Below are 54751 nucleotides of genomic sequence, written 5' to 3'. Positions count from 1 at the left end.
GCGGGTCATGAGCCAGGCGTGCACCACGGCCGCCGCAAACAGGCCATAGCAGGCAATGCCCAGAGCCAGGTGCAGCGGCAGCCAGGCCGATGCGGCCACATGCAGCGGCTGCCCCGGGAAGACCATGGCCAGCACGATGGCTGCAGCGCCCAGGCCCGCCAGCACCCAGCGGGATTGCATCTGCGGAAACAGCTGCCGCTCCACCGCATACACAGTGAGCACCAGCCAGGCGGTAATCGACAAGGCCGGTGCAAAACCAAAGCGGGGGGTGTCGCCCCACAGGCCCCACACCAGCACCGCACCGTGCAGCACCCAGGCCACCAGCAGGGCGTTGCGGGCGGCTGTGGCGCCCAGGCGCGAGGCCGCGGCGGCTGGCACGGCATATGCCACCGCGGCGGCCAAGGCCAGCAGCCAGCTGATGGGGGAGCTACTCGCTAAAATCATGGGTCACAGTTTAGCCTTTTGCCCCCACCGCCAGCGCCCTGGCGGGCCTGTCCGCCCCGACCTTGTGTTGATCGCGCGCAGGCAACACCGGAACTTCCCCTATGGCCTCCGCCCTTACCGACAAACTCTCGCGCCTCGTCAAGGAGATGCGCGGCCAGGCCCGCATCACCGAATCCAACGTGCAGGACATGCTGCGCGAGGTCCGCATGGCCCTGCTGGAGGCCGACGTGGCCCTGCCGGTGGTGCGCGATTTCATCGCCCGCGTGAAGGACAAGGCGCTGGGCCAGGAGGTGCTGGGCTCGCTCAAGCCCGGACAGACACTGGTCTCCATCGTCAATCGCGAGCTGGCTGCCACCATGGGCGAGGGCATCTCCGACATCAACCTGGCCGCCCAGCCCCCGGCCATCATCCTCATGGCGGGCCTGCAGGGTGCGGGCAAGACCACCACCACGGCCAAGCTGGCCAAGCACCTGATCGAAAAGCGCAAGAAGAAGGTGCTGACTGTCTCGGGCGACGTGTACCGCCCGGCCGCCATCGAGCAGCTCAAGACCGTCACCAAGCAGGCGGGCGCCGAGTGGTTCCCCAGCACGCCCGACCAGAAACCGCTGGATATTGCGCGTGCCGCGCTCGACTACGCGAAGAAGCACTATTTCGACGTGCTGCTGGTCGATACGGCCGGCCGCCTGGCCATTGACGAAGCCTTGATGAAGGAAATCAAGGATCTGCACGCCACGCTGAACCCGGTCGAAACCTTGTTCGTGGTCGATGCGATGCAAGGGCAGGACGCGATCAACACTGCCAAGGCCTTCAAGGAGGCGCTGCCCCTCACCGGCATCGTGCTGACCAAGCTCGACGGCGACTCGCGCGGCGGTGCAGCGCTGTCGGTGCGGCAGATCACCGGCGCGCCCATCAAGTTTGCCGGTGTCTCGGAAAAGATCGACGGGCTGGAGGTGTTCGATGCCGAGCGCCACGCGGGCCGCATCCTGGGCATGGGCGACATCGTGGCGCTGGTCGAGCAGGTCACGGCCGGGGTGGACATGGAGGCTGCGCAAAAACTCGCGGCCAAGGTCAAGAGCGGTGACGGCTTTGACCTGAACGACTTCCTGGCCCAGATCCAGCAGATGAAGCAGATGGGCGGCCTCTCCAGCCTGATGGACAAGCTGCCGTCGCAGCTCACCGCCAAGGCCGGAGCCCTGGACATGGACAAGGCCGAGAAGGACATCAAGCGCAAGGAAGGCATCATCCAGAGCATGACGCCGCTGGAGCGCCGCAAGCCCGACCTCATCAAGGCCACGCGCAAGAAACGCATCGCCAACGGGGCGGGCGTGCATGTGCAAGAGGTCAACCGCCTGCTCAAGGAATTTGAGCAGATGCAGGGCATGATGAAAAAGATGAAGGGCGGCGGCCTCATGAAGATGATGAAGCGCATGGGCGGCATGAAAGGCCTGGGCGGTGGTGGCATGCCCAAGATGCCGTTCTGACGTTCTGACGTTCTGAGGCTTCTGGCGTCGGTTTGAAAAAAGCCCTGAAGAGGCGTGGCCTCTTCAGGGCTTTTGTATTCAGGGCGGCAGCAGCGCCACCTGCCTGGGGGCTGGGCGCCCGGATCTACTTATGGCGCCTGCAGCCAGTGCTTGAGCGGCTGATTCGCCCACGCCTTGGCCTCTTCGCCCACAAAGATGCGGGGCTGGGAGGCCGGGAGCTTGCGGCGCTTTTCCTGTGCAGCGATGGACTTTTGCGCCTCGCCCATCCAGTCGGACACCGAAAGGCTGGCTCCGCCCGCCTGGCCAAACAAGGCTTCGGCAAAGGGCGTGTGGTTGCCGCCGTATTTGCATTGGAAGCTGGTGCGGCGTGCGTCCGTGGCCGTGATGACCACGCGGTTCGGTGCCTTCAGGGGCTCGACAAAGGCGCCGCTGTAGCAGGCGGACAGTACCACCAGCACGGGCACCTTGTTGAGCGGTGCCAGCGCATCGCTCAGGGCTTGGGGCGTGAGGGGCTGCAGGTTTTTGCCGCCCGCGCTGATGTTGAGCAGACCGGGGTTGCTGTGGGTCGATATGAACAGCAGCACGCGGTCGCGCGGGCGCGCCACCTCGGCCGTCTTGGACATCACCAGTGCAAAATTTTCTGCCGTGGCCTGGGGCCAGTCGGTGGGCTGGTCGCGCGCCGGGTTGGCCAGCTTGAGCATCAGCGCGTTGGGGTCGATCTCCTTGACCCGTTGTTCGGCCAGCAGCACGTCGTTGCGGAAGGCCTTGGCCTGCGAGTGCATCGCAAAGCCCGCAAAGATGATGCGCCCGGGCGGTTCGGGGGGCGGAGGTGGGGGCGCCGGGGTGGCGATCGGGACGGGCTTGTGGGGCGGCGCCGGGGTGGGCTGGGCGCAGCCCACCAGGGCCAGGGTCAGGGCCAGTGCGCTGGCCTGGATCAGCCGCCAGCGGGCGGCAGGGAACAACAGAAGAGGTGGCATCGATAGCGGGGCCGCGCAGTGCCGCAGACCACCGTCAGGCAGAACGGTCTGGGCGCAGGGGCCAGGTGAAAAGGACACGCATCGTAACGACTTGCCAGGCACGGGTTACAGGGCATAGAGGCCCAAAGTTTGAAGGTTTCTAAGGCATCTGCGCTCGATGGTAAACACTTTATTGCTATCAAATATATAGTAAATGCGAAAAAGCCGGTGCGGACACCGGCTTGTGGTTTGTGCCTGATTTTTCACATTGTCACAAAGCCGCCAGCGGCGCGGGCCGGGCCAGGCGGCTGGCATGCAGCCAGGCGCGGCGCAGCACCGGGGGAGACCAGGATTCCTCGGGGATCAGCAGCAGGCGCTGTGCGCGCAAGGCCTGGCCCAGGGCGATCTGGCTGGTCCAGACCGCCAGCGGAATCGCCAGCGCCAGCGGTAGGCCCACGGGCATCAGCCACAGCAGTGCGCTGCTGTCGATCAGGGCCACGCCCAGGGCCAGCAGGCCGATCACCCCGCTCATCGGGGCCAGCTGGCGCACCGCGTGGCGCCAGGGCACGGCATGGGCTTCGCGCGGGGGCGACTTCCATTCCAGCTTCAGGCCGGTGAGCGCAATCAGCACAAACAGCGAATGCGCCAGCATGCGGATGGGGGCCTGCAAGATGGCCAGCACGCTCTCCAGCGCGGCGCTTTTGAGCAGGCTGAAGGTGCCGCCATATTCCTTTTGCTCGCGCCGCATGAACACGGCGGCCACGCCCAGGATGCGGGGCAGGAACAGCAGGCACAGCGTCCATGCCCACAGCGCCAGCAATTCGGCGGGCAGGATGTGCCAGTCGGCCACCAGCTTGGCGCCCGACAGCCACAGCGCCGTGCCCAGCGTGAGGAAGGCGAGCCACAGCGGCGCCGACAGGTACGCCATGGCCCCGGTGACGAACATGGAGCGGTGCACGGGGTGGATGCCGGGCTCGGCCATCAGGCGCGCGTTCTGCAGGTTGCCCTGGCACCAGCGGCGGTCGCGCTGCAGCTCGGCCAGCAGGTCGGGCGGCTGTTGCTCGTAGCTGCCGACCAGGTCGGACACCAGCCACACGTGGTAACCGGCGCGGCGCATCAGCGCGGCCTCGACAAAATCGTGGCTCATGATGCCGCCCGCCAGGCCCCCCTTGCCGGGGATGGGCGCCAGCGCGCAGTGCTGCATGAAGGGCGCCACGCGGATGATGGCGTTGTGGCCCCAGTAGTGCGACTCGCCCAGCTGCCAGTACTGCATGCCCAGCGTGAACAGGCGGCCCGTGACGCGCGATGCAAACTGCTGCGCGCGGGCATGCAGCGTGACGTGGCCAATGGCCTGCGTGGCGGTCTGGATGATGCCGGCAGAAGGGTTGGCCTCCATCAGCTTGGCCATGGAGACGATGCAGGAACCGCTCATCACGCTGTCGGCGTCCAGCACCACCATGTAGCGGTAGTCCTTGCCCCAGCGGCGGCAAAAGTCGGCCACATTGCCCGCCTTGCGGTGCGTGCGGCGCGTGCGCAGGCGGTAGTACACCTGCACTTGGGGCTGTGGGCTGTGTTGCGCCAGGGCGCTGCGCAGGGCCTCCCAGGCCGCGCGCTCTGCGGCGGCAATGGCGGGGTCGTTGCTGTCGGACAGCACGAACACGTCGAAGCTGGCGCCGTGGCCGGTGGAGGCGACCGACTCGCAGGTCGCACGCAGCCCGGCAAACACCGTGGCCACATCCTCGTTGCAGATCGGCATGATGATCGCAGTGCGTGTCTCCGGGGCCAGCGCATGCCCTGCCACGCTGCGCACCGACAGCGCATGGGGGTCGCCACGCAACATCACCCAGAAGCCCATCAACCCGGTGAGAAAGCCGGTGACCACCCAGGCCGACAGCAGTGCAAATAGCGCAATCTGGCCGTAGCCCAGCCAGGCGTTGTCGTAGTCGGGCTGCACGCCTGCAAACAGAAAACTCGCCAGCGCCGTGGCCAGCACGGTGAGCAGGGCAAAGGTCCATCGGCGGCGCTGCGCTGCCTGTTCCCAGGCCTGTGGGGGGCTGTCGGCCTGCGATGCATGGGGGGCATTGCTGCGGCCCCGGCCGGTCAGCCGCAGCAGCAGTGCCGTGCCGATGCTGTTCCAGAACCCCCGCCAGGGCAGGGGCACCATGGATCCTCGCTGCAGTGGTGGCGCGGTGACGGCATTGGGGTGCCGCTCCTCGCGCAGGGGGCTGCGGGGCGGATGGGCGGGCACCGGGGGGCTTACTCGGGAAGAATGATGTGCGTCCATGTTTCACTCACAGCGTGGTTGTCGTGTTGGAGAAAAGCGCGCAGCTCGATGGGCCGGTCGGCCTGCTGGCGCTGGATGCGAACGGTCATGCGCCACTGGCCGGTGGCGGGGTTGCGGTAGACGATGTTTTCCAGCACCTGGCCATTGGCATCGCTGGTCACCACCGCCTTCACCGTGGCGTCGGCGGGCAGGGCCTGGAGGGCCGGGCCGTCGAAATCGACCACGTACTGCACCTGCTGGCGCAATGCCTCGGCGGGCTGCTTGGAGTAGCCCATGCCGCGCCGCGATTGCGTGGCCCAGGCGCTGGGCGGGCGCTGCTGCGTATCGCCCTGCCAGCTCAGCTCGTACGCAAACTCCAGCGGCTGGCCGGGTGTCGGCATCTGGGCGGGCACCCAGTACGCCACGACGTTGTCGTGCGTCTCATCGGGGGTGCTGAGCTGCACCAGCTCCACGCGGCCTGTGCCCCAGTCGTGCAGCGGGCGCACCCAGGCGCTGGGGCGGCGTTCGTAGCGGGCCTCCACGTCCTCGTAGCTGGCCCACTGGCGGTCGCGCTGCATCAGGCCGAAGCCCTTGGGGTTGTGGGTGGCAAACGAGGTGACCAGCGTCTGCTGCGGGTTTTGCAGCGGACGCCACAGCCATTCGCCGTCGCCCGTGGCCACCATCAGGCCGTCGGAGTCGTGCACCTCGGGACGGAAGTCGCCCTTGCGGGGCTGGTTCTCGCCAAAGAAGAACATGCTGGTCAGCGGCGCAATGCCCAGCGTGGCGATGGGCTTGGCGCTGCCGTTGCCCGTGGGGGGGCGCACAAAGATGCGGCTGCGCACCGTGGTGGTGGTTTGGGTGCCGGGCTGGATGTCAAAGCGGTAGGCCCCGGTGGCGCGGGGCGAGTCCAGCAGCGCATACACCGTGACCTGGGTGGCCAGCGGGTCGGGCCGCACCAGCCAGAACTCGGTGAAGCGCGGGAACTCTTCGCCACTGCCGCCCACGGTGTCGATGGCCAGCCCCCGGGCCGACAGGCCGTATTGCTGGCCTTTGCCCAAAGCGCGGAAGTAGCTGGCGCCCTGGAAGACCACCAGCTCATCCTTGTAGGTGCTGGTATTGAGGTGGTTGTGCAGGCGAAAGCCCGCGAAACCCAGGTCGCCCCAGGCGTCGGGTCGCACTTTGTTTTTGCCGTAGTCGAAGTCGGCGCTGCGGTAGCTGATGTGGCGAACGCCTTGGGGCGTGACTTCGTTGATCAGGACGGGTTCTTTCTGGTACAGGCCCAGGTGGAAGAACATCGCTTCAAACGGCAACTTTTCGGCGCGCCACAGGGCGCGGTCGGGGCGCCAGCGGATGTCGCGCACCTGGTCGTAGTCGAGCTGCGCGAGGTCTGCAGGCAGCGTGTCGCTGGCGGCTTGGTAGGGCTTTTCGGCCCGCTCGCGTGCGACGCGGGTGACGGTGTCGAAATCGAAGGCCGGGCCCGGTGTCTGTGCCTGGGCTACCCCGGTCAGCAGGGTGGTGACCAGCACCACTGCAGTCCACAGGGAGTGGCCAGTGGCACGTAGGCGGCAGGAAAAAACAGCTTGCATGCTGGCACTAGGGCAAACCCTGTGCCAGCTTGAGAAAACTGTTTTAAATCAGTGGCTTACGCTGCCATCTGCACGTAAGCAGTTGTGCGGGGTACTGGTAGCCGCCAAAAATCGGTCTTTTTGTCGCCATCTGGCGACGGCATGGAGACGTCACCAGAGAAAACTCAGAAAAATCAATGACTTAATCGTGTCGCTCATCGGCGACGTCGTCGGATTCGGGCGCGTCGGTCTTGAAGTTTCCGGGCGTGAGCGCGTGTTTTTGCAGCAGCCGGTAGAACTCGGTGCGGTTGCGTTGCGCCAGGCGCGCGGCATCGGCCACATTGCCGTCGGTCATTTTCAGTAGGTCCACCAGATACTCGCGCTCAAAGCGCTGGCGCGCCTCGGCAAAGCTCAGCACCTGCGCCGAGGGAATGCGCAGGGCGCGCTGCACCAACGACAGCGGCACCAGCGGTGTGGTGGACAGGGCGCACACCTGCTCGACCACGTTGTACAGCTGGCGCACGTTGCCGGGCCAGGCGGCGGCCGTGAGCGCCTTGAGGGCTTCGGGCGCAAAGCCCGACAGGCGCTTGTCGTACTTGCGGGCCAGCCTGTCGAGAAAATGGTTGGCCAGCAGCGCAATGTCCTCGCGCCGCTCGCCCAGTGTGGGCAGCTGCAAGGTCACCACGTTCAGGCGGTAGTACAGGTCTTCGCGGAACTGGCCTGCGGCCATGGCCGCCTCCAGGTTGCGGTGTGTGGCCGAGATGATGCGCACATTGATCTGGATGGACTGGCTCGCGCCCACGGGCCGCACGGCGCGTTCTTGCAGCACACGCAGCAGCTTGACCTGCAAGGCGGGTGGCATGTCGCCAATCTCGTCCAGCAGCAGTGTGCCGCCCTCGGCCGCCTGGAACAGGCCCTTGTGGTTGCTGACCGCATCGGTGAATGCGCCCTTGACGTGGCCGAACAGCTCGGATTCGAGCAGCGCCTCGGGGATGGCGCCGCAGTTCACGGCCACGAAGGGTTTGCTGGCACGCGGGCTGGCCCGGTGGATGGCCTGGGCCAGCAGCTCTTTGCCGGCGCCGCTGTCGCCCAGCAGCAGCACACTGGCGTCCGACTGGGCCACCAGGTAGGCCTCGGCCAGCAGGTCGGTCATGCGGGCCGAGCGGCTCACGATGTCGGCCCGCCAGACTTCGTTGGCATGGGCCTGGTGCAGGGCAGGGGCGCTCAGGGCCAGGGCCTCCGCCACTTTTTCCAGCAGCTCTTTGCCGTCGTAGGGCTTGGTCAGGTAGGTGAAGACGCCGCGCGATGTGGCCTCGACCGCATCGGGGATGGTGCCGTGTGCCGTGAGCAGGATCACTGGCAGCGAAGGGTGGCGCGCGTGCACCTCGTCAAACAGCGCCAGGCCATCCTTGCCCGGCAGGCGCACATCGCTCAGCACCAGCTGGGGCCGGGCCATGTCGAGTTGCGCCAGCGCGGCCTCGGCCGAACCCACGGCCACGACCTCGTGCCCGGCTGCCTTCAGGCGCAGCGACAGCAGGCGCAGCATGTCGGCATCGTCATCCACCACCAAGATGCGGTGCGCGGTGCTGCGCGGCTCGGATGGGCGTGTGGATGCTGGCATGGCGTGGTGCCTCAGGGTTTGGCGTTGCCGTTGTTGCTCGCGCCGCTGGCCGCTGCGCCCGGGGGCGGTGTGGCCGGGGCTGCCGGTGCGGGGCGTGTGGTCAGGCTGCGTTCGATGGCGCGCACGGCCTCCAGTCGTTCGCTCAGCTGGTCGTTGCGGCGCTGGGCGTCGCGCAGCTGCTGGGCCTGGCGTTCCAGCTGCTCTTCCAGGCGGCGCTGCTGGGTCAGGCGCGCCTCCAGCAGGCGGGCCAGCGGGTGCAGGTCTTGGGCGGCAGGGTTGGTCAGGGTGCGCTGCACCAGGCCTAGAGCGCGCGCCGTGTCTGCGGGCTGGCGGCTTTGGGCCAGCACCAGCGCCAGGCGCAGCGCGCGCGAGGGCTTGTTCTCGTCCAGGTCGGACAGGCGGGCTGCCTCTCGTGCCAGCTCGATGCCGCTCGCGCCCAGGGTGCGGTCGGCATAGGCGAGAGTGTCGCGCAGCAGGTCTTTGGGCGGTGTGGTGGGCTCATCGCTTTCAGGTGCCAGTGGCTCGGGCGGGGTGGCAGCGGGCTCCGGGGCCGGCTCAACCGCAGGGGCAGCTGTCGCCACCGGGGCACCATCCGGCGGTGTAGGGGCTGTGGCGCAGCCAGCCAGCCATGCTGCACCCACGCACAGGGCGGCGCGCAGGCACCAGGGCATCCCCCGGTACGCTGGGCGGTGGGTCGGCGAGGCTTGTGGTTCAGGAAACATCGGGCAATTCAATCCGGAAAAAAGAGCGGGGAGCGTCGCCTGGCATCTGCAGCACCTGCACCCGGCCGCCATGCGCGTGGATGTATTCCTGCACGATGGACAGCCCGATGCCGGTGCCGCGCACCGCGTTCTCAGGCTGGCGTTCGCCCCGGTAAAAGGGTTCAAACACATGGGCCCGGTCGGCGGGGGCCACGCCGGGGCCTTCGTCGGTCACATCCACCCGCACCTGGCCGGGGGCGCGCGAGACGGCCATGCGCACGGTGCCTTGCTCGGGCGAGAAGCGGATGGCGTTGGACAGCAGGTTGCCCATGGCCGAGGTGATTTTCTCCGCATCCAGCAGCAGCACGGTGCGCTCGCCGCTCACCTCCACCCGCAGGCTGCGGGCCTGCCATTGCAGGCGCTGCGCTTCCACCAGGTCTTCCAGCAGGGCGACCAAGTCGATCTCGCGCCGCTGCAGCTGGCGGGCCTCGAACGCGGCGGCGTTGAAGCGCAGCAGCGCCTCGATCTCGCCTTGCAGCACCAGGGTGTTCTGGTGCAGGATTTGTGTGACTTCTTTCTGGCCCTCGCTGAGCGCGCCGGTCACGCCGTCTTGCAGCAGGGCCACGCCTTCGCGCAGTGCGGCCAGTGGGGTTTTGAGTTCGTGCGAGACATGGCGCAAAAAGCGCGCCTTGTCGGCGTCCAGCTCCACCAGCCGCAGGCGCAGCCACTCCAGTTGCTGGCCCACGCGGCGCACGTCGGCAGGGCCGGTGATGGCCACGGGTTGCTCCAGCTGGTTCTCGCCCAGGCGGCGAATGGCGCGCTCCAGCCGCTTGAAGGGGCGTGCCAGCCAGATGCCCAGCCACAGCGCCAGCACCAGCGCCAGCACAATCGCCCCCACCAGCTGGTGCATCACGGTGCGGCGGCTGGCGTCCACCCGCGCCTGCAGTTCGCTGGCCTGGCGGGCGTTGAGTTCTTGCACCGACTGCGTGATGGCTGCATGCAGGGTGTCGAGCGCCACGAACTCTTCGGCCACGCTGCGTTCGTTTTCCAGCGACTGCCAGGGCGGGGCGCGCAGCAAGTCGTGCACGGTTTGCATATGGGCCTGCCACTGCTGTGCCTGGGTGGGCGGCAGGCCCGCGTCGCTCAGCTGGCGCACGATGCCCTGGGCATCGGCGGCCATGTCGTCAAAGCTTTGGCGCAGCAGAGGGTCGTTCAGCACCAGCGATTGCCGGGCCGACCGCTCCATGGCCTGGCCGCGCTGGTTGAGCGCCTGGGCCGCCACGTTCAGCGCGGCCGCCTGGGCGGCGCTGGCCTGGCTTTGGCCCATCAATGCTTCGAGGGTGAACACTGCCCGCAGGGCACTGGCGCCCAGCACAGCCGTAATCAGCAAGAACGCGAGCAGCAGCAGTTGCTGAAATGATGGGCCGTGCGGGCGAGCCTGCGGAGGGCTCGTGGGGTTTGGGGCCATGCGCCGAGTGGGTCAGGCCGGGAGGGCGGTGCCCTCACGCACCAGCACCTCGCCGCGCAGGGTGTAGGCCTTGGCTTCGGTGATGGTCACATCCACCATCTGGCCCACCAAGCGGGGCTGGCCCACAAAATTGACGACGCGGTTGCACTCGGTGCGGCCCATCAGCTCGGTGGCGTCGCGCTTGGAGGCGCCTTCCACCAGAATGCGCTGCACCGTGCCCACGCGGCTTTCGCTGATGGACTTGATGTTGGCGTTGATGACGCCCTGCAGGTGCTGCAGGCGGCGCAGTTTCACGTCGTGCGGTGTGTCGTCGTGCAGGCCTGCAGCGGGTGTGCCGGGGCGGGGGCTGAAGATGAAGCTGAAGCTGTTGTCGAAGTGGATGTCGTCGATCAGCTTCATCATCTTGTTGAAGTCGTCCTCGGTCTCGCCGGGGAAGCCCACGATGAAATCGCTGCTCATCGCCAGGTCGGGTCGGATGGCGCGCAGCTTGCGTACCGTGCTCTTGTATTCCATGGCGGTGTAGCCGCGCTTCATGGCCATCAAGATGCGGTCAGAGCCGTGCTGCACGGGCAGGTGCAGGTGACTCGCCAGCTTGGGCAGCTTGGCATAGGCATCGATCAGCCGGGGTGTGAACTCGTTGGGGTGGCTGGTGGTGTAGCGAATGCGTTCGATGCCGGGGATGTCCGACACGTATTCCAGCAACAGCGCAAAGTCAGCAATCTCGGCCGTGCCCCCCATCTTGCCCAGGTAGGCGTTCACGTTCTGGCCCAGCAGGGTGATTTCCTTCACGCCCTGGTCGGCCAGGCCCGCCACTTCCACCAGCACGTCGTCAAACGGGCGGCTCACTTCTTCGCCACGGGTGTAGGGCACCACGCAGTAGCTGCAGTATTTGCTGCAGCCTTCCATGATCGACACAAAGGCGCTGGCACCCTCGACGCGGGCGGGCGGCAGGTGGTCGAATTTTTCAATCTCGGGGAAGCTGATGTCCACCTGTGGCTTATCGAGTTGCTCGCGCTGGTTCAACATCTCGGGCAGGCGGTGCAGAGTTTGCGGGCCAAACACCACGTCCACATAGGGGGCGCGCTTGATGATCTCGGCGCCTTCCTGGCTGGCCACGCAGCCGCCCACGCCAATCTTCACGCCGCGTGCCTTCAGGTGCTTGATGCGGCCCAGGTCGCTGAACACTTTCTCTTGCGCCTTTTCGCGCACCGAGCAGGTGTTGAAGAGGATGAGGTCGGCCTCGTCCACGTTCTGGGTGGGCTCGTAGCCTTGGGCGGCATTGAGCACGTCGGCCATCTTGTCAGAGTCGTACTCGTTCATTTGGCAGCCGAAGGTTTTGATAAAGACTTTTTTGGCCATGGCAATGTCGCAAATAGCAAATGGTCACCGTCGCCAGCAGGGCGCGGAGAGGGGCTGTGGAGGTCGCAAGGGCGTGGCCGCCAGGGCCGCACCCGCAGGAATTACTTCAGAACGGCGCCAGAGCCGGTCGTGATGTTGCTGGTTGTGCTGTCGCTGCCCTTGCGGGGTTGCGCCGCCTCACGCTCGGTCAGGATCCAGGCCGCGTGCAGCATGCCGGTGCTGGCTTCCAGCACGTAGTTGACCTTGAAGGTCTGGCCCAGCACGGTGTGCGCCATGACCAGGGTGTTCTGGGGGCTGAACAGCCGCATCCCGGGCGCCATGCGGATGGGTTTGCCGTTGAGCACGGCTTCGGCGGTGGTCGAGAGGGTCAGTGTGCCGCGTAGCGCGGCTTCCGGGAAGGGACGGTTCATGCCCAGTCCGGGCTCCACCTGGGCGGCCGCTGGCATGGCGACAGACATAAGGGCGCCGCAGGCCAGGGCGGCGAGCCAGGTGTGTCGGTGGCGTGAGATGGGGGCGGAGGCAGGAGTGTTGCAGCGGTTCATGGTTTACATCCAGGGGCTGAAGTCACGATTCTAGGGGGAGGCGGTGCGGGCAGGTCCCACCGGCAGACTGTCGGGCTGCGAAAGCCGGTACCTCAAAGAAAAAACCCACAGTGAGTTGCCGCACTGTGGGTTTCGATATGGTGGTCGTAGGTGGACTTGAACCACCGACATCAGCATTATGAATGCTGCGCTCTAACCAACTGAGCTATACGACCGCAAGACCAATATTATAGAACAAAAATTATTGGTGTGTGAAGTTGGCTGTGCGTTTGTTCATGAAAGCGTCCATGCCTTCCTTCTGGTCCTGGGTGGCAAACAGCGCGTGGAAGAGGCGGCGCTCGAACATCACGCCGTCGGACAGAGTGCCTTCGAACGCCCGGTTCACCGACTCCTTGGCGGCCATCACGGCGATCTGCGAGAAGCCCGCCACGATGATGGCCGCGCCCAAGGCCTCGTCCATGAGCTTGTCGTAAGGCACCACGCGGCTGACCAGTCCGGCGCGTTCGGCTTCGGCGGCGTCCATCATGCGGCCGGTGAGGGCCATGTCCATGGCCTTGGACTTGCCCACGGCGCGGGGCAGGCGTTGCGTGCCGCCAGCGCCGGGGATCACGCCCAGCTTGATTTCTGGCTGGCCGAAGCGGGCGTTGTCGGCGGCGATGATGAAGTCGCACATCATGGCCAGCTCGCAGCCACCGCCCAGTGCAAAGCCACTCACGGCGGCAATCACGGGTTTGCGGATGGAGCGGATCGTCTCCCAGTTGCGGGTGATGTAGTCGCCCTTGTAGGTGTCGGCAAAGCTGTACTTGGCCATCGCGCCGATGTCGGCGCCCGCTGCAAAGGCTTTTTCACTGCCCGTGACGATCATGCAACCGATGTTCTCGTCGGCATCGAACGCCTTGAGGGCTGCGCCCAGCTCGTTCATCAGCTGGTCGTTCAGCGCATTGAGCTGTTTGGGGCGGTTGAGCGTGATGACGCCGACCTTGTCCGCTTCAACGCGAACCTCGATGGTTTCGTAGGCCATGAAATCTCCTATGTATGGATTGTTGTGACAGCGCAGGGAATATACCCAACCCGGTCACGCCGTCAGGCCAGCCAGCGCACCAGCGCCGCCGTGTCGGTGGGGGTCAGGCTGACCGTGTCCACTGCAGGCTGTGCCAACTGCGCAGGGGCGGCTTTGCCGCGCGTCTTGGTGGCAGCCTCACCAGCCTTGCCGCCAGCGGTGGAGGGCAGTGCCAGCGGCAGCCGCAGCAGGCGCCCGTCCCGGGCCACGATGGCAGTCAAGGCCGTCTCGGTACCTGCGTAGAACGTGACGTCATCCAGCTTGCCAATGCGCCAGCCTTGGCCTTGCACTTCCAGGCCCAGCCACTCGTCGCCTGCCGCCATGCCGGCCTTTTCGGCCGCGCCGCCGCGCAACACGGTCTTGACCTGCACGCTGTGGTTCTCTGCCACGCGCAGGCCCAGGCGTTGGGCCAGTTGGGGGGCTTCGGCCTTGAGGGTCACGCCGTGAGCGGCCAGCAGATCGGCTAGCGGTAGCTCAGAGGTGCTGTGCACCCATTGCGCCAGCTCCGAATCGAAGGAGCGGCCCGCCAGTTGTTCCAGCACTGCACGCAGGTCGGCCTCGGCCATCGGGCCGCCCGCCGTGCGGGCCCACAGGGCGCGCATCACGGCGTCGAGGGTAGTCTTGCCTTCGCGGCGCACGGCCAGGTCCAGGCACAGGGCCACCAGCGAGCCTTTGGTGTAGTAGCTCACCGTGGCATTGGGCGTGTTTTCGTCCTGGCGGTAGTACTTGACCCAGGCATCGAAGCTGGCCTGGGCCACAGTTTGTACGGCCCTGCCCGGGGTTTGCAGCACCTGGTTGATGGTCTTGGTGATGAGCTTGAGGTAGGTGGCGTCATCGATCAGCCCGGCGCGGCGCAGCAGCAGATCGTCGTAGTAGCTGGTGAAACCTTCGAAGAACCACAGCAGCTCGGTGTAGTTCTCCCGGCTGTAGTCGTACCTGGCGAACTCGGCAGGGCGCAGGCGCTTGACGTTCCAGGTGTGAAAGTATTCGTGGCTGATCAGCCCGAGCAGCGTGGTGTAACCCTCGCTGGCCCGGGGCTCGCCCTGGCGGGGCAGGTCGCGGCGGCCGCAGATCAGGGCCGTGGAGTTGCGATGCTCCAGCCCGCCATAGCCATCCGCCACGGCATTGAGCATGAACACGTAACTTTTGAACGGCGCCTTGCCTTCGGCGCCATGCCAGAAACGGATGGCGGTCTCGCAGATCTTCTGGGTGTCGGCCAGCAGCCGCTTGCCGTCAAAAGAGGGGGCCGCACCGGCCACCACAAACTGGTGGGGAACGCCGCAGGCCTTGAAGCGGCCCACCCAGAACGGGCCCAGTTCTACAGGGCAGTCCACCAGTTCGTCGTAGTCGGCAGCGCCATACAGGCCAAAGCCCTGCTTGTCGGTGGCCAGCGCCTGGAGCCCCGTGGCCACGGACCACTGCGCGGTGGCAGCGGTGCGGGCCATGTCCAGCGTGTGGCGGTGCTTTTCCTGGCCATGCACGCGCAGGCACAGGCTGGTGCCGTTGAAGAAGCCACGCGAGGCGTCCAGCCAGGCCGTGCGCACCGAGTTGTCGTAGGCGCAGACGGTATAAGTCAGATCCAGCGGTTTGCCCGGCGTGCAGGCTACTTGCCAGCGGTGCTTGTCAAGTTGAGCCAGGGGCAATGCACGTTTGCCTTGGCGCGCGCCCAGCTCCTGCAGATTTTTCGCAAACTCCCGCACCAGATAGCTGCCCGGGATCCAGACGGGCAAGGACAGCTCCTGCAGCGCTGCAGGGCGGGCGATGGTCAGCGAGACGCGGAACAGGTGCGCATGCAGGTCGGATGGAGTGATGCGGTAGTGAACCTCGGCGGGCTGGGTGCTGCGTGGGGAGGGCATGGGCGGCGGGGCGGAGGTGCTCGGAATCAGTTGGTTGTGCCAGAGGTCTCGCTGCTGGCTTCCGCCAGGCGTTTTTCCACCTCTTGCGTACCGATGGCGCCAGGCACGCGGGAGCCATTGGCAAAGATCAGCGTTGGCGTGCCGGTGATCTTGTGTTTCTTGCCGAACATCAGGTTGCGCTGCAGGGCGCTGGTGTCGCAGCTGGCCGAGGCGACAGGCTTGTCGCGCACCATCATGTCCTGCCAGGCACCCGCCTGGTCTTTCGAGCACCAAATGTTGCGTGATTTTTCGGCAGAGTCGGGGCTCAGGATGGGGTAGAGGAACAGGTACACCGTAACGTTGTCCACCTTCTGCATGTCGCGCTCAAAGCGTTTGCAGTAGCCGCAGTTGGGATCTTCGAACACTGCCACCTTGCGCTTGCCATCGCCGCGTACGATGGTGAACGCGTCCTTGAGCGGCAAGGCCGAAAAGTCGACGGCCGTGAGCTTGGCGATGCGGTCTTCCGTGAGGTTCCGGCGCGCCTTGGTGTCGATCAGCTCGCCCTGGATCACATAGTTGCCCTTGGCGTCGGTGTAGAAAAGGTCGGTGCCGATGCGCACCTCAAACAGCCCCGCCATGGGCGTGGGCCGAACCTCGTCGATCTTGTCCATCTGGGGAATGCGCTCAGCCAGCGCCTTGCGGATGGTGGCCTCTTGCGCTGTCGCGCTCAGGCTAAGGGTCATGGCGGCAATGGCCAGCAGGCAGTTGGTCAGTTTCATGGTGTTCTCGTTCAGTCTCGATACCTTGCAGGACGCATGGGCGTCCCAACGTGTTTTCAGCGCATCCCCATGGCCCGGCGGGTCACAAAATCCTTCAGCGGGCCACTGCGTTCAAAGCCCTTCATGCCCCAGTTGCGCAGCGCCTGCCAGGGGGCTTCCTGGCGTGCAAACAACTGCTGCAGTCCGTCTGTGGCCAAACCCATGGCAACCAGGGCCGCCTTGCGCTCGCGTTCGTAGCGCCGCAGCAGCCGCAAGTCGGCCACACTGCGCCAGTAGTCACGCGTGCGCAGCACCTCGGCCAGGGCCTGCACATCGGCCAGCCCCAGGTTGAGCCCTTGCCCCGCCAGGGGATGCACGTTGTGGGCTGCATCGCCTGCCAACACCCAACTGCCCTCGTTGCGGGGGCTGGCCCCGGCAGCGAGCGTGCTGCCACACCAGCGGTCTGCCTTGGCCAACTGCAAAGGCCAGCTGGCACGATCCGCGTACAAGGTCAGCGTGCCCAGCACTTGCTGGCTGGCGGTTTGCAGCGCCTGGGTGAAATCTTCGGGGGGCAGGGCCATCAAGGATGCGACCTGCTCCTGTGGGACGGACCACACAACGGCCACAGAGTTCCCCTCGGCGCCATCCAGGGGCAAAAAAGCCAGGATGCCATCGGGAAGGAACCACTGGCGCGCAACCTGGCCATGGGGGTGCTCGCAGCGCACGCGGGTGGCGATGGCATGCTGGGCGTAGGGCGTGACCTCGAAACGGGCACCGAACTCGGCCCGGGTGCTGCTGGCGCGGCCCTCGCAGACCACTGTCAGTGGCGCGGCCACCGGGGCGTCTACCACCTCGACCTGGGGTTGGAACCGCACGGCCTCGGCAAGGCGGGCTTCAAGGGCGGGTACATCCACGATCCAGGCCAGCGCGTCCACGCCCTGCGGCCCAGCGTCAAACACCACGGCGCCACCCTGGTCTCCCTGCACCTGCATTTGCCGCACGGCCGTCGCGTGCTCGGCATCCGGCCAGCTGCGCAGGGATTCGAGCAATTGGCGCGACGCGGTGTTCAGGGCATAGGCCCGGACGTCGGCCGCCTTGCTGACCGGGGCGGGGGCTGGCACCAGGGCCACTTTCAGCCGCTCGCGTGCCAGCAACAATGCCAAGGTCCTGCCCACAATGCCGGCGCCGCGTATACAGATATCAAAGGTTTGGGCCATGGCGGCCATTGTAGGAGGGCGCCTGCACCCCAAAGCCACAAGGCAGAATTGCGGTTTCTGCCCTGTCGCCATTTCTCAAGAGGAACCCCTGGCCGTGAGCTTCAACCCCGATTCCGATTTGTCCGGCACCATTGCGCGGCTGTTTGTGTACCCCATCAAGTCCTGTGCGGGCATCGAGGTGCAGGAAGCACTGCTCACGGACACCGGGCTGGACCTGGACCGGGCCTGGATGGTGGTGGATGCCGACGGCATGTTCCTGACCCAGCGCGCCCTGCCGCGCATGGCGCTGATCCGGCCACAGCTCAAGAGCGACGAGATGGTGCTGCGTGCGCCCGGCATGCTGGCCCTGCATGTGGCGGTGGACGCCGTCGAGGCACCGGCCACCGTGACCGTGTGGCGCGACACTGTACCCGCCTGGGACATGGGGGCCGTCGCTGCCCAGTGGTTCACGGACTTCCTCGGGCAACCCTGCCGGCTGGTGCGGTTTGACCCCGAGCACCGGCGCTTGTCTAGCCTGGAGTGGACGAACGGGTTGGAGGTGCCCAACCAGTTTGCAGACGGGTTCCCCATCCTGGTGGCCAGCGAGGCCTCGATGGACGAGCTCAATGGACGGCTGGCCGCTGCAGGCCATACGGCAGTGGGCATTGAACGCTTCCGGCCCAACGTGGTACTGGCTGGCATTGATGCCCACGATGAAGACCGGGTGGACCTGGTGCGTGTGGACGGGGGCGCGGACGGCGAAATTCACCTGCAGCCGGTCAAACCCTGCGCGCGCTGCCCCATCCCCGACATCGATCCGGCCACGGCGACTTCCAGCCCCGAGGTGGGCGACACCCTGCGCACCTACCGCCGGGACAAGCGCGTGGATGGCGCCATCACCTTTGGCATGAACGCCATCGTGCGCCAAGGCGCGGGCCAGGTGCTGCGTGTGGGGCAGCGCGTGGCGGCCGATTTGCGGTTCGAGTGACGCAGTAACCGGGGGCGATGGAAGGGGGAGCTGGCAGCCCCGTAAAATCGGCGGTTTGTCTCCGAATTCCAGAAAGCCCTGCCATGAGCCTCCAATGCGGCATCGTGGGCCTGCCCAACGTCGGCAAGTCCACCCTCTTCAACGCGCTGACCAAGGCCGGCATTGCCGCCGAAAACTACCCCTTCTGCACCATCGAGCCCAATACCGGCGTGGTGGAAGTGCCCGACCCGCGCCTGCAGCAGCTGGCCCAGATCATTTCCCCCGAGCGCATCGTGCCCGCCATCGTCGAGTTTGTGGACATTGCCGGCCTGGTGGCGGGGGCATCCAAGGGCGAAGGCCTGGGCAACCAGTTCCTGGCGCACATCCGTGAAACCGATGCCATCGTGAACGTGGTGCGTTGCTTTGAAGACCCCAACGTGATCCACGTGGCGGGCCGCGTGGACCCGATTGCGGACATCGAAGTCATCCAGACCGAGCTGTGCCTGGCCGACCTGGCCACGGTCGAGAAGGCGCTCAACCGCTACAGCAAGGCGGCCAAGTCCGGCAACGACAAGGAGGCCGCCAAGATCGTTGCGCTGCTCACCCCCATCCAGGCTGCGCTGGACCAGGGCAAGCCCGCGCGCACGATTGCCGTGAGCAAGGAAGATGCGCCCCTGCTCAAGCAGTTCTGCCTGATCACGGCCAAGCCCGCCATGTTCGTGGGCAACGTGGCCGAGGACGGTTTCGAGAACAACCCGCTGCTGGACAAACTCAAGGCCTACGCCGAAGCCCAGGGTGCGCCGGTGGTGGCCATCTGCGCCAAGATCGAAGCCGAAATGGCCGAGATGGAAGACGAAGACCGCGACATGTTCCTGCAGGAGCTGGGTCTGGAAGAGCCCGGCCTGAACCGCCTGATCCGCGCAGGCTTCAAGCTGCTGGGCCTGCAGACCTACTTCACGGCCGGTGTGAAGGAAGTGCGTGCCTGGACCATCCATGTGGGCGACACGGCGCCCCAGGCGGCCGGTGTGATCCACGGCGACTTCGAGCGGGGCTTCATCCGCGCCCAGACCATCGCCTTCGACGACTACATCCACTACAAGGGCGAGCAAGGCGCCAAGGATGCGGGCAAGATGCGCGCCGAAGGCAAGGAGTATGTGGTCAAGGACGGCGATGTGTTGAACTTCCTGTTCAACGTCTGACCCACCCCTGACCTGCCTGCGGACCTGCGAATGGGTCCATGGCCCCGTCCCTGTCCGGCTGCTTGGCTGGCAGGGATTTTTTTCGGCCCTCTCTGCGTCTCTCTTTCCACTTTCCCGCGGGCTTGCCCATGAACACCGGAATTCTCTACGCTGCGCTCGCCTACATCGCCTGGGGCCTGTTCCCCCTGTACTTCCGGCAGGTGGCGGATGTGCCCTCGCTGGAGGTCGTGATGCACCGCACGCTGTGGTCGCTGGTGGTGGTGCTCGGGCTTCTGGCCGTGCGCCGGCATTGGGCCTGGATGGCCACCGTGGCGCGCCAGCCGCGCGTGCTGGGAGCCTTTGCGTTGTCAGCAGTGCTGTTGTCCTGCAACTGGTTGACCTATGTGTGGGCCGTACAGAACCAGCATGTGGTGGATGCCAGCCTGGGCTACTTCATTCTGCCGCTGGTGAATGTGGCGCTGGGTTTCGTGTTCCTGCACGAACGTCCCCGCCCGGGCCAGTGGCTGGCCGTGGCCGTGGCGGCTGCGGGTGTGCTCTGGCTCACGCTGCAAGCCGGGCGCCTGCCCTGGATCGCGCTGGTGCTGGCGCTGAGCTTTGGGTTCTATGGCCTGCTGCGCAAGGTGGCGGTGCTGGGCGCGCTCGAAGGGCTGGCGCTGGAAACCCTGATGCTCGCGCCGGCGGCTGCCGCCGTGCTGGGGTGGTGGGCCTGGCAAGGGCAGGGGGCCTTGGTACAAGGCGACGCCGCCGCCATTGGCTGGCTGGTGCTGGCGGGCCCCATGACGGCTGTGCCCCTGTTGTTGTTTGCAGCGGGCGCGCGCCTGATCCCGATGTCCACGCTGGGCATCCTGCAGTACATCTCGCCCAGCCTGCAGTTCGCTCTGGGGGTCTGGATTTTTCACGAAGCCTTCGAGCCCGCGCGGCTGGTGGGTTTCGTGTTGATCTGGGGGGCACTGGTGGTCTACAGCCTCGAAGGCTGGTGGATGCGCCAGCGGGTGGCGGCTGCCTGAACGGGGCGGGGCAAGCGGTGGCGCTACTGGAAAACGCGCAGATTGTTTGTGTCAGTTCCACGTAAGATCGCGCGCGGTTCCAAGGGATCGTCTGCACGGTGCTGAGGATCCGCGCCTGGGTCCTTCGCCATTCGGCCCCCTGTTTTCCGAACAAACCCAGGCATGTGCCTGCCCCCGCATGTTCTTTGCACGCAAAAACCTGTTCTCGGCGACAGACGCTTTCCCCCTGACCGACGCCGTGCTGGAGTTCGACGACTCGTCGTCTGCAGCCTCCTCCGCCGTGCGGCCCGGGCGCCGGGCCCTGGACGGCCTGGGGCCCCGGGGAGACTGGCATGAGCGCAAGAAGTGGTGGGCCGTTGGAGGGCTGATCAGCCTCTACGCCCTGGCCCTGCTGGGCTTTTATGCCCTGGACATGGTGGCGGGCGAGGCCCTGGCGCTGCTGGCGGCGATGGTGGTGGTGGGTTTTGTGGCGTTCTGGCTTGTGCTCCGTGCCGACGTGCAGCAGAAGATCCGGCTGCGGCACTTGCAACTGGCCATCGTGTCCACCGCGATTGGCGGCATGCTGGTGGTGTTCTATCTCGCCCCTGTCACGCAGATCCTGTTCGCACCCTTCATGTTTGTGGCGGTGGCATATGGCATTTTTACCGTGCCCCGCCGTACGCTGCTGGCGCTGACCGCTGTGGTACTGGTGGCCTATGCAGCGGTGATCGGCCTGCACCATAGCCACCAGCACAATGCCGCGCTGCTGCGCCTGGAGCTGCTGCACCTGCTGGCGCTGGCGGTGTCGGTGCCCGCATTCATTGTTCTCATGGGCCGGGTACAGCACCTGTACCGCAGCCTGTACCGGGCCAGCCGCAAGATCAAGAACATCCAAGAGGACGCGCAGCGCGACACGCTGCTGGGCTGCTTCAACCGCCGCTACATCCTGGCCGCCCTGGAGGAGCAGAAACAGCTGGCCGACGAAAGTGGCATCCCGCTGTGCCTGGCCGTGCTCGACATCGACCACTTCAAGCGCATCAATGACGAGCTGGGCCACCTGGGCGGAGACGAGGTGCTGCGCACCTTCGCACGCATTGCGCAGCAGGGCGTGCGGGGGGGCGACCTGTTCGGGCGCTACGGCGGCGAGGAGTTCTTGCTGATCTTCCCTGCCACTTCGCTGCTGCCCGCGCTCAACACCTGCGAGCGGATCCGCGCCCAGGTGGAGACACATGCCTGGAGCGGCCTGCTCAAGGGCCGCGTGACGGTGTCGATTGGTGTGACGCAGTACGTGCTGGGCGAGTCGGTGCTGGAGTTCTTCTCGCGCGCAGACACGGCGATGTACATGGCCAAAGAAGGGGGCCGCAACCAGGTGGTGGTGGAAGAGCCCATCGCCAAGGGTGACTCCCTGCTCTCAGAACACAGCGGCCACGCGTTTTTGTAGCCTGGTCCGGGGAAGACCGCCTCTGCTGTCCTACGTCCCGACCTGCCCCGGCATCAAGTACAGCAGCGCAGTGGTCATGACCAGGTAGCGCAGGAACTTGCCCACCGCCATGTAGGCCAGGCAGGGCCAGAAGGGTAGCTTGAGCCAGCCCGCCACGGCGCACAGCGGGTCGCCTACCCCCGGCAGCCAGCTCAGCAGGCAGGCACGGGGGCCAAAGCGCTTGAGCCAGTTCAGTGCCCGCAGCTCCGTGGCATTGCCGCGTGCCCTGTCCACGGCCCGGTGTGCGCCCAGGCCCATCCACCAGCTCACGCCACCGCCCAGCGTGTTACCCACGGTGGCCACGGCGATGGCGGGCCAGAACAGGTCCGGGTTGAGCTTGACAAGGCCAAACACGGCGGGCTCAGAGCCCATGGGCAGCAGTGTGGCCGACACGAACGACACCACAAAGACCGTGCTCAGGCCAAATTGCGGCAGGGCCAGCCATTCCAGCAGCTGGTGCATCCAGATTTCCATGGGGGGAGTGTAGGGTGCGGCTCCCGGCCGACGGCGATGCAGGGCACCGGCGCACTGTCCTACAGCAGTCTGCGCTGTCCCGGCATGGGCGAGGGTGCAGGGGTTTTGTAAGGTGCAGCTTGGTCACCCCCGAATCTCGCGACAGGAGTACGCCATGCCCGCCACTGCTGCATCCCCTCAGACCCGCTCGCGCTCCGGCCACTCCGGCAGCTTCGCCCCCTGGCCCCGCGTGGTGGGCTGCGCAGGGGGCATCGCCGCCTTGACGCTGGCGGCTTGTGCGCACCACCCTCAGGCAGTGGTGTCCAATGCCGGGCCCACCGGGTCAGGCAGCCCAGCTGTGGCGATCAGCACCGCGCAAGACAGGGCGCTGTGCCGGGACGAGCCCGCTACCCGCGCAGAGCTCGGGCGCGCTGCCCACGCGCTGCTGGCCCAGGGCCTGGCGCTGCAAGCCACCTGCTTGGCCCCCGGCGGCTGGGTGGTGCAGGTGCTGGTGGTAGACGGCATGAAGGCCCGTCAGGTGGTGCGGGGGCCGCTGGCCGATGGCCAGGCGGTGGACATGGGGACGCCATCCGGCAGATTTCAAGCCGGGGCAGCGGCCACGGCAACGGGCCATTCGCCCGACGTGGTGCACAACCGCCAGTGGCTGCGCGCCCTCATGGCACACCACCAGTTCGACAACCTGCCGGATGCCTGGTGGCATTTTGCGCAGCGCCATGGCGACACCATCCTTGAGCCAGCCGGTGGTGCCGATCTCGCGGCCCGCTAGAACCTGTTCAAAGTCTGTTTTGTGCATCGCCAATGGGGTCCTGCGCGGGGATAGCCAGCGTTGCCGGAATATTTCATTTGCTGAAATTTTGAGCAGGTACAATCCCGCCTCCTTTTTCAGCATTCGCTGTCGCCCCCTCCCGCACCCCTCCCATGCACATCGGCCACATTCCTTTGGCGAACCGGTTGTTTGTCGCCCCGATGGCGGGCGTCACCGACCGGCCGTTCCGCCAGCTGTGCAAGGCGCTGGGCGCGGGGTATGCGGTCAGCGAGATGGTGACCTCGCGCAAGGACCTGTGGAACAGCCTCAAGACCTCGCGCCGGGCCAACCATGAAGGGGAGCCCGGGCCCATCGCCGTGCAGATTGCCGGCACCGATGCACCGATGATGGCCGAGGCTGCGGTCTACAACGTGGAACGCGGCGCGCAGATCATCGACATCAACATGGGTTGCCCGGCCAAGAAGGTCTGCAACAAATGGGCGGGCTCTGCGCTGATGCAGAACGAAGCCCTGGCGGTGGAGATTGCCGCTGCCGTGGTCGAGGCTTGCGCGCCTTTCAACGTGCCCGTCACGCTGAAGATGCGCACCGGCTGGTGCCAGGAGCACAAGAACGCCGTCGCATTGGCGCGGCAGTTCGAAAGCGTGGGCATCCAGATGCTCACCGTGCACGGCCGCACGCGCGAGCAGGGCTACAAGGGCCAAGCCGAGTACGACACCATCGCCGCCGTCAAGGCGGCGGTGAAGGTGCCCGTGGTGGCCAACGGCGACATCACCTCGCCCGAAAAGGCGCGCGATGTGCTGGCCGCCACCGGTGCCGACGCGATCATGATCGGCCGCGCCGCCCAGGGCCGCCCGTGGATCTTCCGCGAGATCGGCCACTTTCTGGCCACGGGCGAGCACCTGGCGCCACCGCTGGTGGCCGAGGTGCGCCGCCTGCTGCTGGACCACCTGCAAGACCACTACAGCCTGTATGGCGAGCTGACCGGGGTGCGCAGTGCGCGCAAGCACATTGCGTGGTACCTGCGCGCGTTGCCGGGTGGCGAGGCCTTCAGGCAACACATCAACACGATCGAAGACTGCACCACGCAGTGGCAGGCCGTGGCCGACTACCTGGATGCCCTCGGGCAACAGATGGACCGGCTGCCTGCCGCCACGGGCGTGGACGCAGAACCAGAAGAACAAGAGGGATTGGCTGCATGAGCAAGAAACACATAGAAGAATGCGTGCGCGAGAGCCTGCAGGGCTACTTTCGCGACCTGGGCGGCGAGACGCCCGATGGCATGTACGACATGCTGGTGCGTGTGGTCGAAAAACCGCTGCTGGAAGTGGTGATGACCCATGCGGACAACAACCAGTCGCGCGCGGCCGAATGGCTGGGTCTGAACCGCAACACCCTGCGCAAGAAGCTGGTCGAGCACAAGCTGCTCTGATGCTGTCGTGCTGATTGCTATCTAATTTATAGCTATTGGCCCTTGATGGACAGGCGCAAGGGCCCTTTTTTATTCAAAACCTCCTCACCACCACCGCCATGAACGCACTCCTCTCCGTCTCCGACAAGACCGGCATTGTCGAATTTGCACAAGCGCTGCATGCGCTGGGCATCAAGCTCTTGTCCACCGGCGGCACCGCCAAGCTGCTGGCCGACAAGGGCCTGCCCGTGACCGAGGTGGCCGAGGTCACCCAGTTCCCCGAAATGCTGGATGGCCGTGTGAAGACGCTGCACCCCAAGGTGCACGGTGGCCTGCTGGCGCGCCGCGAGCTGCCCGAACACATGGCCGCCTTGAAGGAACACGGCATCGACACCATCGACCTGCTGGTGGTCAACCTCTACCCCTTTGAAGCCACCGTGGCCAAGGCCGGTTGCACGCTGGCCGACGCCATCGAGAACATCGACATCGGCGGCCCCGCCATGGTGCGCAGCGCCGCCAAGAACTGGAAGGACGTGGGCGTGATCACCTCGGCCGACCAGTACGAGGCCGTGCTGGCTGAACTCAAGGCCGGTGGCAAGTTGAGCGACAAGCTGCGCTTTGCGCTGTCGGTGGCCGCCTTCAACCGCATCGCCCAGTACGACGGCGCGATCAGCGACTACCTCTCGTCCGTCACGTTCGAAGAAGACAAGCTGTCGGAAACCTACGTGCCTACGCGCACCCAGTTCCCCGGCCAGAGCAACGGCATCTTCACCAAGGTGCAAGACCTGCGCTATGGCGAAAACAGCCACCAGCAAGCCGCGCTGTACCGCGACCTGCACCCCGCGCCCGGCTCGCTGGTCACCGGCGTGCAACTGCAGGGCAAGGAACTGAGCTACAACAACATCGCCGATGCCGATGCCGCCTGGGAATGTGTGAAAAGCTTTGACGCCGCGGCCTGCGTGATCGTCAAGCACGCCAACCCCTGCGGCGTGGCCGTGGGCCTGGATGCGCTGAGCGCCTACAGCAAGGCCTTCCAGACCGACCCCACCAGCGCCTTCGGCGGCATCATTGCCTTTAACCGCGTGGTGGACGGCCAGGCCGCAGCCCAGGTCAGCAAGCAGTTTGTCGAAGTGCTGATGGCCCCCGACTTCACCGCCGAGGCGCTGGAGATCTTCAAGGCCAAGGCCAATGTGCGCCTGCTCAAGATTGCCCTGCCCGCACACGGCGGCAAGACGGATTGGGAACGCGGCCGCAACGCCATGGACGCCAAGCGCATCGGCTCGGGCCTGCTGCTGCAGACGGCCGACAACCACGAGCTGTCGCTTATCGACCTCAAGGTCGTGACCCAGAAGCAGCCCACGCTGGAAGAAATGGAAGACCTGCTGTTCGCCTGGAAGGTCGCCAAGTACGTCAAGAGCAACGCCATCGTTTTCTGCAAGGGCGGCATGACCATGGGCGTGGGCGCTGGCCAGATGAGCCGCCTGGACTCGGCCCGCATCGCCAGCATCAAGGCAGGCCACGCTGGCCTGACCTTGCAAGGTACGGTGGTGGCGAGCGACGCGTTCTTCCCCTTCCGCGACGGCCTCGATGTGGTGGTCGATGCAGGCGCCACCTGCGTGATCCAGCCCGGTGGCTCCATGCGCGACAACGAAGTGATCGACGCCGCCAACGAGCGCGGCGTAGCCATGGTGTTCAGTGGCGTGCGCCACTTCCGCCATTGATTCGACCGGCGGCGGGCACCCAACAAAAAGCGGCTTCCAAGGAAGCCGCTTTTTTTATGTCCGTTGTCAGGATGAAGTTGAGGTTCAGGTGCCGAAATTCATCGGCAGCCCCACGTAGTTCTCGGCCAGCGACACCGAAGCAGCGCGTGAGTTCACCAGGTAGTCCAGTTCGGCCTCCTGGATTTTCTGCCCGAATTCGCCGGTCTCGGGAAAGCGGTGCATCAGCGAGGTGAACCACCACGAGAAGCGCTCTGCCCGCCACACGCGGCGCAGGCAGCGGTCGGAGTAGGTGTCGATGCCCACGGCGGATTTCTCTGTGTAGAACTCGGTGAGCGCTGTCCACAGGTAGCCCACGTCGCTGGCCGCCAGGTTCAGGCCCTTGGCGCCCGTGGGCGGCACGATGTGGGCCGCGTCGCCCGCCAGGAACATGCGGCCAAAACGCATGGGTTCGGCCACAAAGCTGCGCAGTGGGGCAATGCTCATCTCCAGCGCCGGGCCGGTGACCAGGTTCGCGCGCGCCTCGGGGTCCAGGCGGTTGCCCAGCTCGGCCCAGAACTGGTCGATGGTCCAGTTCTCGATCTTGTCGGTGCTGGGCACCTGCACGTAGTAGCGGCTGCGCGTGGCGCTGCGCATGCTGCACAGCGCAAAGCCGCGTTCGGTGTTGGCGTAAATCAGTTCGTGCGAGACGGGCGGCACGTCGGCCAGCACGCCCAGCCAGCCAAAGGGGTACACGCGTTCGTAGGTCTTGAGCAGGTTGGCCGGCGCGCTGGCGCGGCACACGCCGTGGTAGCCGTCGCAACCGGCGATGAAGTCACAGGCCAGCTCGTGCGTCTGACCGTCCTTCTGGTAAGTCACGCGGGGGCTCTGGCCGTCGAAATCGTGCACCTGCACGTTCTGCACGTCGTACACGGTGGTCAGGCCTTCGGCCGCGCGCGCGTCCATCAGGTCACGCGTCACCTCGGTCTGGCCGTATACGGTCACGCGGCTGCCGCCGGTCAGATCGTGCAGGTCGATGCGGTGGCGCGCGCCCTTGAACAGCAGCTCGATGCCGTCGTGCGGCAGCCCCTCGGCGTGGGCGCGGGCGCCGACACCGGCCTTGTCCAGCAGGTCCATGCTGACCTGCTCCAGCACACCTGCGCGGATGCGGCCCAGCACGTAGTCGGGGCTGCGCTGTTCGATGATGACGGCGTCAATGCCGGACTTGTAGAGCAACTGGCCGAGCAGCAGGCCGGCGGGGCCTGCGCCGATGATGGCAACCTGGGTACGCATGGTGGGGCAATCTCGTGAAGTTCGATGCTGCCAAGCGTAGGTTGATCTGCGTCAAGAGAGCGGGCCGCCGTGGCGGTTGCGTGCGATTGTCGGTCGTGTTGTGCGATCATCGCGCAATGACCATCGTGCAGGCAGCTGCCCCCATCGCCAAGGCGGACTTCATCGAAGGCATGGCCAAAGGCATGGCCGTGCTGGAGAGTTTTGACACCGAGCGCCAGCGGCTCAACGCCACGCTGGCCGCGCAGCGCACCGGGCTCACGCGGGCGGCTGCCCGGCGGCATCTGCTCACCCTGGCGCACCTGGGCTATCTGGAGACGGATGGCAGCTACTTCTGGCTGGCGCCCAAGGTGCTGCGGTTTTCGGGCAGCTACCTGGCCTCCGCCCGCCTGCCGCGTGTGCTGCAGCCCACGCTGAACCGGCTGGCGGCGCAGACGCAGCAGTCCTTCTCGGCCGTGGTGCTGGATGGCAACGAGGTGGTGATCGTGGCGCGCAGCGGGGTGTATGGCGCACCATCGCGCGTGCTGGCCTATGGCCTGCACCTGGGCGCGCGGCTGCCTGCGCACCCCACGTCCACCGGGCGGGTGCTGCTGGCGGCGTTGCCGCCGGTGGAACTCACGCAATGGCTCAAGGGCCACAGGCTGCAACGCCTCACGCCCCACACCATCACCCAGGTCGGGCTGCTGCGGCAGGTGATTGCCAAGGCGCGCCGCGATGACTGCTGCCTGGCGGTGGAGGAGCACGAGCTGGGTGTGCACGCACTGGCCGTGCCGCTGCGCAACCTGCAGGGCCACACGGTGGCGGCGCTCAACGTGGTGGCGTCGCCCAAGCAGATCGATGAAGGCAGCCTGCAGCGCGACATGCTGCCGCTGTTGCAGGACGCGGCCCGGGAGCTGCGCGGGCTGTTGTGATAGAGATGCCGCAAGAAATGTGAATTTTTGCTGGAATTTCTGGGGCTCAGCTTACGCTCACCGCACGCGGTACACGCGTCCCGTCTGCGCCCCTTCCACACTGCGCTGGTAGGCCAGGGCCGCGCGCACTGCGGGCACCGGTTCAAAGCCGGGGAAGAAAGGACCATAGGTGCCCATGGATTCGGTCAGTACCGTGGGGCTGACGGCGTTGATGCGTAGGCCGCGCGGCAGCTCGATGGCGGCGGCGGCCACAAAACCTTCGATGGCCGCATTCACCGCCGTGGCGCTGGCGCCGTTGCGGACGGGCTCGATCGACAGGATGCCCGCTGTCAGCGTGATAGAGCCGCCGTCGTTCAAGTATTTCTGGCCGACCAGTGCCAGTTGCACCTGGCCCAGCAGCTTGTCCTGCAGGCCGATGTTGAACTGCTCGGCCGTCATCTCTGCCAGCGGGCCAAAGTGCAGGTTGCCTGCGGTGCTCACAATCGCATCCACCTTGCCCACAGCCTCGAACAGTCGGGCGACCGCGCCTGGCTGCGAAAAGTCCGCGCGGTGCGTGCCGCTGCTGCGGCCCACGGTGATCACTTCGTGGCGCGCGCCCAGGTTGGCCAGCACGGCCTGGCCGATGGTGCCGCTGGCGCCGATGAGAAGAATCTTGGACATGGTGTTTTCCTTGGGTGTCAAAAAGGGTTGATGAGGAACTGACAACCCGATTCTTTTGCTAATCAATCAATGCATAAAGTTCCTTCAAGTTATGCTTGAACTAACTATTGATTAGGAATATCCAGGAACCATGGACAAGCTGCGCAACATGGAAGTCATGGTGGCCGTGGTCGAGGCGGGCAGCTTTGCCGCCGCAGCGCGCCAGTTGCAGATATCGGCGGTGATGGTGGGCAAGCACATTCAGCAGCTCGAAGCCCATCTGGGCGCGCGCCTGTTCCAGCGCAGCACGCGCCAGAACAGTCTGACCGAGGTGGGCGCCGCGTTCTATGAAGACAGCAAACGTGTGCTGGAGCAGGTGCGCTGGGCGGAATCGGCCGTAGAGCGCAGCCGCGCCGTGCCCCAGGGCCTGCTGCGGGTGAGTGCGCCGTTCACGCTGGGCAATCACGTCATCGCGCCGCTGGTGGCCGACTTTCTGCAGCACCACGACCAGGTGCGTGTGGACCTGCAGCTCACCGACAGCGTGGTGGACCTGGCAGGCGAGGGCTTTGATGTGGCCGTGCGCATTGGCCAGGTGGTGAACGAGGGCCTGGTGGCGCGCCCGCTGCGCCCCTACCGCATGGTGATTGCCGCAGCCCCTGCCTACCTGCAGCGCAACGGCACGCCCGAACGCGCGGCCGACCTGGCGCGGCACCAATGCCTGAGCCACTCGGTGTGGCAGCGCCGGGTGGAATGGACGCTGCGCGACGGCAACGAGGAGTTCTTCTGGCCCGAGAACGCGCGCTTTGTGTGCAACCAGGGCGACGGCCTGCGCCGAGCGGCGCTGCGGGGCCTTGGGCTCATCATGCAGCCCGAGGTGCTATTGGCCGATGATCTGGCCAGCGGCGCGCTGGTGCCGGTGATGCAGCACTGCCTGCCCGTGCCGCGGCCGGTGCACCTGGTGTATGCGCCCGACCGGCGGCAGTTGCCCAAGCTGGCGCGGTTTGTGGAGTTTGTGGTGGGGGATTTGGGGGAGTAGGCTCGACCCCATGCGCGTGTCGGGCGCCGGACGCTTTCAATGAGATGCCACGTACCATCCCAGCGCAATGATGAGAGCCACAAGGATGGTCACAAGCCAACCCCACAGGACCCTATGCCGCGCGCAGCGATGGCAAAAGTCGACGACCTCGGCCGGGCCCGTCTCCGACATCCGGAGGCGAACGGTCTTTGAACCCCCGCGCAGGGGCGCGCCACATTGGTAGCACCTGTACGAGGCGTTCCACTTCTCGCTCCTGTTGCGGCGCCACATTGAGGCCGCGACAAAGACGCAAGCTGCGGCTATCAGAAGCGCGATCGTGATGTTGTCCATCACCCAAGTATTGCAAGCCAGGAAGGCTACTCCACCGCAGCCGGCGGCACCGCAGGCCCGATCTTGAACACCCCGCTCACCCGCGCACAGGGCACGCCATCGGCGGTGACCAGCCCTTGCGCAAACACCAGCGAGCGCGTGACACGCAGCGGCTCGGCCTCGCCCTGCACCCAGGCGCCCAGCGGGGCGGGGGCCAGGTAGTCGATCTGCAGGCTGATGGTGGGCAGAAAACGGTCGGCCACCTGATCGCTTTTGCGGTGCACCGACAGCGGCAGCAGCATGTCGCAAAAGCTGGCCATCATGCCGCCGTGCAGGTTGTTCATGGGGTTCACATGGCGGCGCTCCACGCGAAAGCCGAACTGCACCACGCTGCCTTCGTGGCGCAAATAGAGCGGGCCGTTGTGCTGGATGAACGGGCCGCCGGACTGCAGCGGCGCAAAGCCCGGCGGGATCTCGGCATGGCTGCTCATGCGCGTGCCTCTTTCTCCACATCCTGCGCAAAGCTGGCGCCCTGCAAGCTGCTGTGGGTGGCGCCGTCCTCGGGTAGCCAGCCGCTGTACACCGTGCGGAAGTCCGCCACGATCTGCGCCAGCGGCATGTCGTCGAACGCGCCGCGCTGGTGCACATATTCCATGTGGCGGGCGCCGGATTTGTCGAACGGGTGATAGATCGAATCTTTCTCGCCATCGAACTCCAGCGGCAGCAGGCCGAAGCGCTCGCACAGCTCGATGTTGAAGGCGGGTGTGGCCTTGCGCCAGGCGCCATCGAGCCAGATGTCGGTGTAGCCATGCCAGATGAAGAGATCGGTCTTCATCGTCTCGCGCATGCGCTCGGTGCTGAGGTGGTTGCGCACATCGGCAAACCCCATGCGCGCCGGTATGCCTGCCGCGCGGCACACGGCGGTGAGCAGCGCGGCCTTGGGCACGCACCAGCCGTGGCCGTTGGCCAGCACCGTGCTGGCTGCCATGCCCTGCGGCGATAGGTCGATGCGGTACGGGTCATACCGAAAGCCGTCGCGCACGGCCAGGTACAGGGCCACGGCGCGTTCGCGGTCGGTGGCGCCGTGCGCATGTTGGGCAGCAAAGGCCTGGATGGAAGGGGCGTCGCTGTCGATAAGTGCCGTGGCACGCAGGTGGGCGGGCGTGGGGGTGCTGGTCATGGGCGGTTGTCTCCTGCAGTCTGTCGAAGATCAGTGTGTGGCCTCTGTGCCCCCGATGCTGTCACAGGCGCGCCAGCCCGGCGCGGCAGGGGCTCGATGCCCCCATCACACCCGCCACGCAGGCAGCTCCCAGTTGCGCCACAGCGCAAGCCCACGCAGCCCGGCCGTGAGCAGCACGCAGACCACCAGCGGGGCCCAGTCGGGCGCCTGCAGATGGCGCAGGGCCACGTCGGCCCAGCCACCGGCAAAGGCGCACAGGGCATAGGGCCGGTGGTCGCTGAAGGCCTGTGGCACTTCGTTGCACAGCACGTCGCGCAGCACGCCGCCGAATACGCCGGTGGTCACGCCCATCATCACGCTGATGATGGGAGGCATGCCGATGGCGGTGGCAATGTCCACGCCCACGGCGGCAAACAGGCCCAGGCCGATGGCGTCGGGCAGCAGCATGGCGCGTTCGGTGGGCTTGAAGTGGCGCTGGCGCATGAACAGCATGGCGCCCACACACAGGGCCAGGATGCCCCAGACAAAACCCGTGTGGCGCACCCAGAAGAAGGGACGCTGGTCCAGCAGCAGGTCGCGCAGCGTGCCGCCGCCAAAGGCGGCCACAAAGGCCACCACACACACGCCCACCACGTCGAGCCGCTTGCGCGCGGCGGCGATCACGCCGGACAGCGCAAAGGCCACGGTGGCGGCCACTTCCAGAAGAAAGCGCAGGGTGTGCACCCAGGGGGCGTCGAGCAACTGGTCCATGGGCGCGATTGTGCCGTGGAGCGCGGGCGGCGCCGGGTGAGTCGTTGTGTGTGCAATTGCTATAAAAAATATAGCTATAAAGGCATGCTGATCAGGCGCAAAGGCCTGTTTTTCTCATATCTCAGGTTGGGTGCGCCCGCAGAGAGGCGCCCCCGGCTTACCCCCGCACCAGCAGCCACCCCAGCGCCACCACACAACCCGCGCCCCCCAGTGCCCCCAGGCGCCACGCCCAGCGCAGCGCGGCCTGCGGCCACAGGTTCATGGCCAACACCAGCAGCCAGCCCAGGGCCATCCAGGCGGCGATGACCAGGGCCACCCCCGCAGTGGGCCCGGCGGCAGTGACCGCCGCCATGCCCTGCAGCACCATCGTGCCCAGCGCGATGGCCCAGGCCCGGGTGCGGTCTGGGGTGCCGTCGCCCCAGGCGCGGGTGGGCACGGACCGCGCCCAATGGCTCAGGCCGATCAGCGATGCCAGTGCGGCACTGGCGCCGATGAGTTCCTCGGTCATGCGGCCTCCGAAGGGTGGTGGCTGCGGGGCTGCGCCGGTTGCCGCCGCAGGGCACGCAGCAGGTGCTGCCGCCGTAGCAGCGGCGCGCCTGCAGCGGCCATGCACAGCACCGCAGCGGCGGCCCACTGCCACAGACCCGCCTTGGCCGCCAGGCCGCCAAAGGCCAGCGCGGCCAGCAGCCATAGCGCGGCCGAGGTGCGGGGCGCCCAGTGGCGCAGGGTGGCGGCGGGCAGGGCCACCAGCATCGCGAGAAGCAGGCCCAGCATGCCCGACGAGCGCGCGGGCTCGGTCGCGACGATGTGCGCCAGGCGGAAGGATTCCACCGCCAGCACACCGCTCAGCCAGAACGGCCCGTGGGCCAGCACCACCCCAACGCCCCAGCCGCGCGGATGCCAGCGGCGGCGGTTCGTGGCGGGATGTGTTTTGGTGCCTGCGGTGGCCGCTGCATGGCGCACCACCTTGCGCCGGGGCGCCTGCACTCGCTGGGGCCCGATAAAGGCCGCGATGCCTGCGCAGGCCAGGCCCACGGCAACCAGGCTGGCGAACATGGCAGGCGCCAGCGCGCTGCCCAGCGCGAGGCCCGTGATGCCCGCCAGGGCCAGCAACCCGCCCGCGCCGCCCAGCGCCACGCGCCACAGCGCCAGCGTGCGCAGCGCCCATGCGGCCAGGGCCGACAGCAGCAGCCACACGCCGATGAGGGCCCACACCGCCCACACGGGCCGCTGCGCCAGCGAGGGCAGGCCCGAAGGCCCCCACAAGTGCACAAACACCGCCACGATGAGCGCGGCGGGCGTGGTGGCATGCAGGGCCAGAAATAAACGTTGCATGGGGAGCGAAGCTGGGAAGCTATGAAGGGGGACGCTTGGCGTTGGTGTCAGCCCGCAGCCGCGATGCCGCCCGCAGCACCCTGCGCAGCCTCCGCCTCGCGCCTGCGCTGCTGGCGCGCATCCAGCCAGATCAACGTGCCCGAGATGGACAGGAACGCGGGTGTCATGCCCAGAAAGAAATACAGCCATTTCAGCGCCAGCCCGCCAAAGTCGCCAAAGTGCAGGGGCTCCATCAGCCCATTGACCAGCGACCAGAAGCCCGCCGTGCGCGGGTCGTGCACCTTCTTCGGCACGCCCGTGGCGGCATGGATGTCCACCCGCGCGGTGCTGGCCAGGTGATCGCGCAGGTTGCCGGTGAAACCCACCTCGGCCGTGCTGCTGCCCCAGCGGCGCAGCGACACATAACGCGCCTCCAGCCCCGGCACGGCCTGCTGCGCGGTGGCATACAGCGCGTCCAGCGACTGCATGGGCACGGGCTCGCTGGCCTCTGCCTTGCGCGCGGGCTTGGCGGCGGCCATTGCTGCAGGGGTGGTGATGTATTGGTAGCCTTGCTCAAACAGCGGCGCCAGCCCCATCCATGCGCCTGTGGCTGCAATCAGGATGTGAAAGCCCAGCCCCCAGATGCCCGCAGACTTGTGCAGGTCCGACATCACCACCCGAAAGCTGCGGCCCCAGCGCTGGGTGAACAGCTCGGCCAGGATCTTGCGGTGGATGACGATGCCCGTGGCAATCAGCACCAGCATCGCCACGCCGAGGAACCCCACGATCCAGCGCGGCCCGAAGAACAAAAACACATGCAGCATGCGCAGGTACTGGCCCAGCTGGCTGTCCACCGGGCCGACCACCGTGCCCGTGTCGGAGCGCAAGGCCACCTTGGTGCGCGTGCTGGCCGGGGCTCCGCGTTCGCGCACGAACGCGAAGTAGCTCGGGTTGACGGCATCCGGCAGCGCGATGGTCTCCACCGTCGCGCCAGGGTAGCGGGTCTGCAGCTGCGTGAGCACCGCGTCGAGCGAGGCCGGCTTTTCAGAGCGTGGCAGCTTTGCCAGTGAAGGGTTGGCCCACAGGTCGATCTCGTGCTTGAACACCACCACCGCACCCGAAAAGCACACGATGAACATCAGCAGCCCCGTGACGATACCCGCCCAGGAGTGCAGGGCGAACAGGCGGTTGAGCGTGCGCTGGCTGGTCATGGCGTGCGGGTGGCGGGGGTGGAGCGCTGCGTCAGAAGAAGTACGTCACGCCCAGGCTGAAGTTGCGTGGCAGCGAGGGCGAGACCACGTTGGCGTTGATCGCGCCGTCGTAATACGCCTTGTTGAACACGTTCTTCACGCCCGCAGTCACGCGGTAGTTCTCACCCACGTAGCTGATGGACGCATCGGCCACAAAGTACGAAGGCAAGGTGAACGGGTAGGAGCCAATCTGCTCGCTCACATACCGCCCGCCCAGGCCCAGCGTCACGCGCTGGTACTGCGGCAGCTTGTACGTGGCCCAGGCCGTGAGCGTGTGGCGCGGCGTGAGGTTGAGTGGCTTGCCCACGATGGCGGCGTTGGTGTCACGCGTGACCTTGGTCTGCGTGTAGGTGTAGGCGCTGGTCAGCTTCCAGCCGTTCTTCAGGTCCGCGCCAAGCTCCAGCTCCAGCCCGCGTGCGCGCTGCTCGCCGGTCTGCACGCTGAAGCCCGTGTTCACTGGGTCGGCCGTGGTCACGTTCTCGCGCACCAGGTCAAACACGGCGAGCGCACCGGTGACCTGGCCACCGGGGGCCTCGTACTTCACGCCCGCCTCCCACTGCTTGCCGGTTTCGGGCACAAAGTTCGATCCTGCAAACGTCAGGCCCGACTGGGGCAGGAACGACTCGCCATAGCTGCCATATGCGGCCCAGCCGGGCTTGAACTCGTACACCAGCCCGGCCGACAGCGTGGTGGCGTTGTCCTTCTGGCGCGTCTGTGTGTTGGCCACGCGGTTGTTCGTATCGGTGGTGGACCAGTCGCGGCGCAGGCCCACCAGGGCCGTCCAGCCCTGGCCAAACTTGATCTGGTCCTGCGCATACAGCCCGGCCACGGTGAGTTTGGCGGGCGCATCCTGCGTCAGCGCCTCGGGGCAGGTGGCCTGCATGCCATACACGGGCGCAAACAGGTCCAGCGCACCGATGCGGCAGGTGCGGCTGGCGAGCAGGCTGGTGCCGCTGCGCGCATCGAGGCCCGTCACCAACTGGTGCTTCACGCCCAGCGCTTCAAAGCGCGACAGCAGCGAGGTGTCGGTGGCCAGCAGGTCGTAGTCCATGTACTGGCGCGAGGCCTGGCGGTTCTGCAGGCGCTGGTTGGCCTGCAGCGCCTGGTTGGAGACAAAGTTGCCCGTGCCCTTCTCGGTCTCGTAGCGCACGTTATGGCGGAAGGTCATGGCCTCCGACATCTTGTGCTCTAGCGTGTAGCCCACGGTTTTGCTCTCTACGTCATACCCGCCAAAACTTGGGTCGCCCGTGAACATCGTGACGGGCAGCGTGCCGTTGCGGTTGGGCAGCAGCGTGCCGTAGGGCGTGATGCCCTGCTGGCGCATCCATTGGCTCTGGCTGTAGGTGGCAAACAGCACCAGGTCGGTCTGCGGGCCCAGGTCGATGGAGAGCGACGGCGCAAACCAGCGGTCCTTGCGGTAAACGAACTGCGTGGGGTCGTCCACGTTGGAAACATGCGCATTGATGCGCAGCGCCGTCTTGCCCGATTCGGACAGCGGCCGGTTGATGTCGGCCTGCAGCGTGCGCTGGTCAAAACTGCCCACCTCCACACCCACCTCGTTGATCGCCTCCTTCTTGGGCCGCTTGCTCACCGCATTGACGATGCCGCCGGGCTGCACCTGGCCGTACAACACTGAGGCCGAGCCTTTGAGAACCTCAAAACGCTCGTAGCCGTAGGGCTGCAGCTTGGCCCACATGCCCGGGCTTTGCACCAGGCCATCGACAAGGATGGATTCGGTGGAGCGAAAGCCCCGGATGTTCAGGTCATCAAACCCCCGGCGCCCAAAGTTGACCGGGCTCACGCCCGCCACGGTCTGCAGCGCTTGCTGCACGTTGGTGATCTGCCGGGATTCCATCTGCTCGCGCGTGACCACGCTGACGGACTGTGGGGTTTCCAACCGCCGCATGGGCGCCTTGCTGGCGGTCTGTGCCTCTACGGGCGCAAAGCCCATGTCTTTTTCGGTGCTGGCGTTGATGCGGACTTCTTGGAGCTGGGGGGCGGCCGTTGCTGCGTCTGCTGCCGGTGTGCTGGCCTGTTGTGCGATGGCAGCTTGGGCGAGGCACAGAGCCAGCGGGGTCAGGGTGAAGAGGCGGGCCGCGCGGACGGATGGCAAGCGCGCGGCGTGCGCGGAGCGCAGGGGCTGAGAAGGCATGGGGGTCCCGATGAAATTGAGCGGACAACAAACGCTGGGGGCGCTGGCTCACGTGACAGGGGACGTTGGCTGGCGGGATGTTGTGAATTGTAATGCGAATGGTTATCGTTTGAAATTTGCAATGGTGTGACTGGCGTGTGAGGAGCCGCAGTGCCTAGTGCTGCGACCGGACGGCCAGCACGGCGTTGCGGGACAGGCATCGATAGGGAAGTTGCCAACAACGGGCCGCATGCGGTGCAATCGGCTTAAATTTCATTGCGCTGATGGCGCACCAACCCACCGTGGCGTCATGCCGCTTGGAAAGCCGGAGCGCGGCCTTGCCAGCCGGTCCGCTCAACGCCTGATAGGAGCCCGCCCAATGAAAATTGCACACCCGTACGCCCTCTTGGCGCTGTGTATGGCTGTTGCCCTGGTCCTGCTGGCGGCTCCGTATGTGGTGGGCTGGTTGGCGGACCATCCGCCACGGTCTGCAGCGTCGTTGTGCGCCTGGTGTGTGTTGCTGGTGGCACTGTGCGCTTTGCTGGGGTGGTGGGCGGCTGTAGCGGTGGGCTTCAACGCCAGCATGGGCAGTCTGGTGAGCGCATCGCTGGCTGCCTGGCTGGTGGCGGAGATCATTTTGAATGGAAAACCGTGGAAACACTTTCAAAAACACACTGCCCGATAGCCCTGGGTGAGCTGGGTAGGGCATGGACCGCCCAGCGAGCCAGGAGCTTGCCCCGATGAGCGGCGAGCGAACGCCTCCGGCCGCCTGGGCCCGCTGGCTCGTGCCGATTGCGCTGGCCTGGCTGGTGGTGTGCGGTTTGCTGCTGGTGCAACTGTGGCCGGACTTACCGCGCTCCCGAGCGCGGTGGGCACTTCTGCTTGCCGTGGGGCCGCCGCTGTATCTGCTGGGTGAAGCGGGATCGGCTTGGCTCCAGGCTATGGCACAGCGGCGGGCGGGTATGGACAAAGGGTTTTCGTGGCTGCGCATCGTGTGCGCCCTGCCTGTTGCCTTGGTGTGGTTTGCGCTGTGTTGGTTGTGTGCCTCGCTGATGGTGGCGTAGGCGTGGTGTGCTGGATGCCCGTCGGCCAGTACCGATGCGTCAGTTTGTATGTTGCGAGAAGAAATCGCGCCACATAAGTGGCGCAAAAGCCATTTGTCACTGGCGCGAAAGCGGTTTGCGCGCCACTTTGTAGAGCTGGCCACCCCTTCAGATGCGCTGTCTGAAGTCCTCCACACCGCATGAAATCATTTTGCTATCAAATGAATAGCTAAAAAGGCATAGTGGTCGAGCGGGGAAAGCCTATTTTTTATCCAATTTTTGGATAGGGGCAGCCCCATCTCCGTCTTCGGCACCCCCCACCCCGCCATACCCCGGGTACTCCGCCCCCGTGGCGTTCAGCGCCGCACTCTCCTGCCGCTCCCGCGCCATCTGCTCCGCGAACTGGTTGCGCCCCTCGCGCGCCACGGCGATGAATTTGGCGCGGTCCTTGTGGTGGGGGTACATGCGGTCGGCCAGTGCGATGTTGTGGGTGCGAAAGCGCTGGGTGATGGCGGTGGCTTGCGCGGGGGGCAGGCCCATCAGCTCCAGCACGGTGTGGGCGCTTTGCAGGCTGGACTCGAACAGTTCGCGCTGCACCAGGGTCACGCCCAGGTCGCGCAGCTTGTTCCAGTGCGTCACATCGCGGGCGCGGGCCACGATCTGCAGGTGGGGGAAGTGTTCGCGCGCCAGCTTGGTGATTTGCAGGGACTGCTCGGCATCGTCCACGGCCACCACCAGGATGCGCGCGTGTTCGGCTCCGGCGATGCGCAGCAGGTCGAGCCGCGTGGCGTCGCCGTAGAACACGCGGTATCCAAAGGTGCGGGCCACTTCCAGCATGTCCACACTGTGGTCCAGCACGGTGGTGGGGATGCCCTGGGCCAGCAGCACGCGCGAGACGATCTGGCCGTAGCGGCCGAAGCCCGCGATGATGATGGGTGCCTCTTGGGGTTCGGAAATTTCTTCGGCCTGGGGCGTTGTGTTTTTGAGCTGGGCGTAGCGGCGCAGCAGCACGCGGTCCATCACCACAAGCAGCAGGGGGCTGATCAGCATCGACAGCGCCACGGCACCGATGAGCAGCGAGGCAGTCTCGGTCGGGAACACGTTGGCGCCGGCGGCGGCCTGGAACACCACAAACGCAAACTCGCCGCCCTGGGCCAGCAGCAGGGTGAATACAGGGCGCTCCTGGTAGGGAATCTCCACCACCTTGGCCAGGGCGTAGATGACCACGGCCTTGGCCGCCAGAAAGCCGACCAGGATGGCGGCCATGAGCCCGGGCGAGCGCAGGATGACGCCGAAGTCGATGCTCATGCCCACGGCGATGAAGAACAGCCCCAGCAGCAGGCCCTTGAACGGCTCGATGTCGGCCTCCAGCTCGCGGCGGTATTCGCTGTCGGCCAGCAGCACGCCGGCGAGGAAGGCGCCCAGCGCCATCGACAGGCCCACCAGCACCATCAGGTACGCAATACCCACCACCAGTAGCAGCGCGGCGGCGGTGAAGATTTCGGGGGTGTTGCTTTTGGCGATCCAGCGCAGCACGGGGCGCAGCAGCAGGCGCCCGCCGAGGATGATGGCGGCGATCACGCCGACGATCTTGAGCACCTCCAGCAGCATCTCGCCCGGGGTGTGGCCTGCCCCGTCACCCGCGGCAGCGCCCAGCACCGGCAGCAGCGCCAGGATGGGGATGGCGGCCACGTCCTGGAACAGCAGAATCGAAAAGCCTGCCTGGCCGCTTTGTGTGCGCATGAGGTTGCGCTCGGCCAGCACCTGCAGTGCAATCGCCGTGGACGACAGCGCCAGGCCCAGTGCGCCCACCAGGCTCACGCGCCAGGGCAGGCCGGCCAGCGCGCCCAGCGCAAACAGCACGGCCGCGCAGCCCAGCACCTGGGCCGTGCCGGTGCCGAAGATGGGGCGGCGCAGCGCCCACAGGCGGCTGGGTTGCAGCTCCAGCCCGACCAGGAAGAGCATGAGCACCACGCCGAATTCGGCAAAGTGCAGGATGTCCTGCACGTTGCTGACCAGCCCCAGGCCCCAGGGCCCGATGGCGATGCCTGCCGCCAGGTAGCCAATGATGGCGCCCAGGCCCAGCGCCTTGGCGATGGGCACGGCCAGCACGGCGGCGGTGAGGTACAGGAAACCGTAGGTGAGCCAGGTGGGGGCGTGTTCCATAGATAGGCAGAGGGCAATGCAGGCGGTGGCGTGGGGCAGGCGCCGCAGGGTGCGGGCGGGCGTGGGGTTGTCAGGATTCTGGCATTGCCGCAGCGGTTGGGATCCTCTGCACAAATCACCGCGCCGTGTGCATCTGCGGTCTCGGGCGGTCTGCGGCGTTGCAAATACTCGCAATAGCTACGGCTATTGCTGCGTTTTGCGCCTTGCAGCCCATCCCGATCCGCAGCGCCCACTTGCCGCCCGATTCGTGCAGAGGATCCCTTGGGGCGGGTGCGCAAGGCATGGAATTCTTGTGCTTCACTTTTGATAGCTTGTAAGGCAATAGGGTCGCGCAGAAGAGGCCATTTTTATGCAAAAAACCATGGTTGACCTGTGGTGGCGTTGTTAAGATGCGGGCCCTTCTTCGCACACGGGCTTGTTGACTCATGGACTTGCAGACTTGGCTGGCTTTTTTTGCGGCATCGTGCCTGATAGCGGTGTCGCCGGGTTCGGGCGCGGTGTTGTCGATGAGCCATGGCCTGTCGTTTGGCGTGCGCAAGACGGGCGCCACCATTCTGGGCCTGCAACTGGGCCTGTTGCTGATCCTGCTGATTGCCGGGGCGGGCGTGGGCTCGCTGCTGCTGGCGTCCGAGGTGGCGTTCAGTGTGGTCAAGGTGCTGGGTGCCTGCTATCTGATCTACGTGGGTTTCAACCAATGGCGCGCGGGCGATGCGCCCATCGCGCAGGGCGATGCGCACGAGGCCGCTGGCACCTGGCAAAAGCGCTGCCTCACCGGCTTCCTGACCAACGCCACCAACCCCAAGGGCATCATCTTCATGGTGGCTGTGCTGCCCCAGTTCATGACCGACACGCGCCCGCTGTGGACGCAGCTGCTGGTGATGGCCGCCACCACTGTCACGGTGGACGTGGTGGTGATGCACGGCTACGCTTTTGGGGCGAGCGCGCTGCGCCGCCTGATGCGCAGCGCCCGCGCCGTGCGGGCGCAGAACCGCGTGTTTGGCGGCTTGCTGATGGCGGTGGGGGCAGGGCTGTTTTTCGTCAAGCGCGGTGGCCAGCACGCCTGAGGGCGTGTTGCTTGCGTGTGGCGATGTCTTTATGCTCTTGATTTGATAGCTTGAAGCGCTTGGCTATCAGGCGCAGAGGGCTGATTTGGCTTGTATTTTTCATGGACCTGCAGATTCCAAGGAGCTTGTCATGCCAGTAGTTGTTGTCGCCAACCCGAAGGGCGGCGTGGGCAAGTCCACGCTGTCCACCAACATCGCGGGCTACTTTGCCAGCCAGGGGCATCCCGTGATCCTGGGCGACACCGACCGGCAGGAATCCGCCCGGCTCTGGCTGGGTCTGCGCCCTCCGGCTGCGCGCGTCATTGGCGGCTGGGACACCAGCTCGGACGTGATCAGCCGCCCGCCCAAGGGCACGACGCATGCGGTGCTTGACACGCCCGCCGGGCTGCACGGCTGGCGCCTGAACGATGTGCTCAAGCTGGCCGACAAGATCATCGTGCCGCTGCAGCCCAGCGTGTTCGACATCTTCGCCACACGCAGTTTTCTGGACCAGCTGGCCGAGCACCGCCGCGCCGAGGGCGTGCAGATCGGCATCGTGGGCATGCGCGTGGATGCCCGCACCAAGGCGGCCGAGCAGTTGCACCACTTTGTGGACAGCCTCGGATTTCCCGTGCTGGGCTACCTGCGCGACACGCAGAACTATGTGCACCTGGCGGCCCACGGCCTGACGCTGTTTGATGTGGCCCCGGGCCGCGTGGCGCGCGACTTGGAGCAGTGGCAGGGCATCTGTGCATGGCTCAATTCTTGAAGGACAGCGTGAAGCGCAACCCACCACCAGCCCCCCGGGAAAACACCTGTCACCCGGCAGACAAGGCGCGCCTAGGCGCGGGGCTACATTGCGACGATGAAAATCTTCCGCTCTTATTCCGAAGTCAGCGCCTGCGTGGGCCAGGAGGTCGCCGTGACCGACTGGATCACCATCACGCAGGAACAGGTCAACCTGTTTGCCCAGGCCACGGGCGACCACCAGTGGATCCATGTGGACCCCGAGCGTGCCAAGGCCGGGCCGTTTGGCGCGCCCATCGCACACGGGTTTCTCACGCTGTCGCTGATCCCGCAGTTTTTCGAGACGGGCCTGACCATCGAGGGTGCGCGCATGGGCGTGAACTACGGGCTGAACAAGGTGCGCTTCACGGCACCGGTGCCGGTGGGCAGCCGCCTGCGCGCACGCCTCACCTTGCAGGCTGCAGAGCCCGTGGCACCCGATGGCATGCAGATGACCTGGCTGGTGACCGTGGAGCGCGAGGGCAGCGACAAGCCGGTGTGCGTGGCCGAGTCGCTGGCGCGCAATTTTGGCGCTCCGGCGTAGCAGGCTCAGCATACTCCCTCTCCCCTTGTGGGGGAGGGTGGGGGAGAGGGGGCGCACAGGCACAGTGCCCGGGCTGCGGCCCCCTCTCCCCCGGCCCCTCTCCCGCGAGGGGAGAGGGGAGTGGCTGGATGCCAGCGTTGTGTGTTGGTGTTGTTGGGCAGGAGGCTTGAACCATGGACCGCCTGCAAGCCATGAAAATTTTCGAGCGCGTGGTGGAAGAGGGCGGCTTTGCCGCCGCCGCCCGTGCCATGGACATGTCGCCCCCAGTGGTCACCCGCATGGTGGCCGAGCTGGAGCAGCACCTGGGCACGCGGCTGCTGCAGCGCACCACCCGCAAGCTGGCGCTCACCGATGCGGGGGAGTCGTACCTGCAGCGGGTGCGCGCCATCCTGCACGAGATCGACGACGCCGAGGCGGCGGCTGCCGCGAGCACGCGCGACCTGCGCGGCACCATCCGTATCGTGGCGGCGCCTGTGCTGGCCACCAACTTCCTCGCGCCCATGGTGGCGCTGTGGCATGCCCGCCACCCCAAGCTCATGCTGGACATCAGCATGGACGCCTATGCCTCCAGCCGCGTGGACGAGTTCGATGTGACCATCATGGTGGCGGGCGAGGATTTTGACGCCAACATCGTCGCGCGCTCGCTGGTGCAGGGCGAGGCCATCGTGGTGGCGTCGCCCGACTACCTGAAGCGCCGGGGCATTCCGCGTGAGCCGCAGGACCTGGTGAACCACGACTATCTGCGGGACTCCAGCGCGCCCGTGCGTGCGCAGATGGGCCCGGGCCGCAAGCTGCGCCTGCAGTCGCTGCGGGCCGATGTGCCCGACGAGGAGGTGGAAGCGCCTGCCGTGCTGCAGTCGGTGAGCACCGAGCTGCTGATGCGCGCCGCCGTGGACGGGGCGGGTGTGGCTGTCACCTCGCGCCTGCTGGCCGAGGAGCACCTGGCCCGGGGTGAGCTGGTGCATATCCTGCCGGACTGGATTTTTTCGCGCTACACCATTTATGCAGCGCTGCCTTCGGGCCGCATGCTGCCAGCGCGCACGCGGGTGTTTCTGGACTTCTTGACCGAGCAGGTGCCGCTTGCGATGGCGGAGAAACGCGGGTAGCTTGGGTAGTGCGGCCCGCTCAGTTGAGCTGCGCGAACCCGCTGATGATCGTGCCCTCGGGCTCGACGGTGATCTGGCCGTCGGGCATGGCAAAACTGTTCTGGCGCCAGGCCTCGAACACCGTCACCGCCACGGCGTTCGACAGGTTGAGGCTGCGCTGGCCTGCCACCATGGGCAGGCGCAGGCGCTGGGCGGGGGGAAAGCTCTCACGCAATTCGGCGGGCAGCCCCCGGGTTTCGGCACCAAACACCAACCAGTCGCCCGGCAGGAAGCAGGTGGAAAACACCGGCTGCGAGGCGTGTGTGGTCATGGCGAACATGCGCGTGGGGTCGGGTTGCGCGTCGCGCAAAAAGGCCGTCCAGCCGCTGTGGCGCAGCACCCGGGTGTATTCGTGGTAATCAAGCCCCGCGCGGCGCATCAGCCGGTCCTCCATCGAGAACCCCAGGGGCTCGATCAGGTGCAGCGTGCAACCCGTGTTGGCCGCCAGGCGAATGATGTTGCCGGTGTTGGGCGGGATTTCGGGCTCGACGAGGACGATGTGGAACATGCCCGCTATTGTCTTCGTCCCGGATGTGAGTTGAGCAACCGCTCGTAATCAAAAGTATCCCGCCTGGCAGGCGCCGGGGCAATGCGCAGCGCGTGCGGCGGCCTGTCTATTCCAGTGCGGTGCGTGCCAATACCACCACCGCCACATGCGCCACCCCGGCCTCGCGCAGGGCCAGCGTGGCGGCATGCACGGTGGCGCCCGTGGTCATCACGTCGTCCAGCAGCACCACGCGCTGCCCCCGCAGGGCGGCGGCGCGGGCGGGTTCCACGGCAAATGCACCTTTCAGGTTGCGCAGCCGCTGGGCGCGTGGCAGGCCACTTTGGGCCTCGGTGGCATGCAGGCGCAGCAGGCTGTGCACATCGGCCTTGGCGCCCGCCAGGTGCTGCGCCAGCAGGGCCGACTGGTTGAAACCGCGTTCGCGCAGGCGTTCGGTAGACAGTGGTACGGGCAGCACCCAATCTGCCGCATCGACTGCGGGCTCCACCCAGGGCGTGCTGCGCAGCAGGGTGGCCAGCGTGCGGGCCCAGCCGGGGTCCGCCCGGAACTTGAAGTCCGCCAGCGCGGCGGACCAGGGGTAGGCGTAGTCCACGGCGGCCAGGCAGGCATCAAAGGCTGGCGGGTGCTGCAGGCAGGTGCCGCACACGGCCACCCCTGTGGGCACCCGCAATGCGCAGCGCTGGCAGCGGCTGGCGGGTTGGGCGAACCGGGCCACGCAGGCGTTGCAGATGCGCTGCGACGGCCAGGCATGGCAAGCGGCACACTGACTGGGCACGCGGTCGGCCAGGCCCCGCAAGCCCCGCAAGTGGCGTGAAAGCCCTGGCAATCCTTGAAAAAGCATGAATCAATATACTCGCGCGTCCCTGTGAGCTGCCATGTCCTCCGAGCGCCCCCCCACCATCGATCCCATTGCTGCTGCCCGCTGGCAGGCCGCTGCACCTGCCTTGTCCCCCTGGCTCCATGAAGAGGTGGCCCGCCGCATGGAGGACCGCCTGCAGTGGATTCGCCAGGCGCCTGCGTCCTGGTGCCATTGGGATGCCTTGCGCGGCGGCCTGCAGGCCCATGCGCTGGTGAGTGCCCGCTATCCCGAGGCCCGTTGTCAGGTGTTTGAGTCTGCCGCGCATTGCGAGCCGGTGGTGCGGCAGGCGTTGGCCAAGCCCTGGTGGAGCCTTTCGCGCTGGAGCGCCGCCAGTCCCCAGTGGGGCCTGCCTGCCGATGCCAGCGTGCAGATGCTCTGGGCCAACATGGCATTGCACACGGCCGCAGACCCGCAGGCCCTGATCGCGCAGTGGCACCGCGCGCTGGCGGTGGATGGCTACCTGATGTTCTCGTGCCTGGGGCCCGACACGCTGCGGGAGCTGCACGGGGTGTATGCGGCCCTGGGCTGGCCTCCGGCGGGCCATGCGTTTACCGACATGCACGATTGGGGCGACATGCTGGTGCACGCCGGTTTTGCCGAGCCGGTGATGGACATGGAGCGCATCACGCTCACGTTTGCCACACCCGAGCGGCTGGTGCAGGAGCTGCGCGAGCTGGGCTGCAATCTGCACCCTGATCGCTTTCCCTCATTGCGCGGACGGCGCTGGCGCGACAAGCTCTACGCCGTGCTGGCCGAGCGGCTTGCTGATCCGCAGCAGGGAGGTCAGTTGGCACTGACTTTTGAAATCATTTATGGCCACGCTTTCAAGCCCGCACCAAGGGTGCGCATGGACTCCAGCAGCACGGTTTCGCTGCAGGACATGCGCTTGATGTTGCGCAAGGGCGGCAAAGAAAACTAACCTGTAACTCCGTGTCAATGACTTGGAACAAGGCACGCTACAATTCAGGGTTATTGAGATTTCGGGCATCTTCCCGCGCAAATTTGCGGGCTGCGCCTGTGGTGCCTGAGGCCCCACAAACGGTGCGCCAGCAGCCTTGTGGGCACGACCTGTGACGGGCTTGGTTTTACGTTTTGCCACGGTGTCGGGTCAGCGCATTGACTGGCGCTTGGCCCGGAATTGCTCGGTCACGCCGGCACAGTTGGGGTGGATGTATCTGTCCTTGTGCCTGGTGTCCCTGGGGATCGCAACGTGCTTCTGGATGCTCGGCGCCTACCTGGTGATGCCCTTTGCGTGGCTCGAAATCTTGGCTGTAGGAATTGCATTCGCCATGTACGGTCGCCATGCGGCGGATGGCGAGAGGATTTCGCTGCAAGGCTCGCGCCTTGTGGTGGAACGGGAGACGGCAGGCCGGCTGGAGCGCGCAGAGTTTGACCGGAGCCGGGTTCGTGTAGAGCCCAAGACCGGAGATCACTCGCTCATCATGCTGTCTGCGCAGGGTCGATCCGTTGAGGTGGGGCGCTTCGTGCGCCCCGAACTTCGACCGGCCCTGGCATCGGAGATCCGCATGGCCTTGCGCGCCGCCTGACCCCACGCAGGCTTGTGCAAGGGATTGGTTAAATTGAGGCTTAGAAGTAAGTGAGAACTATGAAGAGCATTTCCAACAAGCTGGCTTCTCCGCTGCTGATTGCCGGTGCATGGGTGGGCTCCGCAGCCCATGCCGTCCAGGACCTGCCTGGTGGCCCTGCAGTCAACCAGCTGAACCTGCATCCCCCAGTGACCAAAATTGCTGAAGAGCAGCATTTTCTGCACTGGATGATGCTGATCATCTGCACGGTGATCTTTGTTGCAGTGTTCTCCGTGATGTTCTACTCGATCTGGAAGCACCGCCGCTCCAAGGGCGCCAAGTCGGCCAACTTCCATGAGTCCGTCACCGTCGAAGTGGTCTGGACCATCATCCCCTTCATCATCGTGATCCTGATGGCCCTGCCCGCCACCAAGGTGCTGGTGGCGCAGAAGGACACCACCAACGCCGACCTCACCATCAAAACCACGGGTTACCAGTGGAAGTGGGGCTATGACTACATCACCGGCGAAGGCGAAGGCCTGGCGTTCATCTCCACGCTGGACAGCAGCCACCGCGTGATGTCTGACAGCGGCAAGGTGGCAGACGCGCCCGCCGACTACCTGCTCAAGGTGGACAACCCGATGGTGGTGCCTGTTGGCAAGAAGATCCGCATCATCACCACGGCCAATGACGTGATCCACGCTTTCATGGTGCCTGCCTTCGGTATCAAGCAGGATGCGATCCCCGGCTTTGTGCGTGACACCTGGTTCCGCGCCGAGAAGATCGGTGACTACTACGGCCAGTGCGCCGAGCTGTGCGGCAAGGAGCATGCCTACATGCCCATCCACGTGAAGGTCGTGTCTGCTGAAGACTACACCGCCTGGGTGGCCGACCAGAAGAAGAAGGCCGCCGCCAAGTTGGACGACCCGACCAAGGTCTGGACGATGGACGACATCATGAAGCGTGGCGAGAAGGTGTATGCCGCGAACTGCGCCGCCTGCCACCAGGCCAATGGCAAGGGCGCAGGCCCCATCAAGGCCCTGGACGCCTCAGCCGTGGTGCTGGACGCCGACCACGCCAAGCAGATCCAGATCCTGCTCAAGGGCGCTGCCAATGGGGCCATGCCTGCCTGGGCACAGCTCAGCGATACCGATATTGCCTCTGTGGTGACCTACACGAAAAACTCCTGGTCCAACAAGACCGGGCAGCTGGTGCAGCCTGCTGAAATCGTGGCCCAGCGCGGCAAGTAATCATCGCCCAACGTATTGAGGAATCCAACATGAGCGCAGTTCTCGACAACCACGGTCACGCGGGCGACCACGCACACGACGACCATGGCCACCATGGCCCCACCGGCTGGCGCCGCTGGGTGTACGCCACCAACCACAAAGACATCGGCACGCTGTACCTGCTGTTCGCCTTCACCATGCTCATGGTGGGCGGCGTTCTGGCGCTGCTGATCCGCGCCGAGCTGTTCCAGCCCGGGCTGCAACTGGTGAACCCCGAGCTGTTCAACCAGCTCACCACAATGCATGGCCTGATCATGGTGTTCGGCGCCATCATGCCGGCCTTCGTGGGCTTCGCGAACTGGATGATCCCGCTGCAGATCGGCGCATCCGACATGGCCTTTGCCCGCATGAACAACTTCAGCTTCTGGCTGATGATTCCTGCGGCCATCATGCTCGTGGCATCGTTCTTCATGCCCGGTGGCGCCCCCGCCGCCGGCTGGACGCTGTATGCGCCGCTGACTCTGCAGATGGGCCCCTCCATGGACGCTGGCATCTTCGCGATGCACATCCTGGGGGCCTCGTCCATCATGGGCTCGATCAACATCATCGTGACCATCCTCAACATGCGTGCCCCCGGCATGACGCTGATGAAGATGCCCATGTTCGCCTGGACCTGGCTCATCACTGCCTACCTGCTGATTGCCGTGATGCCCGTGCTGGCTGGCGCGATCACCATGACGCTGACGGATCGCCACTTCGGCACCAGCTTCTTCAACCCCGCTGGCGGCGGCGACCCCGTGATGTACCAGCACATCTTCTGGTTCTTCGGCCACCCCGAGGTGTACATCATGATCTTGCCGGCCTTCGGCATCATCAGCCAGATCGTGCCCGCGTTCGCTCGCAAGAAGCTGTTCGGTTACGCCTCCATGGTGTACGCCACCTCGTCCATCGCCATCCTGTCGTTCATCGTGTGGGCCCACCACATGTTCACGACCGGCATGCCCGTGACCGGCCAGCTGTTCTTCATGTACGCCACCATGCTGATCTCCGTGCCCACGGCCGTGAAGATCTTCAACTGGATCGCCACCATGTGGCGCGGCTCCATGACGTTTGAGACACCCATGCTGTTTGCCGTGGGCTTCATCTTCGTGTTCACCATGGGTGGTTTCACCGGCCTGATTCTGGCCATGGCCCCTATCGACATCCAACTGCAAGACACGTACTACGTGGTGGCCCACTTCCACTACGTGCTGGTGGCTGGTTCGCTGTTCTCCATGTTCGCTGGCGTGTACTACTGGCTGCCCAAGTGGACGGGCGTGATGTACTCCGAAGCCCGTGGCCAGATCCACTTCTGGGGTTCGCTGATCACCTTCAACATCACGTTCTTCCCCATGCACTTCCTGGGCCTGGCTGGCATGCCCCGCCGCTATGCCGACTACCCCATGCAGTTCGCTGATTTCAATGCGATTGCTTCCGTGGGCGCATTCGGCTTCGGTCTGATGCAGGTGTACTTCTTCCTGGCCGTCATCGTGCCCGCCATGCGTGGCAAGGGTGAAAAGGCCGCTGCCAAGCCTTGGGATGGTGCCGAGGGCCTGGAATGGGAAGTCCCATCCCCTGCGCCTTTCCACACCTTTGAGAACCCACCCAAGCTGGACGTTACGGCCACCCGTGTGATCGGTTGAGGACCATGCCCATGACACCCGAGCAGAAAAAGAGCAACCTGCGGATGGCGCTGATCCTGGCGTCCATTGCGGTGGTGTTCTTCGTCGGGTTCATGGCCAAGGTGTTCTTCCTCTCCCGTTGAGCTGAGGCCCCACCTGCCATGAGCCTGCGCCGCGAAAACGCCAAGATGGTCGGCAAGCTGGTCGTGATTGCGGCTGGCATGTTCGCCTTCGGCTACGTGCTGATCCCGATCTACAAGCACATCTGCGAGATGACGGGTATCAACATCCTGTCGCTGTCCGAGCGCCAGGTGCCGGGCAACGGCGTGGCAGGCAAGGACGTGAAGCTGCCAGCGAATACGCAGGTAGACAAGAGCCGCACCATCACCGTGGAGTTCGACGCCAACGCGCGCGGCCCCTGGGACTTCAAGCCCGCCCAGCGCTCGGTGCAGGTGCACCCTGGCGAGCTGGCCACGGTGATGTACGAATTCCAGAACGTGCAAAACCGCCGCATGGCCGCACAGGCCATTCCGAGCTATGCCCCGCGCCAGGCGGCAGCCCACTTCAACAAGCTGGAGTGTTTCTGCTTCAACCAGTATGTGCTGGAGCCCGGTGAAAAGAAGGAATGGCCCGTGGCCTTCGTGATCGATCCGCGCCTGTCCAAGGATGTGACCACCATCACGCTGTCCTACACGTTCTTCGAAGTGGGTGGCAAGACGCCAGCCGCACCAGAGTCGACTGCGGCGATGGGTGGCGCCCTGTCCACCCCCAGCGTGTTGGTGACGGGGGTGGGCTCATGAATGCGCCCCTCGATCCATCCGCCGTGAAGCCGCTGGAGCGCAAGGGCTCGCTGCTGCGCACGGTGCGCGCGGTGGCCTGGTCGCTCGTTGGCCTGCGCAAGGGCAGCGAGTACCAGCAGGATGTCGAAAAACTCAACCCGTTGCACATCATTGTGGTGGGGCTGGTCGCGGTTCTTTTGCTGGTGATGGGGCTGATGGCCTTGGTGAATTGGGTAGTGTGAACGGGTTGTTGGACCCGTATCGACAACAAGACTGAAAACAAAGATCTGAGATTCAGGAGCTGAAATGAGTGCATCAACCCACGGCGGAACCCCGTACTACTATGTGCCTGCCGAGTCGCGCCACCCGGTGATGGCGGCTGCAGGCCTGTTCTTTGTCATCCTCGGCGCAGGCCAGTGGATCAACGGCCATGACTGGGGCAAGTATTCCCTGGCCCTGGGTCTGGTGTGGTGGCTGTTCACGCTGTACCAGTGGTTCGGTGACGCGGTGCGCGAAAGCGAAGGGGGCCTGTACGGCCACAAGATCGACCTCTCGTACCGCTGGAGCATGAGCTGGTTCATCTTCTCGGAAGTGATGTTCTTCGGCGCGTTCTTCACGGCTCTGTGGTGGGCGCGCGCACACTCGGTGCCTGCACTGGGCAGCCTCGACAACGCACTGCTCTGGCCTGATTTCAAGGCGGTGTGGCCCAGCGTGGCGGCCGGTATGACGGCCTCGCCAGCTGGCATCGTCGAGCCCTTCCAGACGGTCGGCCCCTTCTGGCTGCCCACCATCAACACCGCGCTGCTGCTGACCTCGGGTGTGACGCTGACCATTGCCCACCACGCACTGCGTGAAAACCATCGCGGCAAGACGATTGCTTTCATGTGGGCCACGGTGCTGCTGGGTTTTGTCTTCTTGCTGGTGCAAGGCTACGAGTACTACCACCTGTACACCGACTTGAACCTCAAGCTCAATTCGGGTGTGTTCGGCTCCACCTTCTTCATGCTGACCGGTTTCCACGGCTTCCACGTGTTCCTGGGCATGCTGATGCTGCTGGTGATCACGCTGCGCCTGCAAAAGGGCCACTTCACCGCCGACAAGCACTTCGGCTTTGAAGGTGCAGCCTGGTACTGGCACTTTGTGGACGTGGTGTGGCTCGGCCTGTACGTCCTGGTGTACTGGATGTAAGCATCCCACGGCACCCACAAAAAAAGCGCCTCGCGGCGCTTTTTTTGTTGGAGGGGAGGGCAGCAAGAAGGCTGGAGATTCGCCCCTGTAGCGGGCGAGGGCGCCCGCTGGAACCAACCCGGTCAGCGGGTTGCTGGCAGGCCGGTGGGCTGGATGTAGCCCAACTGCCAGGCAATCAGAATGCACACAAACAGCACAATGGACAGCCCCACCCGCACTGCCAGTGCCTTGGCCATGTGGTTGCCCCTGCGCTTGTCGTCCTGGCTGCCCTGGCCTTTGCGCATCATGAAGAACAAGGCCGACGCGAGGCTGGCCAAAATGGCGATGAACGCCAGCACTACGAGGTATTTCATGGAGCACATTATCCCGTGACCACTATTCGCCGCCCCCTGGGTCTGCGTTTCTGGCTCATTACGCTGGCCACGGTGGCGGGCATGCTGGTTACCGCGTCGCTGGGGCGCTGGCAGCTGTCGCGTGCGGCGCAGAAAGAGGCCCTGCAGGCCATGCTGGACGCGCGTGGTCGCATGCCGGCGATGGATGGCCGTGTGCTGCTGTCGCAACCCACCATGGCAGCTGCAGAGGCCGAAACCCTTGTGCACCGCGCGGTGATGCTGGAGGGGCGCTGGTTGCCCGAGCACACCGTGTACCTCGACAACCGCCAGATGAATGGCCGCCCCGGGTTTTTTGTGCTGACGCCGCTGCAGTTGGTGGGCACACCTTCGGGGGGGGTGCTGGTGCAGCGGGGCTGGGTGCCGCGCAATTTTCAGGATCGCACCCAGCTGCCCCAGGTGCAAACCCCGCAGGATGTGGTGGTGCGCGTGGTGGGACGCGTGGCCGCCGCGCCCTCGCGGCTGTATGAGTTTGGCGGCGGCGAAAGCAGTGCTGGCGGCCATGGCGCCGAGGGGTCTTCCCGCATCCGGCAAAATCTCGACCTGGCCGCGTTTCGCACCGAAACCGGCCTGGCGCTCGCCCCGCTCACCGTGGTGCAGACGGGCGAGGCGGTGGGTGCGGGCGACGGCCTGCAACGCGACTGGCCCGTGGTGGGCGCAGGCGTCGATAAACACTACGGTTACGCATTTCAATGGTTCGGGCTCTGCGGCCTGATGGCACTTCTTTATGTCTGGTTCCAAATCGTCCGACGGTTCATTCGCCCGCGCAGCCAGCCTGCCCCCTGAAGTCCACGCCGAGCACCCGCTCGGACTGACCGTGCACACCTTGCCCGAGGCCGGAGATGCCGTGGCCAGCGCGCAGCGCACCCGCCATGGTCGCTGGAAGATGCTGGGCGTGTTGGCGATCTGCGCGGCACCGGTGATCGCCTCGTACTTCACCTACTACGTGATCCGCCCTGAAGGCCGCCGCAACTATGGAGAGCTGATCGATCCCCAGCGCACCCTGCCTGCGCTCACCGTTGCTACGCCGGATGGTGCCCCGGTGCCCCTGGCCTCGCTCAAGGGACAGTGGCTGCTGGTGAGCGTGGCCGGTGGCGCCTGTGATGCGGTCTGCCAGAACCACCTGTATCTGCAGCGGCAACTGCGCGAAAGCCTGGGCAAGGAAAAAGACCGCCTGGACTGGGTCTGGCTCGTCAACGACAACGCCGCCATCCCCGACGCGCTGGCACCCGCCCTGCAAAAAGCCACGGTGCTGCGCGTGGATGCTGCTGCACTCAACGCCTGGCTCGCACCGGCGGCGGGCCAGCAGCAGGCGGATCACCTGTATGTGGTGGACCCCATGGGCAACTGGATGATGCGCTTCCCTGCTGCCATGGATGCCAGTGGCGCCGCCAAGGCCAAGCGGGACCTGGAGCGCCTGTTGCGCGCCTCCTCGTCCTGGGACGACGCCGGGCGGCCGGGCCAGCCATGAGCGATACCCAGCCGCTGTACGACCTGGCGCCGGTGCTGGAGCTGATGCTCCTGGGCCTGCTGATTGCATTGGGGCCGCTGGCCTGGGTGTGGGTGCGCAACCGTCGCAGCTCGCCCATGCGGCGCCTGCAGGCGCTCACGGTGCTGACCTTGTTTCTGACCTTTGACCTGGTGCTGTTTGGCGCCTTCACCCGTCTCACCGATTCGGGCCTGGGCTGCCCCGACTGGCCCGGCTGCTACGGCAACGCCAGCCCTATGGGCGCGCGTGCAGAAATTTCGGCCGCGCAAGAGGCCATGCCCACAGGCCCCGTCACGCATGGCAAGGCCTGGGTGGAGATGATCCACCGCTACCTGGCCACCGGCGTGGGCGTGCTCATCATTGTGCTCACGGTGTCGTCCTGGGTGCAGCACCGCCGGGCCCAGCGCGGCGTGGCCGAGGCGCCTCCGCTCAGCCCCTGGTGGCCCACGGTCACGCTGGTGTGGGTGTGCCTGCAAGGGGCCTTTGGCGCGCTCACGGTGACGATGAAGCTCTTCCCCGCCATCGTCACGCTGCACCTCATCGGTGGACTGGTGTTGCTGGCGCTGCTGTGTGTGCAGGCGGTGCGCCACACCCACGCGGCACAAGGCCGCCTGCCCACCGTGATCTCGCCCGCACTGCGCCGGGGCCTGGCCTGGACGGGGTTGTTGCTGGCGCTGCAGGTGGTGCTGGGCGGCTGGGTCAGCACCAACTATGCCGTGCTGGCCTGCACCACCTTCCCCACCTGCCAGGGCAGCTGGTGGCCCGCCATGGACTTTGCCCAGGGCTTCCAGGTCTGGCGCAAGCTGGGCATGCTGCAGGACGGCAGCCACATCAGCTTTGCGGGCCTCACTGCCATCCACTACGTGCACCGCCTCATGGCCTATGTGGTGCTGGCGGCGCTTGCATGGCTGGCCTGGCGCCTGCACCGCAGTGGCGCGCTGCGCGCGCAAACGCGCTGGCTGGCGGGCTTGTCGGTGCTGCAACTGGCCACCGGGCTGTCCAACGTGATCCTGGACTGGCCGCTGGTGGCCGCCGTGCTGCACACCGGCGGCGCGGCGGCCCTGGTTGTGGTGCTGACCTGGGCCCTGGTGTCCAGCCGTGCAGCCGTGCCTGTTTCCCGAGAGTTTTCCGCGTCGCCTGGCGCATCGAGAGTGTCCGCATGAGTGTCGCCCCACCCCACGTTGTTGCCTTGCCCTCGCGCATGCAGCAGTTCTATGCGCTGACCAAGCCCCGCGTGGTGCAGCTCATCGTTTTCTGTGCCCTGATCGGCATGGTGCTGGCCGTGCCCGGCTTGCCGTCTGCCGCGCAACTGGGCCACATGGCGCTGGCCAGCGCCGGGGTGTGGCTGGTGGCGGGCGCTGCG

55 protein-coding genes, 1 tRNA gene and 1 pseudogene (1 of these 57 cut by a window edge) are annotated in these 54751 nt (G+C 65.9%); 29 read left to right on the top strand and 28 right to left on the bottom strand.

What is annotated here, in order from left to right; genetic code table 11:
- Nucleotides 1-444: the 5' portion of a cytochrome C assembly family protein gene (locus ACTPOI_RS23705; RefSeq protein ID WP_440113573.1), read on the bottom strand. The gene continues 354 nt to the left of window position 1, outside the view; 444 of the gene's 798 nt are visible here — the first part of the coding sequence; it begins with the start codon at nt 442-444; its stop codon lies off the left edge, out of view.
- A gap of 101 nt (nt 445-545) precedes the next feature.
- Here ACTPOI_RS23705 and ffh point away from each other — a divergent pair, with 101 nt between their 5' ends.
- Nucleotides 546-1925: a signal recognition particle protein gene (gene ffh / locus ACTPOI_RS23700; protein ID WP_108617295.1), complete on the top strand. Its 1380-nt coding sequence runs from the start codon at nt 546-548 to the stop codon at nt 1923-1925.
- 128 nt (nt 1926-2053) lie between these two features.
- Here ffh and ACTPOI_RS23695 read toward each other — a convergent pair whose 3' ends face one another.
- The 13 genes from ACTPOI_RS23695 to ACTPOI_RS23635 all read right to left on the bottom strand — a co-directional run bounded on the left by ACTPOI_RS23695 (nt 2054) and on the right by ACTPOI_RS23635 (nt 17270).
- Entirely contained in the window at nt 2054-2887 is an 834-nt protein-coding gene (locus ACTPOI_RS23695) for a C13 family peptidase (protein ID WP_252659039.1), read from the bottom strand.
- 265 nt (nt 2888-3152) lie between these two features.
- A complete protein-coding gene (gene mdoH, locus ACTPOI_RS23690; protein ID WP_440113568.1) occupies nt 3153-5165 on the bottom strand; it encodes a glucans biosynthesis glucosyltransferase MdoH in 2013 nt (670 codons plus the stop codon).
- Complete coding sequence (locus ACTPOI_RS23685; protein ID WP_440113683.1) at nt 5138-6673, bottom strand: glucan biosynthesis protein G; 1536 nt, start codon at nt 6671-6673, stop codon at nt 5138-5140. Before ACTPOI_RS23685 ends, mdoH begins: the two co-directional genes overlap by 28 nt.
- Nucleotides 6674-6911: 238 nt before the next feature.
- Nucleotides 6912-8330 (bottom strand): sigma 54-interacting transcriptional regulator, encoded by a 1419-nt coding sequence (locus ACTPOI_RS23680; protein ID WP_252659041.1) that lies wholly within the window; start codon nt 8328-8330, stop codon nt 6912-6914.
- An 11-nt stretch (nt 8331-8341) separates the two neighbouring features.
- Nucleotides 8342-9052, bottom strand: a complete 711-nt coding sequence (locus tag ACTPOI_RS23675; protein ID WP_440113565.1) for a hypothetical protein — start codon at nt 9050-9052, stop codon at nt 8342-8344.
- The gene (locus tag ACTPOI_RS23670; protein WP_440113562.1) at nt 9042-10499 is read right to left on the bottom strand and encodes a sensor histidine kinase; all 1458 of its coding nucleotides are present in this window, start codon (nt 10497-10499) and stop codon (nt 9042-9044) included. Before ACTPOI_RS23670 ends, ACTPOI_RS23675 begins: the two co-directional genes overlap by 11 nt.
- Nucleotides 10500-10511: 12 nt before the next feature.
- Entirely contained in the window at nt 10512-11858 is a 1347-nt protein-coding gene (gene miaB / locus ACTPOI_RS23665; RefSeq protein ID WP_440113559.1) for a tRNA (N6-isopentenyl adenosine(37)-C2)-methylthiotransferase MiaB, read from the bottom strand.
- A 101-nt stretch (nt 11859-11959) separates the two neighbouring features.
- The gene (locus ACTPOI_RS23660; RefSeq protein ID WP_440113556.1) at nt 11960-12400 is read right to left on the bottom strand and encodes a hypothetical protein; all 441 of its coding nucleotides are present in this window, start codon (nt 12398-12400) and stop codon (nt 11960-11962) included.
- Nucleotides 12401-12538: 138 nt separating this feature from the next.
- Nucleotides 12539-12615, bottom strand: a tRNA-Met gene (locus ACTPOI_RS23655).
- A gap of 26 nt (nt 12616-12641) precedes the next feature.
- Entirely contained in the window at nt 12642-13421 is a 780-nt protein-coding gene (locus ACTPOI_RS23650) for an enoyl-CoA hydratase (protein ID WP_094291447.1), read from the bottom strand.
- 62 nt (nt 13422-13483) lie between these two features.
- A complete protein-coding gene (locus ACTPOI_RS23645) occupies nt 13484-15316 on the bottom strand; it encodes a M61 family metallopeptidase (protein ID WP_440113553.1) in 1833 nt (610 codons plus the stop codon).
- Nucleotides 15317-15342: 26 nt separating this feature from the next.
- Nucleotides 15343-16074: a DsbC family protein gene (locus ACTPOI_RS23640; protein WP_094291445.1), complete on the bottom strand. Its 732-nt coding sequence runs from the start codon at nt 16072-16074 to the stop codon at nt 15343-15345.
- 56 nt (nt 16075-16130) lie between these two features.
- Nucleotides 16131-17270 (bottom strand): FAD-dependent monooxygenase, encoded by a 1140-nt coding sequence (locus ACTPOI_RS23635; RefSeq protein WP_440113550.1) that lies wholly within the window; start codon nt 17268-17270, stop codon nt 16131-16133.
- Between the two features lie 94 nt (nt 17271-17364).
- On the opposite strand from ACTPOI_RS23635, the gene ACTPOI_RS23630 reads away from it, so the two are divergent.
- The 4 genes from ACTPOI_RS23630 (at nt 17365) to ACTPOI_RS23615 (ending at nt 21842) form a co-directional block, all read left to right on the top strand.
- On the top strand, nt 17365-18237 hold the full coding sequence (locus tag ACTPOI_RS23630) for an MOSC domain-containing protein (protein WP_440113547.1): 873 nt from the start codon (nt 17365-17367) through the stop codon (nt 18235-18237).
- Between the two features lie 83 nt (nt 18238-18320).
- Nucleotides 18321-19415, top strand: a complete 1095-nt coding sequence (gene ychF / locus ACTPOI_RS23625; RefSeq protein WP_094291443.1) for a redox-regulated ATPase YchF — start codon at nt 18321-18323, stop codon at nt 19413-19415.
- A gap of 128 nt (nt 19416-19543) precedes the next feature.
- Complete coding sequence (rarD, locus tag ACTPOI_RS23620; RefSeq protein ID WP_440113543.1) at nt 19544-20422, top strand: EamA family transporter RarD; 879 nt, start codon at nt 19544-19546, stop codon at nt 20420-20422.
- 178 nt (nt 20423-20600) lie between these two features.
- The gene (locus tag ACTPOI_RS23615; RefSeq protein ID WP_440113540.1) at nt 20601-21842 is read left to right on the top strand and encodes a diguanylate cyclase; all 1242 of its coding nucleotides are present in this window, start codon (nt 20601-20603) and stop codon (nt 21840-21842) included.
- A gap of 30 nt (nt 21843-21872) precedes the next feature.
- On the opposite strand, the gene ACTPOI_RS23610 is transcribed toward ACTPOI_RS23615, so the two are convergent.
- Nucleotides 21873-22355 (bottom strand): YqaA family protein, encoded by a 483-nt coding sequence (locus ACTPOI_RS23610; RefSeq protein ID WP_094291440.1) that lies wholly within the window; start codon nt 22353-22355, stop codon nt 21873-21875.
- 154 nt (nt 22356-22509) lie between these two features.
- Between ACTPOI_RS23610 and ACTPOI_RS23605 the strand changes: the two genes are divergently transcribed.
- The 4 genes from ACTPOI_RS23605 to purH all read left to right on the top strand — a co-directional run bounded on the left by ACTPOI_RS23605 (nt 22510) and on the right by purH (nt 26250).
- A complete protein-coding gene (locus tag ACTPOI_RS23605) occupies nt 22510-23121 on the top strand; it encodes a M15 family metallopeptidase (RefSeq protein ID WP_440113535.1) in 612 nt (203 codons plus the stop codon).
- 152 nt (nt 23122-23273) lie between these two features.
- The gene (gene dusB, locus ACTPOI_RS23600; protein ID WP_440113532.1) at nt 23274-24320 is read left to right on the top strand and encodes a tRNA dihydrouridine synthase DusB; all 1047 of its coding nucleotides are present in this window, start codon (nt 23274-23276) and stop codon (nt 24318-24320) included.
- The gene (locus ACTPOI_RS23595; RefSeq protein ID WP_063458953.1) at nt 24317-24550 is read left to right on the top strand and encodes a Fis family transcriptional regulator; all 234 of its coding nucleotides are present in this window, start codon (nt 24317-24319) and stop codon (nt 24548-24550) included. The genes dusB and ACTPOI_RS23595 overlap by 4 nt, the downstream gene beginning before the upstream one ends.
- Nucleotides 24551-24648: 98 nt before the next feature.
- A complete protein-coding gene (gene purH / locus ACTPOI_RS23590) occupies nt 24649-26250 on the top strand; it encodes a bifunctional phosphoribosylaminoimidazolecarboxamide formyltransferase/IMP cyclohydrolase (RefSeq protein WP_440113528.1) in 1602 nt (533 codons plus the stop codon).
- Nucleotides 26251-26334: 84 nt separating this feature from the next.
- Here the strand turns inward: purH and pobA are convergent, their stop codons facing one another.
- Nucleotides 26335-27519, bottom strand: coding sequence for a 4-hydroxybenzoate 3-monooxygenase (gene pobA, locus ACTPOI_RS23585; protein ID WP_440113525.1), 1185 nt, complete (start codon nt 27517-27519; stop codon nt 26335-26337).
- 116 nt (nt 27520-27635) lie between these two features.
- Here pobA and ACTPOI_RS23580 point away from each other — a divergent pair, with 116 nt between their 5' ends.
- Nucleotides 27636-28427, top strand: a complete 792-nt coding sequence (locus ACTPOI_RS23580; RefSeq protein ID WP_440113522.1) for an IclR family transcriptional regulator domain-containing protein — start codon at nt 27636-27638, stop codon at nt 28425-28427.
- A 57-nt stretch (nt 28428-28484) separates the two neighbouring features.
- On the opposite strand, the gene ACTPOI_RS23575 is transcribed toward ACTPOI_RS23580, so the two are convergent.
- Complete coding sequence (locus ACTPOI_RS23575) at nt 28485-29087, bottom strand: short chain dehydrogenase (RefSeq protein WP_440113519.1); 603 nt, start codon at nt 29085-29087, stop codon at nt 28485-28487.
- A gap of 130 nt (nt 29088-29217) precedes the next feature.
- On the opposite strand from ACTPOI_RS23575, the gene ACTPOI_RS23570 reads away from it, so the two are divergent.
- The gene (locus tag ACTPOI_RS23570; protein WP_440113516.1) at nt 29218-30102 is read left to right on the top strand and encodes a LysR family transcriptional regulator; all 885 of its coding nucleotides are present in this window, start codon (nt 29218-29220) and stop codon (nt 30100-30102) included.
- A gap of 356 nt (nt 30103-30458) precedes the next feature.
- On the opposite strand, the gene ACTPOI_RS23565 is transcribed toward ACTPOI_RS23570, so the two are convergent.
- The 7 genes from ACTPOI_RS23565 to ACTPOI_RS23535 form a co-directional block, all read right to left on the bottom strand.
- The gene (locus tag ACTPOI_RS23565) at nt 30459-30902 is read right to left on the bottom strand and encodes a PaaI family thioesterase (RefSeq protein ID WP_440113513.1); all 444 of its coding nucleotides are present in this window, start codon (nt 30900-30902) and stop codon (nt 30459-30461) included.
- Complete coding sequence (locus ACTPOI_RS23560; protein WP_440113510.1) at nt 30899-31591, bottom strand: transglutaminase-like domain-containing protein; 693 nt, start codon at nt 31589-31591, stop codon at nt 30899-30901. The genes ACTPOI_RS23565 and ACTPOI_RS23560 overlap by 4 nt, the downstream gene beginning before the upstream one ends.
- A 105-nt stretch (nt 31592-31696) precedes the next feature.
- The gene (locus ACTPOI_RS23555; RefSeq protein WP_137745912.1) at nt 31697-32341 is read right to left on the bottom strand and encodes a trimeric intracellular cation channel family protein; all 645 of its coding nucleotides are present in this window, start codon (nt 32339-32341) and stop codon (nt 31697-31699) included.
- 157 nt (nt 32342-32498) lie between these two features.
- The gene (locus tag ACTPOI_RS23550; RefSeq protein WP_094291368.1) at nt 32499-32849 is read right to left on the bottom strand and encodes a hypothetical protein; all 351 of its coding nucleotides are present in this window, start codon (nt 32847-32849) and stop codon (nt 32499-32501) included.
- Nucleotides 32846-33676, bottom strand: coding sequence for a hypothetical protein (locus tag ACTPOI_RS23545; RefSeq protein ID WP_094291367.1), 831 nt, complete (start codon nt 33674-33676; stop codon nt 32846-32848). Before ACTPOI_RS23545 ends, ACTPOI_RS23550 begins: the two co-directional genes overlap by 4 nt.
- Nucleotides 33677-33723: 47 nt before the next feature.
- Nucleotides 33724-34866, bottom strand: coding sequence for a PepSY-associated TM helix domain-containing protein (locus ACTPOI_RS23540; protein WP_440113505.1), 1143 nt, complete (start codon nt 34864-34866; stop codon nt 33724-33726).
- A 31-nt stretch (nt 34867-34897) separates the two neighbouring features.
- Nucleotides 34898-37057, bottom strand: coding sequence for a TonB-dependent siderophore receptor (locus tag ACTPOI_RS23535; RefSeq protein WP_440113502.1), 2160 nt, complete (start codon nt 37055-37057; stop codon nt 34898-34900).
- Nucleotides 37058-37415: 358 nt separating this feature from the next.
- Between ACTPOI_RS23535 and ACTPOI_RS23530 the strand changes: the two genes are divergently transcribed.
- Nucleotides 37416-37721 (top strand): hypothetical protein, encoded by a 306-nt coding sequence (locus tag ACTPOI_RS23530; RefSeq protein ID WP_440113499.1) that lies wholly within the window; start codon nt 37416-37418, stop codon nt 37719-37721.
- 55 nt (nt 37722-37776) lie between these two features.
- Nucleotides 37777-38100, top strand: a complete 324-nt coding sequence (locus ACTPOI_RS23525) for a hypothetical protein (protein ID WP_440113496.1) — start codon at nt 37777-37779, stop codon at nt 38098-38100.
- 240 nt (nt 38101-38340) lie between these two features.
- Here ACTPOI_RS23525 and kefC read toward each other — a convergent pair whose 3' ends face one another.
- On the bottom strand, nt 38341-40245 hold the full coding sequence (kefC, locus tag ACTPOI_RS23520) for a glutathione-regulated potassium-efflux system protein KefC (protein WP_440113493.1): 1905 nt from the start codon (nt 40243-40245) through the stop codon (nt 38341-38343).
- A gap of 425 nt (nt 40246-40670) precedes the next feature.
- Between kefC and ACTPOI_RS23515 the strand changes: the two genes are divergently transcribed.
- The 4 genes from ACTPOI_RS23515 to ACTPOI_RS23500 all read left to right on the top strand — a co-directional run bounded on the left by ACTPOI_RS23515 (nt 40671) and on the right by ACTPOI_RS23500 (nt 43724).
- Entirely contained in the window at nt 40671-41309 is a 639-nt protein-coding gene (locus ACTPOI_RS23515) for a LysE family translocator (RefSeq protein WP_094291362.1), read from the top strand.
- A 130-nt stretch (nt 41310-41439) separates the two neighbouring features.
- Complete coding sequence (locus ACTPOI_RS23510) at nt 41440-42057, top strand: nucleotide-binding protein (protein WP_440113490.1); 618 nt, start codon at nt 41440-41442, stop codon at nt 42055-42057.
- 96 nt (nt 42058-42153) lie between these two features.
- A complete protein-coding gene (locus ACTPOI_RS23505) occupies nt 42154-42618 on the top strand; it encodes a MaoC family dehydratase (RefSeq protein WP_056066019.1) in 465 nt (154 codons plus the stop codon).
- Between the two features lie 173 nt (nt 42619-42791).
- Complete coding sequence (locus ACTPOI_RS23500) at nt 42792-43724, top strand: LysR family transcriptional regulator (RefSeq protein ID WP_094291359.1); 933 nt, start codon at nt 42792-42794, stop codon at nt 43722-43724.
- Nucleotides 43725-43743: 19 nt separating this feature from the next.
- Here ACTPOI_RS23500 and ACTPOI_RS23495 read toward each other — a convergent pair whose 3' ends face one another.
- Both ACTPOI_RS23495 and ACTPOI_RS23490 read right to left on the bottom strand, forming a co-directional pair.
- A complete protein-coding gene (locus ACTPOI_RS23495) occupies nt 43744-44271 on the bottom strand; it encodes a tRNA (cytidine(34)-2'-O)-methyltransferase (RefSeq protein ID WP_252659122.1) in 528 nt (175 codons plus the stop codon).
- Between the two features lie 106 nt (nt 44272-44377).
- Complete coding sequence (locus ACTPOI_RS23490; protein WP_440113483.1) at nt 44378-45109, bottom strand: ComF family protein; 732 nt, start codon at nt 45107-45109, stop codon at nt 44378-44380.
- 34 nt (nt 45110-45143) lie between these two features.
- Between ACTPOI_RS23490 and ACTPOI_RS23485 the strand changes: the two genes are divergently transcribed.
- The 8 genes from ACTPOI_RS23485 (at nt 45144) to ACTPOI_RS23450 (ending at nt 51510) form a co-directional block, all read left to right on the top strand.
- Nucleotides 45144-46046 carry a class I SAM-dependent methyltransferase gene (locus ACTPOI_RS23485; RefSeq protein ID WP_440113480.1) on the top strand — a complete coding sequence of 301 codons (903 nt, stop codon included), beginning with the start codon at nt 45144-45146 and terminating at the stop codon, nt 46044-46046.
- A 151-nt stretch (nt 46047-46197) separates the two neighbouring features.
- Entirely contained in the window at nt 46198-46674 is a 477-nt protein-coding gene (locus ACTPOI_RS23480) for a DUF2244 domain-containing protein (protein ID WP_063458872.1), read from the top strand.
- Between the two features lie 59 nt (nt 46675-46733).
- Entirely contained in the window at nt 46734-47903 is a 1170-nt protein-coding gene (gene coxB / locus ACTPOI_RS23475) for a cytochrome c oxidase subunit II (protein ID WP_440113477.1), read from the top strand.
- A 29-nt stretch (nt 47904-47932) separates the two neighbouring features.
- A complete protein-coding gene (ctaD, locus tag ACTPOI_RS23470; protein WP_440113474.1) occupies nt 47933-49564 on the top strand; it encodes a cytochrome c oxidase subunit I in 1632 nt (543 codons plus the stop codon).
- Between the two features lie 11 nt (nt 49565-49575).
- Nucleotides 49576-49686 (top strand): cytochrome oxidase small assembly protein, encoded by a 111-nt coding sequence (locus ACTPOI_RS23465; RefSeq protein ID WP_212742253.1) that lies wholly within the window; start codon nt 49576-49578, stop codon nt 49684-49686.
- Between the two features lie 18 nt (nt 49687-49704).
- The gene (locus ACTPOI_RS23460) at nt 49705-50343 is read left to right on the top strand and encodes a cytochrome c oxidase assembly protein (protein ID WP_440113471.1); all 639 of its coding nucleotides are present in this window, start codon (nt 49705-49707) and stop codon (nt 50341-50343) included.
- The gene (locus ACTPOI_RS23455) at nt 50340-50564 is read left to right on the top strand and encodes a DUF2970 domain-containing protein (RefSeq protein ID WP_440113468.1); all 225 of its coding nucleotides are present in this window, start codon (nt 50340-50342) and stop codon (nt 50562-50564) included. Before ACTPOI_RS23460 ends, ACTPOI_RS23455 begins: the two co-directional genes overlap by 4 nt.
- A 64-nt stretch (nt 50565-50628) precedes the next feature.
- Complete coding sequence (locus tag ACTPOI_RS23450) at nt 50629-51510, top strand: cytochrome c oxidase subunit 3 (protein WP_094291351.1); 882 nt, start codon at nt 50629-50631, stop codon at nt 51508-51510.
- A gap of 122 nt (nt 51511-51632) precedes the next feature.
- On the opposite strand, the gene ACTPOI_RS23445 is transcribed toward ACTPOI_RS23450, so the two are convergent.
- Nucleotides 51633-51863 (bottom strand): twin transmembrane helix small protein, encoded by a 231-nt coding sequence (locus tag ACTPOI_RS23445; protein ID WP_440113465.1) that lies wholly within the window; start codon nt 51861-51863, stop codon nt 51633-51635.
- A 15-nt stretch (nt 51864-51878) separates the two neighbouring features.
- Between ACTPOI_RS23445 and ACTPOI_RS23440 the strand changes: the two genes are divergently transcribed.
- From ACTPOI_RS23440 to ACTPOI_RS23425, 4 genes and pseudogenes are all read left to right on the top strand, one after another.
- The gene (locus tag ACTPOI_RS23440) at nt 51879-52685 is read left to right on the top strand and encodes an SURF1 family protein (protein ID WP_440113462.1); all 807 of its coding nucleotides are present in this window, start codon (nt 51879-51881) and stop codon (nt 52683-52685) included.
- Nucleotides 52627-53370: an SCO family protein gene (locus ACTPOI_RS23435; protein ID WP_440113459.1), complete on the top strand. Its 744-nt coding sequence runs from the start codon at nt 52627-52629 to the stop codon at nt 53368-53370. Before ACTPOI_RS23440 ends, ACTPOI_RS23435 begins: the two co-directional genes overlap by 59 nt.
- Nucleotides 53367-54551: a COX15/CtaA family protein gene (locus tag ACTPOI_RS23430; RefSeq protein ID WP_440113456.1), complete on the top strand. Its 1185-nt coding sequence runs from the start codon at nt 53367-53369 to the stop codon at nt 54549-54551. Before ACTPOI_RS23435 ends, ACTPOI_RS23430 begins: the two co-directional genes overlap by 4 nt.
- A pseudogene (locus ACTPOI_RS23425) lies at nt 54548-54751 on the top strand (heme o synthase); the annotation flags it as partial. The gene ACTPOI_RS23430 and the pseudogene ACTPOI_RS23425, both read left to right, overlap by 4 nt.

The sequence above is a fragment of the Acidovorax sp. BL-A-41-H1 genome, assembly GCF_051942715.1.
The sequence above is the reverse complement of the archived record's forward strand: the minus strand, read 5'-3'. Positions and strand labels throughout refer to the sequence as shown.

Coding starts and splice junctions, on each gene's coding strand:
- ACTPOI_RS23615 (WP_440113540.1), top strand. CDS start 20,601: ATGTTCTTTGCACGCAAAAACCTGTTCTCGGCGACAGACGCTTTCCCC.
- ACTPOI_RS23595 (WP_063458953.1), top strand. CDS start 24,317: ATGAGCAAGAAACACATAGAAGAATGCGTGCGCGAGAGCCTGCAGGGC.
- ACTPOI_RS23680 (WP_252659041.1), bottom strand. CDS start 8,330: ATGCCAGCATCCACACGCCCATCCGAGCCGCGCAGCACCGCGCACCGC.
- ACTPOI_RS23645 (WP_440113553.1), bottom strand. CDS start 15,316: ATGCCCTCCCCACGCAGCACCCAGCCCGCCGAGGTTCACTACCGCATC.
- purH (WP_440113528.1), top strand. CDS start 24,649: ATGAACGCACTCCTCTCCGTCTCCGACAAGACCGGCATTGTCGAATTT.
- mdoH (WP_440113568.1), bottom strand. CDS start 5,165: ATGGACGCACATCATTCTTCCCGAGTAAGCCCCCCGGTGCCCGCCCAT.
- ACTPOI_RS23500 (WP_094291359.1), top strand. CDS start 42,792: ATGGACCGCCTGCAAGCCATGAAAATTTTCGAGCGCGTGGTGGAAGAG.
- ACTPOI_RS23455 (WP_440113468.1), top strand. CDS start 50,340: ATGAATGCGCCCCTCGATCCATCCGCCGTGAAGCCGCTGGAGCGCAAG.
- ACTPOI_RS23640 (WP_094291445.1), bottom strand. CDS start 16,074: ATGAAACTGACCAACTGCCTGCTGGCCATTGCCGCCATGACCCTTAGC.
- ACTPOI_RS23570 (WP_440113516.1), top strand. CDS start 29,218: ATGGACAAGCTGCGCAACATGGAAGTCATGGTGGCCGTGGTCGAGGCG.
- ACTPOI_RS23575 (WP_440113519.1), bottom strand. CDS start 29,087: ATGTCCAAGATTCTTCTCATCGGCGCCAGCGGCACCATCGGCCAGGCC.
- ACTPOI_RS23460 (WP_440113471.1), top strand. CDS start 49,705: ATGAGCCTGCGCCGCGAAAACGCCAAGATGGTCGGCAAGCTGGTCGTG.
- ACTPOI_RS23450 (WP_094291351.1), top strand. CDS start 50,629: ATGAGTGCATCAACCCACGGCGGAACCCCGTACTACTATGTGCCTGCC.
- rarD (WP_440113543.1), top strand. CDS start 19,544: ATGAACACCGGAATTCTCTACGCTGCGCTCGCCTACATCGCCTGGGGC.
- ACTPOI_RS23435 (WP_440113459.1), top strand. CDS start 52,627: ATGTCTGGTTCCAAATCGTCCGACGGTTCATTCGCCCGCGCAGCCAGC.
- ACTPOI_RS23545 (WP_094291367.1), bottom strand. CDS start 33,676: ATGCAACGTTTATTTCTGGCCCTGCATGCCACCACGCCCGCCGCGCTC.
- coxB (WP_440113477.1), top strand. CDS start 46,734: ATGAAGAGCATTTCCAACAAGCTGGCTTCTCCGCTGCTGATTGCCGGT.
- ACTPOI_RS23650 (WP_094291447.1), bottom strand. CDS start 13,421: ATGGCCTACGAAACCATCGAGGTTCGCGTTGAAGCGGACAAGGTCGGC.
- ACTPOI_RS23675 (WP_440113565.1), bottom strand. CDS start 9,052: ATGTTTCCTGAACCACAAGCCTCGCCGACCCACCGCCCAGCGTACCGG.
- ACTPOI_RS23530 (WP_440113499.1), top strand. CDS start 37,416: ATGAAAATTGCACACCCGTACGCCCTCTTGGCGCTGTGTATGGCTGTT.
- ACTPOI_RS23565 (WP_440113513.1), bottom strand. CDS start 30,902: ATGAGCAGCCATGCCGAGATCCCGCCGGGCTTTGCGCCGCTGCAGTCC.
- ACTPOI_RS23550 (WP_094291368.1), bottom strand. CDS start 32,849: ATGACCGAGGAACTCATCGGCGCCAGTGCCGCACTGGCATCGCTGATC.
- pobA (WP_440113525.1), bottom strand. CDS start 27,519: ATGCGTACCCAGGTTGCCATCATCGGCGCAGGCCCCGCCGGCCTGCTG.
- ACTPOI_RS23660 (WP_440113556.1), bottom strand. CDS start 12,400: ATGAACCGCTGCAACACTCCTGCCTCCGCCCCCATCTCACGCCACCGA.
- kefC (WP_440113493.1), bottom strand. CDS start 40,245: ATGGAACACGCCCCCACCTGGCTCACCTACGGTTTCCTGTACCTCACC.
- ACTPOI_RS23485 (WP_440113480.1), top strand. CDS start 45,144: ATGTCCTCCGAGCGCCCCCCCACCATCGATCCCATTGCTGCTGCCCGC.
- ACTPOI_RS23525 (WP_440113496.1), top strand. CDS start 37,777: ATGAGCGGCGAGCGAACGCCTCCGGCCGCCTGGGCCCGCTGGCTCGTG.
- ACTPOI_RS23430 (WP_440113456.1), top strand. CDS start 53,367: ATGAGCGATACCCAGCCGCTGTACGACCTGGCGCCGGTGCTGGAGCTG.
- dusB (WP_440113532.1), top strand. CDS start 23,274: ATGCACATCGGCCACATTCCTTTGGCGAACCGGTTGTTTGTCGCCCCG.
- ACTPOI_RS23580 (WP_440113522.1), top strand. CDS start 27,636: ATGACCATCGTGCAGGCAGCTGCCCCCATCGCCAAGGCGGACTTCATC.
- ACTPOI_RS23505 (WP_056066019.1), top strand. CDS start 42,154: ATGAAAATCTTCCGCTCTTATTCCGAAGTCAGCGCCTGCGTGGGCCAG.
- ACTPOI_RS23670 (WP_440113562.1), bottom strand. CDS start 10,499: ATGGCCCCAAACCCCACGAGCCCTCCGCAGGCTCGCCCGCACGGCCCA.
- ACTPOI_RS23445 (WP_440113465.1), bottom strand. CDS start 51,863: ATGAAATACCTCGTAGTGCTGGCGTTCATCGCCATTTTGGCCAGCCTC.
- ACTPOI_RS23555 (WP_137745912.1), bottom strand. CDS start 32,341: ATGGACCAGTTGCTCGACGCCCCCTGGGTGCACACCCTGCGCTTTCTT.
- ACTPOI_RS23535 (WP_440113502.1), bottom strand. CDS start 37,057: ATGCCTTCTCAGCCCCTGCGCTCCGCGCACGCCGCGCGCTTGCCATCC.
- ACTPOI_RS23560 (WP_440113510.1), bottom strand. CDS start 31,591: ATGACCAGCACCCCCACGCCCGCCCACCTGCGTGCCACGGCACTTATC.
- ACTPOI_RS23515 (WP_094291362.1), top strand. CDS start 40,671: ATGGACTTGCAGACTTGGCTGGCTTTTTTTGCGGCATCGTGCCTGATA.
- ychF (WP_094291443.1), top strand. CDS start 18,321: ATGAGCCTCCAATGCGGCATCGTGGGCCTGCCCAACGTCGGCAAGTCC.
- miaB (WP_440113559.1), bottom strand. CDS start 11,858: ATGGCCAAAAAAGTCTTTATCAAAACCTTCGGCTGCCAAATGAACGAG.
- ACTPOI_RS23490 (WP_440113483.1), bottom strand. CDS start 45,109: ATGCTTTTTCAAGGATTGCCAGGGCTTTCACGCCACTTGCGGGGCTTG.
- ACTPOI_RS23605 (WP_440113535.1), top strand. CDS start 22,510: ATGCCCGCCACTGCTGCATCCCCTCAGACCCGCTCGCGCTCCGGCCAC.
- ACTPOI_RS23465 (WP_212742253.1), top strand. CDS start 49,576: ATGACACCCGAGCAGAAAAAGAGCAACCTGCGGATGGCGCTGATCCTG.
- ACTPOI_RS23540 (WP_440113505.1), bottom strand. CDS start 34,866: ATGACCAGCCAGCGCACGCTCAACCGCCTGTTCGCCCTGCACTCCTGG.
- ACTPOI_RS23610 (WP_094291440.1), bottom strand. CDS start 22,355: ATGGAAATCTGGATGCACCAGCTGCTGGAATGGCTGGCCCTGCCGCAA.
- ffh (WP_108617295.1), top strand. CDS start 546: ATGGCCTCCGCCCTTACCGACAAACTCTCGCGCCTCGTCAAGGAGATG.
- ACTPOI_RS23635 (WP_440113550.1), bottom strand. CDS start 17,270: ATGGCCCAAACCTTTGATATCTGTATACGCGGCGCCGGCATTGTGGGC.
- ctaD (WP_440113474.1), top strand. CDS start 47,933: ATGAGCGCAGTTCTCGACAACCACGGTCACGCGGGCGACCACGCACAC.
- ACTPOI_RS23510 (WP_440113490.1), top strand. CDS start 41,440: ATGCCAGTAGTTGTTGTCGCCAACCCGAAGGGCGGCGTGGGCAAGTCC.
- ACTPOI_RS23495 (WP_252659122.1), bottom strand. CDS start 44,271: ATGTTCCACATCGTCCTCGTCGAGCCCGAAATCCCGCCCAACACCGGC.